Here is a 57,671-nt window from a genome sequence, read left to right as displayed (position 1 = left end):
ATGAAATATTCTGCTAAAAATTAAATTCTTTTTTTTACAAACCTGGCAGGAATGCCTATATAAATAGCATCTTCACGCGCTTCCTGCAAATGCTTTGTTAACACAGCACCTGCAGCCAATATAGAGCGTGCTGGTAATACGGAACCTGGTAATATTATACAATGAGCTGCAATCCAACAGCCATCTTTAATTCTGACTTCTTTCTCTACAGATGCACCGTAACGATATGAGCCATTCCCAAAAGTATGATTTCCAGTAGTCAGTAAACAGTCAGGACCAAACATTACATTGTTCCCAATAATAGCTTTTCCATGAGCATATATGATATTTCCCATTGCCAGATAGACATTATTTCCAACAGCAAGTCCTTCAATAGAATTCAATATTACGTTATGAGCTACTTGAAAATTACTTCCACATGAAGGCATTCCTAAACTATATAAGAATCCCCGAAATCTCATAATCAACGGAATGTCAGGAAAAAAAAACAGTACAGTTTTAACCAGCCAAGAATATAATAACAGTAAACGATGCTTCATACAGTCTTTATCTTGTCATATAGGAGATCTAATCTGTTTTTATCTGCTTTACCCCAAAAAGCATACAATATCCTCATTTTATCTTTACCATCAATTTCTAGAATATCGTCTGATGCAATAACAGATAAAAAGTCTGTCATAGAATAAACTCTTTTTCCCGGTGTATATTCGTCGTAATCAAAAGCCAAATCATTACTATTTTCTATGAAACGTTGTTTATCAAATGGATACAATAAAACACCTTTGTTTAATAACAAGAAATCATAATATATAGATGAGTAATCTGTTATAAGGATGTCAACAAAAGGAAGAAGAGGATAAATATCTAATCTCTTATCCAAAAAACAAATATTAGAATACTCCTTTTCATTTACATTCTGCAATATTCTTACTGCAGGATGAAGTTTCAATATAAATAATCTATTCTGTTTTACTAAAATGTCATTTAGCTTCTCAAAATCAAAATTAGCTTCATGTATAAAATCATCATTCAAGTTACCTCGCCAAGTCGGCATGTAAAGATATACTTTATCATAATTATACAATTTAGCAATCATTTCCCTCATTGATTTGGGTTCATATTTATCAATAAATGAAAGAATTTCCTTCTTAGATTTACACATATAATAGCAACGAGGATAGATTGCATCAAAAATAACCTTATCATCCAAAGAAAACATTTGCTTAAAATGCTTATCCATCATATCGGAGGTAGACAAAAACAGAGTATTCTTTTCATACATATGCGGAAGAAGTATTTTGGTTAAATAACTACTATTCTTCTTCGAAGCAAAATTGTTATCTTTTTTACCTCCATTTCCCCCTTTAATTCCAACACCATGCCACAAGTTAATCTTGCACACATTACCAGAAGTAAAAAAATTTATATCTTTAGAATGATATGTAAAAACATAAACATGAGCTGTTAATGAGTGATACAATCCTTTTATCGAATACTTAGGATATGCCTCAAATCCCATTTTATGAATTCTTTCTACATCATCTTTAGATGATGTTATCCAAATGGGACGAATTTTGTCTTTCTGTTCATTGGTATATATAAATAAATATTTAGCGTTATCTACAAATCCGACATTGGTTCCAAATAGCCATTTATTTCTGTCACGAACACACAAAAAGGAGAAAACATATAAAGGGTATCCCAGTACAACTTCTAGCAATCGATTTAAGAGATATCGTTTGCTACGCATCTTCAGAAATGTCTTCAACAATTTTAATGTCTTCATTTTATATTGATTTTAGCTTTACATCTATTACTTGCCCGGTTAAATCAGAGACTAAGAGTTTAGCTGTTACTACTGCTACATCCATTGATTTCAACAAAGTGTCTTCAGGTTCTATTCCAAAGTTTTTGGTACGCATAGGAGTCTTTGTCCGCTCCGGATTCACACAATTCACACGAACTCCCAAACCTCCCCATTCTTCCGCTAAAGCCTGCACAAAATTTACAGTAGCGCATTTCGTAGACGAATAGATACTATAATTCATGCGACCACGTGTATAAGAACTGGAAGTATAAAATACTAATTGCCCACGACTCTTTTCAAGATAGTTATAAGCCTCTTTAGCCACATATACCATTCCCTTATAATTGATATCTATAGCCTCCTCTATCCGCTCATAACTAATGTGCGCCAACGGCTCTTTATAAAGAACGGATGCCGTATCAACAACATAATCTATCCTATTCATCTCTTTGGCAACTAAAGAAAAAGCAGAACGCACACTATCCAAATCTTTAATATCTACATGGTTCATACTTCTGCTGAAACCATATACAACAGCTCCACAATCCCTACACAGATTCATCAAGTCCAAACCTATACCAGATGATGCACCGAAAAGAACAATTACTTTTCCCTGCAATTTTTCTTTTTCATCATCAGTCAGTACATGCTCTTGAAAATTAATCATTCGTAATTGGAACAACTTCTCTATCAAATAGAAATCCTCTTTATAAGTCAACTTCATATTGCTATCTTCCCCCTCTACCACACATATTTTTGTTTCAGGAAGATACTTCAACACCACACCACAATCGTCCGTGGTGATGAAATCAGAATCTTTTAATGCTTTCTCATAAGCGGTTTTTATTGTGTTCAAACGGAATCCTTGAGGAGTTTGCCCTCTCCTTAACATTCGACGGAGGGGAATCCCCATAATTGTATTGTTACTATCAACCTGTATAATCGTATCGGTCGAGGGAATTGCAACATCTATCGCTTCATAATTTTGTAAGGCAACTATCACCCGATCTATTATTTGAGAGCTTATTAAAGGACGAACTGCATCATGAAATATCAAATTACATTCCTCCTCATTTTCATAAGCTTTAATGGCAGATAAAGAAGAGTAATGTCTTTCCGCGCCACTCATCAAAATCTTCTTCACTTTAGAGAATTTGTTTTTCACAACATATTCCCCAATTTTATGATGATAAGCCTCATTAGCAACAATGGCTATCTCATCAATGAGGCTATGACGTTGAAATGTCGATATCGTATGTTCAATTACAGTGAGCCCTGCTACTTTCAAAAACTGTTTGGGGATTCCTGCGTTCAAACGGCTACCTATGCCGCCTGCTAAAATTATGGCTATATTTTTCATATCTTTTATTTTACCAAATATTGTTTATACTTAAATATACTACTGATATATTCCCATTCTTTTCTGATATTTCTAATATTCAGTAACAGAGGGGTTTTCAACAAAAAATAGGCTATCTGAAAAAGGAGAAAATTTAAATAATTATGTTCCTTTTGTATGCAATACATCAAAGAAGCGGTATTGTACACTCGTGAAAATTGTGATGTAGAACTAGATTTAACAAAATGAATAATTTCAGGTCCTGGAATAAGATAGGAACGATAACCAGCATTGTGAAGACGTTTACATAACTCTACATCTTCAAAATACATAAAGATGTGTTTATTAAACATTCCTATTTTTTCAAACAATTCTTTCCTGATAAATAAATCTGCTCCTATCACGTATTCTACTTCACAGGAATCATTCGATAATGGGATTTCTTCGTTAGAAGGAACAAAAAAAAAGTCTTTTCGCTCCCATCATGAGATATTTGCTCATCGAATAGAAATTGCCACCACTTTTAGTGTAAACTCCATTACCATCTTTCAAATAAGCACCTAATGCGCCTATATTTTCCCTTGTATGAAAAAACTCGAAAAAATATGCGAAAGGGTCATTCCTTAATATCGTATCCGAATTCAATAAAAACAGATATTGTCCAAAGGCATGCTTTACTCCCAAATTATTGGCTCGTCCAAAGCCTAAATTATAATCACTTGCTACTAATTTAACAGATGATGCATATCTTCTTTTTATTTCAATTATAGAATCATCCGAAGAAGCATTATCTACCAAAATAACCTCAAACTTACAAGAATGAACATTTTGGAAAATTGAATCTATACACGCACATGTCAAAGGACATGTATTATAATTTACTATAATTATGGATACTAATATATCATTCATCTTTCAAGAAAAATTGGTATAATCCTTTAGGAGCACAAGAAACCATTAGAAATTTACCCCAAAACGCAGCTCCTTCCGGCTCATTATTCAAAATATCCTGTACATCTATTATTCTTTTTATATCTTTCTCTTTCAGGTCTATTATAACAAGAGCCTTTTCTTTGCCATATTGGACTTGACTATCAGCAGAAGCACCTGATGGTAAATAAAGAGTATGATTATGTATTACTCCTCCTTGCAAAATATGAGGAAAAAAGACTTCAAAAGAATCCTCTATATCAACATCACTCAATATCACTTCTTGAGTATTAATAGATGGTAAGCCAAATTTTACAATTTGAGTAACAAATCCATTCTGTTCTTTATTAAATGGATATAACTGAGTAATAGCATAAATATGATTAGTTTCTCTGTCTACAATCCAATCATGTACTGCTTGAGGTTTATTATCTATCCGAAATTGTATTATCTGAATTAAACGAGATTCATATTCCGTAATATTCTCTACATAGCATCTATATGGAGCTTCACATTCAGAAACATATAATACAGGAAATTTATTATTATCCTTTGAATATTCAACACCAAAACAAGCATTGTTTGCATGATTTTTCGCATGAGCAGATGCTAATACTAAGGAGCCTGCAAACACCCCCTTTCTCATATCATAAATTCTACATAACCCTGTATTAGTCAGCAGAAAAACATATTGTCCATGTATTGCCATTCCTTGTCCCCATTTCTTTTGAAAATTGGTTTCTACAGGAAAGTATTTAACATTTCGTAAAGAAGTATAAGAGTACAAGAAAGAAACTAAAATGAAAAACAGTATCATAACTCCTATCTTTCTAATTTTTCTGCGACAAACAAAATTACTCATTAATCGTTTTTTTAATTATCGTTTTACGGAGAGATATATGTAGATATATAAATAGCGTAAAAAAAATAGTAGCTAATACAGAACCCATAAAAGTAAAGAAATTATCACTAAAAAACTGAAATACTAAAACATAAAAAAAATTAGCATACAAAACTCTAAACATTTGATAATTACGTTTCGCATATTTATATAAAATACCAAAAAATGCACCCAAGAAAGTAGAGAAACAAAATATACCAACAAAACCATAATCCACATAGAAATTGAACATAATGGTATATACATTTACAGGCAAAGGAGTATAAGTCCAGTTATGCAAATTGAATGAATCTGCATTTACCTCTACATCAAATCCTAATAACTGCAAGCAAGGAATAAAAAAGCGGAAAGTATATTCTCCATTAAATGAGGAAATATAATTATAATGATTATTCAATATATTATCAAATCCAGGAAGAGGGGACAATAAATAAACCGAAATAAATTTCACTATATCAAATTCAGAGCTATCCTTACTTCTTAATAGATGAGCTGCAAACATCAATAGTACGAATCCTGCTAGATATATAAGTATATTCTTAAAAGAAATTTTTCTACCTAAACAATGAACTACCAATAAGGAAAATATCAACTGAGCTATTACTGATTTATTACTTCGGAAAACAAAGAAAAGCACTAATAATAGTGCAAAAAGAATATAGTATTTTTTTTTCTTTTTGTCATCGTATAATGCTAAAAAAACAATTAACGAATAACTTGCAATTGTTGATGGAATACGAATGTAAAACGGTAATTCAAATGTTTCTTCTTCTCCATTTAGTAAAGCAACTCCCGCAGCCCGTATTCCATTAAAAAAATTATCTCCATTATAATATAGCCCTTTTGTATATAATCCATATATTGCAACAATAAGCGAAACAACCATAATTGGATACAATAAGTTTACGCAGTAATTATGCTTTTTTGACAAACAATGTGCAAATGCAAAATCAAACTTACAAATAAGAATCGACGATAAACTAAATGGAATTATCCATAATAACAATGCCCAATAAAATCGATTGGATAAATCATATAGTTCATGGTCTGTAACATTATATATCAATACAAGTATACACCATAATAACAAAGTAACAACTGCAGGGTGAAAAAAATCTTTCACATAATTATATATCAGCAGCAATAAAACGAGTAAAAAGAAAAAAGTAAGTATGCCCATACAATATCTACATAGTTTTCCTTAAATAAAGCAGAAAGCACAAGCCATATAAGATTCCATAAGACAATATTGCAAGACACATTTCCAGTAAAGACAGAATGTCTCCTAATACAATTACCAATAGTATATAAATAAACGTACAGATTGCAATAATTTTAAGAAGATAGTGTAATAACCATTTTAATGAATAAATTGAACGCAAATAATATAGTAACAATATATGTACCACCATCTCGGTTGCCAACAAACTGATAGCAGCTCCCGTAGCTCCATATCGGGGCATCAGCAAAATATTTAGAACTAAGCTAACCAACGCCCCTATGGCAACACAATTTAAGAAGATCTTCATTCTATTTAGACTCACATAAATTACATACAGACTGAGGCCAGATGTGATCAAAGTGGGTGCAACAATTTTCATAACCATGTCAGCACCTTCAAATGCTTCAGAAAAAAATATGTCACACAATGGCAATGCTACTAACTCTAATAAAAAAAAAGCAGGGACACTTATTAATAATGAATATCTAAATAAATCCTTCGTTTTATTCTGATATTCTTGTTTCGACTGATTATGATGTAAATAAGCTAATCGGGGCATCATTACAGTACCCAAAATTCCTATAAAAGTAATGCCGATACGTACTAGCCTATTGGGATAATCATAAATTGCAACTTCATCTACACCTGACAAATATCCTAGCATAACTTTATTTAAAGAGAGATATAAGGAGGTAAAAATACTTGGAATAAAAACGAATATCGCAGGCTTAAATATATTTTTCAAGGAGAGAGTTAACGATGAAAATCGAGGAACAATCTCCAATTTATCCAACTCAAACCAAAAAACAACATTACTAATTAATAAACCCCCTTGCTGAATGATAATAAACAAGGATAAATCTTCCTGTTGCTTTACAAAAAGAAAAATGAGTAAAGTACCTACAATTTTAATTACTAAGTTCCGAACAGCAATTAAATCAAATCTTTCCATACCGGTATATGCCCATGAAAGATCTGTCATAGAGGTAAGAATGATGATATTAAACAAGAAATATATATAATCTCCTTGAAAAATAACCCAACTATTATATAAAAGAATAGCTATTAGATTGAAAAAGAATTGATAAGTTACACATTCAGCAAATTTCTGTTGTTTACTATTCTTATCATCTCTACGTTCAGCAATTGCTTTAGCACCATAAATGGTGATTCCCAAGTTTCCCAGCAATACGAAATAACCGACAATAGCTTGTCCAAACGAATTGATGCCAAGTGCATCTTTGCCCAATATTCGGGTAATATATGGCATTAATAGCAGGTTCAACAATATACTTGAAGTCTGAACTGCACCATTATAAAAAACATTATTTAGAATACTAGCCTTTGCCAATGCACTAATAATTTTCTATATCAATTATTGTATATAAGTAAGTACTCAATTAAAGGCATACACTCTTTAAAGTACTTTTATAGTGCCCAAAACTAAGTCTCGTAAAAAAATTGTTTTGAATTTAATATTGACTTGTTATCAAATTGATTTTAGCGGTAGAAGATTAATGAAGTCCCTACACACTTAAAGACTTTTATGATGGTGACATAGTTAAGCTCTATTATATCATCATAATTTGATGACTTACAAATCAACATCTTTCAAAACTGGATACAGTCTATCTTTTCCACTCAAGAGAACTCTATTGACAGGTATTCTCCAGTCTATTCCCAAATCAGGATCATCCCATGCTATTCCTCCCTCATATTGAAAGGCATAGAAATTATCACATTTATATTGAAAGATAACTTCATCACTCAAAACAGAGAAGCCATGAGCAAAACCTCTAGGAATAAAAAATTGACGATGATTATCTTCTGTCAGCTCTACTGATACATGTTGACCAAAAGTCGGAGAGCCTTTCCGTATATCTACAGCTACGTCAAGGACAGCACCTTTCACAACACGAACCAATTTACTTTGGCCAAAAGGCGACTTTTGAAAATGTAATCCGCGAATAACACCGTAAGACGATTTGGATTCATTATCTTGCACAAATGTTGTCTTGCAGACTTTTTCCTCAAATTCTTTCTGATTGAAGGATTCAAAAAAGTAGCCGCGCCCATCTTTAAAAAGACGAGGTTCAATGATTACAACACCGTCAATTAATGTTTTTAGAACTTCCATATTATTAAAAGGTAGTTTTTATTCATCAATGTATTCCCATGGATAGGGATTTTCAATCACATTCCAGAACTCAGCAATAGCTTCTTGCTGTTCAACAGTAAGCGATGCGGAATCCCAAGAATTAATAATAACCCGGCCTTCATCCGCCAAAGGCTCATCAAACACCTCGCCATAGCAGGCAGTGAGCAGACGAAGTTTCAGTAACGAAGCAGGAAGAGCATCAAGAATATCCCAACAACGATCCAAGACTTCCTGGATATGCTTCTGCTTTTCACCGTGATCAATGAACGAGGCACTATAGCCCATCAGAAGAGCGAGACAAACATTAGCCTGTTCTTCAACTGTAGAACCTTTGACACCGGAATTATACAAAGCCGTAGTCAGGCGATAAACTTCACCGTTACGACGGGAAAGGTCGTCGCTATAGACCGGATTACCGTCCATACCTAAATACATCAGATCGTGCGCTGCACGCTGAAGAGCAAGTGTTTCTTCAGAAAGAGACATAATGATTTATGATTTATAATTTGTGATTTATCAGCTGTTCAATGGCAACCGCCGATCGTCAATTATTTGATTACTTCTATAAGATCCGGATGAATGGTAGCAAGCGCAACGGCAATAACACCTTGTATCTCGATAACCACACGACGATCACGTGCACCTTTTACTTTCAGAAAAAGACCTTCCTGCCCCTCGAAGTCACCGCCCGTGATACGAACTTTTGTACCTTTGGACAAATTCAACTCATCAGGTTGGAAGTACATAAGATGGTCATTGTAAGTACCAGCTACTGCAATAAAGCGTTGCATCTCACTGTCGGAGATAATGATTTTCTGACCGCTACGGGTATCCGTAATGTATTGCAAATAGCTTACCTGTGATTTGATGCGTTTCACCTCGGAAGGACGGGCATGGACAAAAAGTAAGTTATGTACAACCGGAACCAAAGCACGGACTTTCTTACCTTTCTTTATGCTAATCTTGTATTGCATGGGAACGAAACAACCCATTTTTTCCTTTTCAAGCAGACGCATAGCATCAGGCTCTCTACGGTACGTGGCACGCATCGCATACCATATTTCAGTCTCTTTATCCGCTTCCATTTCAAGGGTTATTTCAGAAAAGGGTGTTCTCTCGGGGCTTTGAAGTTCTTGCATACACTTGAATTTCAATCACTTGCGAACACTTTATGTAAGATATGGCAAGTATTGTGTTCTTCTTGCCTATTGATTTTTCGTAGCTGTTCATTACCTTGATTACATTGCAGGTAAAAAGCTATAAACGAATGAATTAAGCTAATAAATCGTCTTTTAATCGTTCGTTTTATATGCGTAAAGTTTTTTAAATCTGATAAAGTCAGAGAAAGAATGAAAGGAATAGATATTAACTAATATTTTTACAAGTTTTTTATCGCTTATAATCAGATATTTAAGTAGAAAAAACACTATATTACGAAATCTTTTTTATCAAACATTTTGTCATTCAAAAAAACACCTTTATCTTTGTGCACATTAAACGAACATTTTTTGAACACCCCATAAAATAGGATTTAAACAATTAATATACAACACATTATTACCCAAAAACAAATTTTCATCCATCATTTTCCACCCTACTCCCCTCCCATTCCAATTAAATTATCTACTTTCGTATTTTTTAACCACGTTAATATTACCTAACGGTTAATTAATCATTTAAGTCATGACAGAATTAAAAAAAACAAAAAGCTGAACGGAAATCAGCTGAGAAGTAAATCGTACAAATCTGATAATCAGAAGGAAGACGATAGTATAGAACAAGACAAAGCGAATGTAATAAATGAAAATTTATTAGCTTCGAGAAAGTATTACGGAGCAAATACCCATCTGTTGGTAGGCGCCCTGAGATGCTTCAAATTAGGCGGTTTTGAAGGTACGGAAGTCCATACAATCAGTGATTTTATAGAGTGGTGGGACAGTACGGGCAAAATCAGAAAGCATGTGAAAGGAAAACATATACCTCTAAAAACAAGCAGCTTAAGAACCGAGATAGAGAGTATATGGGCGGTGATACAGAAGGAAGATACAGAACATATAGATCCCTATGGATATGATGTAAAGATTAATCGGTAATAGTTAACTCCAAAGAAAGGGCATAATTTTGCCCCGTCAACAGGATAGTGAAAGGGCTACACCCTTCCACCGGGATGGTGTAGCCCTAACCTAAAAAGGGTGTAGCTATCCAAGACAAAGGGTGTAGCCATCACAGACGGTTGATTATAAACCATTTATAAACAACTAAAATCATTAAGATGGAGAAACAAACGTTGGGACACCAACAAAAGTATGTAACGAAAGACGAAAGAGTGGAGAATCTATGGAAGAAACAGATTGGGCAGGAAACAGACTTATCCGAAGAAACCATCGCATGGATGGCACGACGAATTTTACAATTAACTGCCTACATGCCATACGGATGTGCACTGATAGCCTATCGAAAACAAAATGGAGATTTTTACATGGGAAGAGGAACACTGATACATTACGAAGCCGATTTCCACCGCAAATACGACATCGAGCGTATTCAGAACCATGTAGTGTACTGGGATATAGAGCAACAGGGATGGAGAACGTTCCAGATCGAGAACTTCCTGGAATGGAAACCGGTGGTAAGTTGAAAATTGAGAGTTGAAAATTAAAAAACAAAAGATTATGGATTCATATCTATTACATGATGCTAATGCAGGTAATAACTTTAAAATGATGATAATGATGCAAAAAGAGGGAATGAAAGGATACGGTATCTACTGGATGCTGCTGGAATTTCTAAGATTACAGGACGGATATAAGGCAGACTTAAGAGTATTGCCCATACTGGCACAGAAAATGAGAGTTACGGTAACCACCCTGAAGCGGATCATATATGACTATGCACTCTTCGAGGTAAACGGCACAAGCTTTTCATCGCCCGGACTCACACTGCGCATGAAACCATGGGACGCCCAACAGGACGCAAAAAGAGAGTCAGGCCGTCGTGGAGGGCTGGCTAACCAACAGAAAATCAGAGATGCCAAGGCAAGCAACGCTTTAGCTACAAACAAAGAGAATAAAGAGAATGAAACAATCCCCTCTATATCTCCCCAGGGAGACACGAGGAAGAATGAGGAGATTCTTCTTGTTCCACCGGAGTATGCACTCAACAAACAGACACACAACTATGAAGGATTGATAGAAGAATTGGAACGGCAAAAAGTGACATCCTTAAAAGAGAAAAATGCCATTCTCAGACTGACCGACTTTGGAAGACTGGGAGGCAAAATATGGAAAATCATCTATGACATCAACAATTCGCCACAGATGAAAGCAAGGATTGTGATGCCCGGAAAATATATTCTGAAGCTGTTGCAAAATTAAGTAGATGATCATAATTAGTTTATACTTTGCAAGTATAAGCTAATTATGACATACCTCCCCTGATCATCCTACATAAATATCAGCTGCTTTTTAAGCAAGTCCACAATATCGCTTTGCAGCTTCTGCGCATTGATAGGTTTAGAAGTGTACGCATCAAAACCACTGTTCAGAATGCGTTCTTCATCTTCGGCATAGACATAAGCTGTCACTGCCATAATCGGGACCGTCGGCGACATTTCACGTATAAGTTGTGTAGCTTCGTAACCGGTCTTTTTAGGCATATTGATATCCATCAATATCAGATGGGGGTTGTATTGCTTGAATAGCTCCACCGCCTCTTCCCCATCCCAGGCATGGAGAATGTTGTACTGACGCTTCAGGATAGATTCGAACAACAGGAAATTACTCTCATTATCCTCAGCTATCAGAACTGTGAGTTTACTCTCCACTTTATTCAACCGGTGTTCCTTCTGTTCCCTCACTGATTTGAGCTCAACGGGACGATAAGGAAGAGTAAACCAGAAAGTAGAGCCCTTGCCGGGTTCCGATTCCACACCAATCTCACCACCCAGATTCTCTACAATACTTTGGCAAATAGAGAGTCCCAATCCTGTGCCCTGCGAGAACGAATCAAGCTTTACAAAACGACCGAACACAGTATCTTTCTTGTCTTTTTCAATTCCATATCCCGTATCCGTGATATAGAAATAGAGAAAATCAGTATTTTTCAGATGATAACCAAAAGTGATGCTTCCACTGGGGGTAAACTTCATAGCGTTATTCATCATATTGGTTACCACTTGTGTCAGCCTGTTCTTCTCAATGTTTACAAAACAATCCGGCATTTCCGGCAGATATCGGATGACAACCGCATCATTTTTCTGGCGGAGCCGGGCGGATTCTTCCAACTCCTGAAACAAGGCATTCAGATCTATATCAGAATAGACAAACTCAAGTGTTCCGGACTCAATCTTGGAAAGATCCAGAATATCTCCTACGAGTTGCAACAACAGGGTATTATTGTTCTCGATAATATTGATGTATTCTTCTTTTTCTTCCGGCTCTTCCGCATCCGCCAGAATACTGGAAAAACCGACAATGGCATTGAGCGGGGTACGTATTTCATGGCTCATATTAGCCAGGAAAGCTGATTTAAGACGATTGGATTCTTCTGCTTTTTCTTTTGCCGTAATCAAATCTTCTTCCATTTTCTTTCGCCCGGTGATCACGAGAGAAGAACCGATCAAAGTAATCGGATTGCCCTTTTCATCCCGCTTATCAACCGTGGCCTGAGCCTCAACCCATTCATAACGCGCCACGCCATTCTTGCGGACTATCACACGATATTCTTCCTTAATTTTAGAAACATTACCTTCCGTCAGTTCCTTATAGGCTTTCTTTACCCGTTCCCTATCTTCCTTACAGATTTTGGCAAAATATTGGTAATCGGGTACGGAAAGCTGATCTTCGTTCATCATGCTGTCGTCATGGCTAAGCTCCACCGGACGGTTCACATCACAGAGCATGGTACCCTTTTCCAGATCCCATTTCCAAGGAACGATATTCGCCACATCCAGCGACATTGACAATTTATGATTAGCGGAACGCAACATCTGTTGTGTCTCGGCCAGTTCGGTATTGTCTACGCAGAAAACATCAATGAATCCCTTATGCTTGGAAGGCGTCAGAATCACATTGAAATAATTACCTATATTTTCGTAATAGTATTGATAAGAAAGTTCCTTTTGAGTGGAAGTAACCATGCTATAGAGGTGGCACATCCTTTCAAAACCTTTCGGATCCGCCTCACTTCCTTTTTTGCCAATGACCTCACCCATGGATTTGAAGTATTTCTCAAAACGTGGATTGGCTTCCACGGTGATATAGTCCACAATCTTTCCCGCAGAGTCGTAAATCAGTTGCTGTTTCAAATAAACGATGGGCATATTCTCAAACAAACTGTGATAACTGGTCATCAGTCTGATCTGTTCTTCCTGTTTTTTTCTTGCTCTGGACAGCCACCCCATCCGCAGCCACATAAACAAGAGCATGATGACTACAATGGCAATTATGACACTATATTTATGTTGTTCCCAGAAAGAGGGCGGCATCATATAAAAGACTGAATTGGGAGGACACAAGCCAGGCGATAATCCGGCTTCCATAAGATCGTAATAGTTGAACATGGGAGTAGGCACACCACAGTCTACGATACGGGCTCCTTTCTCGTTGACACCGGATAAAACACCATTGGTAATCTCAACCACTTTTCTTCCAACAGTTTTTTCATCAAAGAAATAGCCGCCTACCAGGCCGTTCCGCTGCAATCCGGTATTATCTAATGAGAAGATAGGTGAAGAGGAATAATAGCTCAGAATTCTGGAAATATTATTGGTTAATACGACATTCCCTTTTTGAGTATCCTGATGCCATGAGCAAAAGAGAACTCCGCTGTTTGCCTCTGCATGGCTCAATGAATCCGCCAATGCATCGGTAGTCATTACACCGGCAACATAATCCTTTATTTCAAGTTCGGGAAAGTTCTTGCCCACAATCTCTTTTAAATCCGAACGGAATTGGGCACTTATATACCGGGCATCCGACAGAAATATCAACTCATCCATTTCAGGCATCAAATCCTGCATTAGCGAAACTGTTTCTTTGAGATATGCAGGTACATAGAATACAGTCAGCGACAAATCTCCTTTATAATCTTTCAAGGGAGTTCTCTCTTCTACCGGAATGGCGCGCCTCTCCAGATAAGCCTCTTGCGGACCGACGTAATCCGTCTCCGTACAAAGAATCACAGGGACATCTTTCCATTGTTTTTCTATATCATCTCTCAGCAAACCCCAGGAAGCACTACCTAAAAGAATCAGGAGTTTTGGAGGATTGTCTGCATATTTTCCAAAGAGACTTTCTTCATATTCCAATAATTCTTCTGCATTTTGTAAATGCATAAATTGACTGCCCATGTGCTCCACATCCACTACATAAGGAGAATTTTTATGCTGATAGGAATTATAAATAGGGATGATAAAGTCGTTGCTCCATCGGGAAGAGCCACTGTATGCGTTGAGAATCAATATTCTATCTTCATTGCCCGGTTTAAATGCTGAGGATACTTCGCCAAATACATTAACAGCATTTAAAAGGAAAGCAACTAATATAATAAACACTCTGATTATTATTTGCAAATATTTCATCGAAATTACAGTTTAGTCTCCAAGTGTACCCATTCTTTACCACACAAGGAACAAAAGGTCTACATCATAGAGAAATTAGACTGCAAAACTAATTAAAAATCAGAGAATTCCCAGTTTTTGGAAAAGAGATTTTTAAAGAGGATTGCGTATCTTCCATATTCTGCGTACTTTTGAAAGCATAAAACAATATTATCAATGAAAATACTTCATACCAGCGACTGGCACCTGGGACATACATTATATAATTATGACCGTAGCCACGAGCAACAAGCATTTTTGCAACAACTAACCCGCATCGTAGCAGAAGAAATGCCGGATGCAATGGTAGTGAGCGGAGACATCTATCACTACTCCACCCCATCGGCAGCCACACAAAAGATGTACACGGATGGTATGCTCGAAATTCACAGGGCATGTCCCGGAATGACAATTGTGGTAACTGCCGGAAACCACGACAGCAGTTCTAAACTGGAAATAGACAGCAGTCTATGGAACCATTTTGGTGTGAAAGTCGTGGGAAACATCGAACGTACCCGGGAAGAAGTGAATCTGGAAAAACATATCGTGGAAGTAATAGATGAAGCAGCAGCACTGAAAGGATATATCATTGCCGTCCCCCACGTCTATCCACAGAATTTCCCGATGCTGGACACTGAAACGCCACGCGAAGAACGGCAAGCACGTTTCTTCCAGGCATTGCTGGACGAAGTAGGAAAAATGAACACGGGAGGATTGCCCGTTGTATTAATGGCACACCTCTCCATAGAAGGCAGCGACCGGACGGGACATGACGAAACCGTGGGTGGAATAGAATACGTCCCCATCAGTTCCATGGGCGAAGGATACGATTATCTGGCACTCGGACACATTCATTGTCCGCAGAACATCAAAGGAAACGGACGGCATGCACGCTATTGCGGTACCCCCCTACCCGTCAGTTTCGACGAAGCTTATCCACACTCCGTATCTATCGTCGAATTAAAAGGACGGGAAGCGCCACAGATAAGGACAATAGAAATAGAAAATCCAATACCACTCGTCACCCTCCCCAAGGAACCGGTAGTCTTTGAAGAAGCCATAAAGTTACTGGAAGAATATCCGGACGATAAACCGGCTTATATCCGCCTGAATGTTCTGATAAAAGACTATCTGGCACCCGACTGCAATGAACGGGCATCGAATGCCGTAAGAGGAAAAAGCTGTAAATACTGCTATATCAAATCCAACCGTGAAAAACAAACTTCAGACTACATAGCCCGGCACATCTCCATCCAGGAAATGCAGGAAATGTCTCCACTGGAAATAGCCAGACTTTATTATCAGGAGGCAGAAGGAGAAGAGATGGACGAGGAACTCTGTGAACTGATGAGCAGTGTCGTACAGAAAGTGAGAGAAAAGAATAATCTGCGCTAATCCGTGTAATCTGTGGTGAACTATGAAACTTCAAAAACTGACTATAAAGAATCTGGCCTCGATAGAAGATGCCGTCATTGATTTTGAGAACGGCCCCTTAAGTGAAGAATCCCTGTTCCTGATCTGTGGTGAAACAGGCGCCGGCAAAACAACATTACTCGATGCCATTTGCCTGGCACTCTATAATGAAACGCCCCGCATGGAACGCACAGCAAATGAAAAGTACCGGGATGTAGGGCAAACGTTTTCTTCTAAAAAGGAAGATGTGGCTATAAACGACAGCCGCCAACTGATGCGACGAAATACCAGTGAAGCTTGGACAGAACTGGAATTTATCGGATCAAACGAAATACCTTACATCGCCAAATGGTACGTAGCCCGCGCACATCGGAAAGCATCCGGTGCCATTCAAGACACTAAATGGACGCTGGAAAACTGCAAAACCAATCTCCAACTCACCAAGAGAAACGAAATCAAAGCGGAAATACAAGAAGCCGTAGGGTTGAACTTCGAGCAATTCTGCCGCACCACCCTATTAGCTCAAGGAGATTTCACTAAGTTTCTTCAGAGCAAAGAAAGTGAGAAATCGGACATCCTGGAGAAACTGACAGGTACCGGAATTTATTCTGAAATAGGTGCAGGAATTTATGCCATAACGAAAGAAAAGCGCGTAGACTATGAGAATCAGAACCGGAAACTGGAAGGAATCCATTTGCTGACTGAAGAAGAAATGACCGGAATTAACGAAACAATGGCTGCATTAAGTAGCGAAATCAACGGAAATACCGGGCAAAAGAACATAGCAGCACTGAAACGTGACTGGCTGAAAAGAAATACTGAACTCACCCTTACTCAAGAAAGTCAACAGAGAATCTGGGAAGTGAAAAAAGAACAGTTACAATCGGATGACTTCCGGCAGAAAGAACTACTGATAAAGGATTGGAATCACACTGCGGATGCCCGCAATTGGCTCTCCTCTTTCAAACAGCAGCAGTGGCAACAAGAAATCAATGCCGAACAAACCGAAAGCTTGAAGCAGAATTTCATCCGCCTCAGTAGTGGCTGCGTTTGGCTGAAGGAGAATATGAAAGAGCAACAGGCAAAACTAATTCTTGCTGAAGAATATCTGCAAACCCATGCACCGTTCCTGCCCATGTTCGAGCAGAGCCAGTCTATCGTCACCGATTTGAATGCCGTGCTCTCCTCACATTCCCGCATCTCCATTTACGAAAAGCAGATAGTGGAATTGGTACGGCAGCAACCTGCCCAAGAGCAAGAACGCACAAATAAGGAGAATGACTTCAATCTGAAAAGCAAAGAGAATCAGATCAGGCAACAGGAAATAAACCAACTGAACGCACAGCTTGATTCCATGAACCGGAGTGCCTTGCAAGAAAAGAAAAGTACATTGGAGACTATCAAAGAGAATTTGCAGAAAGCTCAAAACGCCCTAATAGTACTGGAAGATAAAAAGACAGCTTTGGCCACAGCAGAGGAAAACGAGAAATCACTGGAAACCAATCTGCAAGCCGGCAAGAACCGGAACGGGAAACTTAAAAACGAATTCGACACTCAAAAGAAGGCGTACGATGACCTCAAAGAGCTTTATGACAAACAAAAAGAAGCTGTGGAGGAATGGGCCAAAGAAGCCCGTGCCCGTCTGTCCATAGGAGATATGTGTCCGGTATGCGGCCAGAAGATAGAGGTGCTCAGCAAGAACGAAGATTTTCAGTCGATGCTTGCCCCTATCCGGCAGTCGCTGGAAGCAAAAGAGAAAGAATACAAGGAAGCGGAACAAGCATTAAACAGCAACCGGGCAGAGGTCAAAACTTACGAGAATATGATAGCGAACAGCCGCCTGGCAACAGAAAAGACCCGAAAAGGTCATGATCTTGCCCGAACGGAAGCAGAAGAGCAATGCGGTCGGTGTTCTATCCCAAGCATCTCCGACAATACCAAAGAAATACTGGAAAAGTTATTTCAGGAGAATAAACTGAATCTGGAGAATGTCAATGCCAAACTAAATGAAATACAAACCCTCTCCAACCATATTTCCAGGCTGCAACATCTGAAGGATAATCACCAGAAAGCTGTGGAAGCCGCCCGGAATGCATTGGACACCGCCGACAAGAATCTGACAAAGCTGAAAAACGATATCACCAATAAACATTCACTGGCGGAAAGTGAAAAAGAGATTGTTCGTACTACGCTGGAACGCGTCAGTCCACTGATTCTTTGGGAAGGGTGGCAAACGGAGTGGCAGACCTCCCCTACCGCTTTTATCGAACGCCTACAGAAATCCGCAGAGCATTATAAACTTGCACAGAACAGACAGGCGGAATTAAAAACTGCCATCGCCCTCATCGATAAAGAACTGAGCAGCATATCCGCCACACAAGAACTGATCTGTACGGCTTTCCCTGAATGGAGGTATCTTACGGCAAAGGAAAAAATGGAAATCAAGAATCTGGGAATGGCGTGGAATACGCTGAATTCTGAAGTCGGCGGACTAAAACAGAACATCCTGTCTGTCCGGAAGAATCTCGATGAGCTACAAGCCAGCCTGACAGCATTCTATACCACACACCCGGATATGGACGAAGCACGCCTCATCGCTCTTTCCTCCTACTCCAACGAACAAATAGAATCTCTGCGTAGCGGACAGCAGAGGCTTAGAGAAGAAGAAGTGGCAGCACAGACAGCCTTCAGACTTACAACCGGCCAACTGGAAGAACACCAAAGTAAGAAGCCGGAAATGGAAGAAGAAGAAAACCTTGAAAGTCTGGATAGTCTTATCACTGCTTTGGATGAAAAGATCACAGCAGGCAATCAGACCCTCTTACGACTGAAAATCCAATTGGAAGAGAATGCGAAAAACATTGCCCGGATCAAAGATGAGAAGAAACGTGCAGACGAATTACGGGAGGTTTATCTGAAATGGGACCGCCTTTGCCATCACTTTGGTGACGAGAAAGGAACGAATTTCCGAAATATTGCCCAGAGCTTCGTACTGAAAGAATTGCTCAATGGAGCAAACTTCTACCTGCAACGCCTGACCGAACGTTACGAATTGGAATGTCAGGCAGGTTCACTCACCATTCTGCTGCGCGATTTATATCAGGGAGGTACGGCACGTCCGGCCTGTACACTGTCCGGCGGAGAGAGTTTCCTGGTTTCTCTGTCATTGGCACTCGGTTTGTCTTCACTCAGCCGGCATAGCCTGTCTGTAGATACATTGTTCATTGATGAAGGATTCGGAACTCTGAGCAGTGATTATCTGAACACAGTAATGGACACACTGGAGAAACTGCACCAGATGGGCGGCAAAAAAGTGGGTATCATCAGCCATGTAGAAGGACTGCGCGAGCGGATCAAGACCCAGATACAGGTGAAGCGAATTGATAATTCGAGAAGTGAAATCACAACAGTGAGGACACTATGAATTTTATTATGTACTTTTGTAGCAACTATTAATAGAAAAAGACAATGAAGAAGTTCATAAAAGGAGTCCGGTTTGCTCCTAAAAACTATTCCGACGAAGTAGAAGCGAAGATTCAACACTATAAAAAGGAAGGTTATAAACTACCGTCGCGCCACTTATTGCGCACCGAAGAACAACTGGCGGGCATCCGCGAAAGTGCCAAAATCAACACCGCACTGCTGGATTACATTTCTGCAAACATCCGCGAAGGAATGTCCACTGCGGAAATTGACCACATGGTTTATGAATTTACAACGGATCATGATGCAATACCTGCCCCTTTCATGTACGAAGGTTTTCCCAAAAGTGTATGTACAAGCATCAATGACGTGGTATGTCATGGCATCCCAAGCACGAAAGAGTTCCTGCGCAGCGGAGATATTGTGAATGTGGACGTTTCCACCATTTATAAAGGATATTTCTCGGATGCGTCACGAATGTACATGATTGGAGAAGTGAAGCCGGAAATGCAACGCCTGGTACAGGTGGCAAAGGAATGCCGTGACATTGGCGTACAGACAGCACAACCGTGGGCACGGCTTGGAGACGTCGGTGCAGCCATTCAGGAACATGCGGAGAAAAACGGATACAGTGTAGTACGCGACCTGTGCGGACACGGCGTAGGAATCAAGTTCCATGAAGAACCGGACGTTGAGCACTTCGGCAAGCGCGGTACAGGTATGCTTATCGTTCCGGGAATGACATTCACCATCGAACCGATGATCAATATGGGAACTTACGAAGTCTTCATTGATGAAGCCGACGGATGGACCGTCTGCACAGACGACGGACTGCCTTCGGCACAATGGGAAAGTATGCTTCTGATTACCGAAAACGGCAACGAGATATTGACTGAATAAGCATGGATATTGTTTTTCTAATTATCGGTCTTATAGTAGGTGTCGGCGTAGGGTATCTGATAGCCGGACGAAAAAGTGCCGCGTTGTCCGCACAACTGCAAGCCACCCGCGAACGGGAAGAACTGCTGAATCGTACGGTAGAAGAACGGATTGCACGTGAGAGAACCATCACAGCCGAGCGCCTGGCGGAGCAGGAAAAATCTTTCAATCTGAGACTGGCAGAGCAGCAGAAGCAATGGGAAGAGCGTCTGAAATTGCAAACTGAAGAAGCGGAAGCCTTGCACAAACGCATGAGCACGGAGTTTGAGAATCTCTCCAACCGCATTTTCAAAAGCAAGACAGAAGACTTCACCAAGCTGAATTCGGAGCATCTCAGCAATTTACTCCGCCCATTGGGGGAAAACCTGAAAGATTTCCGGGAAAAGGTAGAACAAGTATATGACAAAGAGTCGAAACAACGTTTCTCGCTGGAAGAACGCATCAAAGATTTGGTAGAACTGAACAACCGGATCAGCGAAGATGCCAACAACCTGACCCGTGCGCTAAAAGGTGACTCCAAGATACAGGGCAACTGGGGAGAAATGATACTGGAACGTCTGTTGCAAGCTTCCGGCCTGATAGAAGGCGAACATTACTTCCGCCAGGAATTCCTGAAAAACGAACAGGGTGAAATGCTGACCAACGAAGAAAGCGGTCAGAGAATGCAGCCGGATATTATTGTCAGGTACCCGGATGAGCGGGAAATGATTATCGACTCCAAGGTATCCCTGACTGCCTATGCCGCCTACAATTCCGCCGAAAACAAAGAGGAAGAGGCTCGCTGGTTGAAAGCACATCTGCAATCGGTACGGGCGCATGTGGATGAACTCAGCCAGAAGGATTATTCGCATTATGATGCAAAAGCACCGGACTTTGTAATGATGTTTATCCCTACCGAAGCTGCCTACCTGACGGCTATCAAAGCGGATACCAATCTATGGGAATACGCCTATAATAAAAAGGTGGTATTGATGAGTCCTACCAATCTGATCAGTGCGCTCCGCCTTTCCCTCGATCTCTGGAAACGGGAAAATCAAGTGAAGAATGTGCAGGATATTATCAAACGAGGTACATTACTTTACGAAAAGATTGCCGGATTTACAGATACATTCCTGCGCATCGGTGACAATCTGAGTGGATTGCAAAGAGATTATGACAAGGCTTACAACCAGCTTTCAGATGGCAACGGCAGTGTGGTAAGACAGGCCGAACTGCTGCGTAATATGAGTCTGACTCCTAAAAAACGAATATCAGCAAGACTGCTACCCAAAGAAGAGGAAACGGAGGAGGAAGAAAGTGGACAGGACAGATAGAGAATCCAAATTAAGATATATAAAACATGAAAATCCTAAAAGACCGTATCCTGAAAGATGGAAGATGCTACCCCGGAGGCATACTGAAAGTAGATAACTTCATCAACCACCAGATGGACCCTATCCTGATGAAATCCATCGGTGTGGAGTTCGTCAGACGTTTTGCCTCCACCCCAATCAACAAAATTATTACGGTAGAAGCCAGCGGTATCGCTCCCGCCATTATGGTAGGTTATTTATTGGAATTACCCGTAGTCTTCGCAAAAAAGAAAAAGCCGAGCACTATGGAGAACATGCTGGTTACTTCTGTCTATTCTTTCACCAAGCAACGCTCCTATGATGTATGTGTCAGTAAAGACTTTCTCCGTCCGGGCGACCGGGTACTTTTCATCGATGATTTCCTGGCCAACGGAAATGCTGCCAAAGGCATCATGGAACTTGTGAAACAGGCCGGAGCCGAACTGGTGGGCATGGGCTTCATCATAGAAAAAGCCTTTCAGCATGGAGGTGACGAACTTCGTGAGCAAGGTATTCATGTGGAGTCTCTGGCGATTATTGAGAGCCTTGACAATTGCGAAATTAAAATCAGGTAAAAGTATTTATCGTACATCTATAAACTTACAGCCGGCTTGTTTATGAATCAACAAGCCGGCTGTTTCGTTATAATCCGAGTATCTATTTTTATTCAGTAAAGCATTATTTATGGGATAAAGTTGTCCGAATAACTTCTTTCACATCTTCCACGATTCCCATAGTAACATCTTTATCAAACTTCAGTCCCACTGATAATCCATCGCTGTTGGCAACCGTTTGGTAATCCTTTAACTTCAATTCCAATTCCTGAAGAGAAGGATTCTTTATCACTGAGCTTGTACCCCCTTTCGGATACAAAGATACTTCTATGGGTAAAAATATATCCGAAGCCGTCTTATATTTAGAACTGTAAATCTTAGGTTCTCCAAAAGAAACGAATATAGGAAGCAAACTATCTAAACGAGCTTCGGAAACTCCGCCTAACTCTCCGGAAATTTCTCCACGAACTTGTAGATAAGCCTCTTTTATGGTGCGCAGGTAAGAAGTGATAGCGGTGGATGACGAACCACGGTCATATCTCACAAATAAACCAGGAACCTGCCTTTTATCCGTATTTGCAACTTTCCTATATTCTTTCCTCAAGAGATCCTTAAGACGGGCTGATAAGGTTTCCACATCATATTCCTTAATCAATTCCTGATTCAGCATCATCTTATTTCTCATATTTACAAAGAAACTATAAAAACGATCCGTTGATTTCTCAGTCTGAGACTCCATCTTTCCGCCCATAGCATCGTTCGCTTTACGAGTGAAGAAAGCCTCCAACTGTTGCAACTCGCTCTCCTGAACTGAATTTTGTTTCACACTCGCAGACGCGTTTATCGCCTGCCCCACTGTCTTCTTAACTTCCGGACGCGCAAATGCATAAAGCGTTCCGGCAGCTACGGGCACAAAAAGCAATAGCTTCAAACGCGCCCAATTGTTTGTTCTTCTTTTTAACATCATTGTGATACGATTTTTAAGTTTGCTGTGATTGAACCCGCAAGCCATAGAGTAGAGCCTTGCACCCACGGACTTCTTCACCAGCAAGAGTTGATATTCTGTTGCATCGATGCCATTATTAATAACGCCATTATCGGCTTCATATTCATGCACTTCACGAAGTTCACGCATCAGGAGCCATGCGGCAGGATTGAACCAATGGAATATAACGATACATTCCATCCAAAGTAAATCCAATGTATGTCTATGTTGCAGGTGCATTTGCTCATGCAACAGGATTTCTCCGGGGTTCCGTTCGTAATCCTCCTGTGACAGGACAATGGTATGCCCCCAACTGAAAGAGACTATCTTCTCCGGACAGATGACCAGCTTGTATTTCCCGTAATTACAGGCAGGATAGCTCCGGATAAGCCGACGCATACGGATGGTAGAAAGCAAGAGGAAAGCAAGCACTATCAAAGCCCCGATAAAATAACAACCGCCCAACAGCCAGATCACAGGAATAGTATGAATCACATTCGTACGATCTCCCTCTATACCCTCCCCTTTCTCTGCCATCAAAAGACTTGCTTCTTCAGACAAATGCTTTTCACCCGTTCCTCCTTCTCTTTGAACATCTATTTCCTTCTCAGTCAATAAATGTCTTACAGTAGTTATTGGCAACTGCAAGGTTGTATATTGAGGAACATCTATTTGCAGCAATGGAAGTAACGTACATGCCATCGTTCCTGCCAGCAACAAAAAACGGTTCGTACGGAACAGCGTATCTTTCCTGAAAAACAATCTGAACAGAAAGTACAGGATTGTCAGGCATAAGGTAGACTCAAATATATAAAACAATATAGTTCCCATGATCTATTTATTTGCCGGGTATAACTCTATTTCTATCTGTTCGACTTTTTACTTTCGATCTCTGCTATCAACGCTTTTAACTCGTCTACCGACATACCCTCTTCTTCAATAAATGTAGATACAACATTGGTATAAGAGTTATTATAGTATTGGGCTACTACGTCATTCAGTGCAGAACGCTTATATTCTTTATCGGAAACAGCCGCATAGTACTGATACGTGTTACCATAAGCCTTGTATTTCACAAAGCCTTTTTCCTCTAATCCTCTAACTAAGGTAGATACGGTATTATAATGAGGTTTCGGCTCTTCATAAAAAGCCAGCAATTCACGAACAAACATCGGACCATGTTCCCAGAACATTTGCATGATTTCCTCTTCTTTAGCAGTTAATCGTTTCATAATATTTTCAGGTTTATTGGGGTGAACAACGCAAAGATAGGAATTAGTTTTAAACAAACAACTAATACTATTAGTTGTTCAACTAAAAAAGGAAGTAGTTTAACTAATATTATTAGTAGATAGTAAATACACCTTATTATATATAGAAAAAGAGAAGAAGTATAAGGGCAAGGATTGTTTGCAGCAGAAGAGAAATCAAATACATTCAGTCCTGAATGTAAATTCATTATAAGAAACAAGATGTTTCATCATTTGAAACCAACAGTTTCACCGTTTGGAACTGAAAGTTTCATGCCTTGAAACTGAGAGTTCCATCGCTTGGAACTAATGGTTTCAAGCAATGAAACTTCTTTTGTAATACGAAGATAGGTTTCATACTCTTATTTATACTTTCTTTTTCTTTGGCAATACCTGGTTCAGTACCACATATCCCAGTATTCCGGCAATAATAGTACCACACAACACACCGAATTTAGCTTGGTTCAGCAGTTCCGGATAAGCATCAGAGAAAGAAAGGTTGGCTATGAACAATGACACCGTAAATCCAACGCCACCCAGCAATGACACGCCTGCAATATTTTTCCAGTTCATACCTTCGGGCATACGGGCAAGCCCGCTTTTAATAGTCAGCCAGGTGAAAAGATAAATTCCCAAAAACTTACCCAAAAGAAGACCTAAGCCAACAGCAAGACCTACATTTCCTATAACTTCTCCGCCACCGCTAAAAACAACTCCTGCATTGGCAAAAGCAAATAAAGGAAGAATGACAAAATTCACAGCTCCATGCAAGTTATCCTCCAAAGATTGTAAAGGACTTATCACACGATCCGAAGCCCGCTCCACTTGCTTTAATGTAGCAATCTGTTCGTTTGTCAATACAATGTTATCAGATTGTACCACCGGGAAAGAACTGACAATAGCCCGGATACGCCGGATATATTTACCCGCATCCAGCCGTGGACGGGCGGGGATCACAAATGCAAGTATCACACCGGATATTGTGCTGTGGATGCCAGATTGCAGGAATAAATACCAGATAATAATGCCAAAGAAAAGAAAGAAGATCTTCTGTGTCATACCAAACTTTCCCATATAATATAAGAATGCATAAAGTATGGCAGCTACAATCAAATAACCGTAAGCAACCTCGGAGCTATAAAAAATGGCAATCACCAGAATACCACCAATATCATCTACCACAGCAAAAGCAGTCAGGAAAATCTTCAGACTCAACGGTACGCGCTTGCCCAGCAGACTAAGCACTCCCAATGAGAAGGCAATGTCCGTAGCCATAGGAATAGCCATGCCTTGTGTTTCAGGAGTACCGGGAGTTACCAGAAAAGAATAAACCAAAACCGGAAATATCATTCCTCCACATGCTGCAATGAACGGCAGAATAGCTTTCCTGAAAGAGGATAACTCTCCTACCAGTAACTCGCGTTTTATCTCTAACCCCACAGCTAAAAAGAAAATCGTCATCAGACAGTCATTGATAAACTCAATCATGGTCAGATTATGACCACCATGCGAAAGCAAGTTAAAATCGCCAATACGCAAATGCAGTTCCTGCAACAGAAAGTCCTGATACACAAAAGACAGCGAAGAATTAGCCACAAGTGCAGCCAGAATAGCTGTCAAGAATAATAAGATACTCGCCACTACATTCAATGACGAAAAGTTTTTCACAGTACGTAGAATAATCATATATTCAATTTCAATATTAGATTTCCAAAGGATTCTCCGGTACCGTTAAAGAGCTATTCCTGATAGCTCATTAACGCCAGTTTTTTAACCCAAAGTACAAATATACCTGTTAATATCAGATTAAGCACAATAGTAAGTACAGAAATTACCAATGCCGGACCACCCAGATTATAGCCCAATGCAATAAAAATAACTCCCGCTCCTACCTCACCACGGGTAAACATACCAATGGAAAGTGCCAGACGTTCGCTCAATTTACGATCGCGATAAAAGAAGACCGGAAATAACTTACCGACATTGGAAAGTAATGATACAACAACCACATGTACAATAATCAATGCCCAAGGCATCATTTCCTGAGAACCGGTTATAGAGTTCAATCCCATATCGCCGGGGAGACTAATTCCCAAAAGCGGGGGCATACTCATACCCACCAGAAACATAAATATAAATGAAATTCCAGTTGAAGCTTTACGCTCCCAGACTGTATCAATATCCTTATGTTTCATGACCATACCCAGAACAAATGCCGGAAGCAACACCTCAATATGAATGCTGGCATCTTCTCCATATAAGTTCTTTGTAATAAGATAAAGCGATTGAGTGGCGGCAAACACCAGAACGGAATAAAACAGAATGGCTTTCCAATCCTGCCGCATATTGTATTTACTCAGTTTCTTCCAGCCGAAGGAAAGCAACAGAAAGACGATAAGGATAATTACCAGCAACTGCCAGCGAGGTCCGATCATCATTATTTGCAAAGGAATCATCAAGAGGATGGTATCCAAATCATCAAAGATGGCCAGCACCTGAATCTTCTTGTAGATCCAGCTGGACTTTAGTCCGATAGCAGCCAACATAGTGAATAATATACCTGCGGAAGTAGGAGCCGCAAAACGACTCAGTAACAAGTTTTCTTTCCATGCCTCCCAACTATTCCAGTATTCCGGCGGAAGTAAAACAAAAATATAGTAAATAGCAATCAGAAACCAAGGCATGGCGGCCGTAGCCATAGCAACGAAATAATCTTTTGCATACGTTTGCCATCGGGACTTGTCCACCTCAAACTCACGTCCCACATTGATCATAATGAATCCCAGACAAATATATAGTAACACATTAGATACAGTTTTCACCGTACCATAATCACTTCCTGACCATGCAGGCAGATATTGCGCTATAAAGAGACCTACCACCAGGAAGGCCGAAAACGATAGAACTTTTCTCATTTATTATTAGTTAGAATTTTCAAAACAAAGGGGATTGTCAAGACAGTCCTACAGAAAGAGAACAATCCCCCGGACTAATATGAATCAGCTTTTATGCTTTTTTATATTAATCTAATTTCAACACCGCAAGGAACGCTTTCTGCGGCACTTCAACATTACCAATCTGCTTCATACGTTTCTTTCCTCTTTTCTGCTTCTCCAGCAACTTTCTCTTACGACTGACGTCACCACCGTAACACTTTGCCGTAACGTCTTTGCGTACCGCCTTAATCGTCTCACGAGAAATGATTTTAGCTCCGATAGCCGCTTGGATAGCAATATCAAACTGCTGTCTTGGAATCAGGTCTTTCAGCTTCTCGCACATACGGTGTCCCAAATCATACGCATTGTCGAAATGTGTCAGTGTTGAAAGAGCGTCCACCGGTTCGCCGTTCAGCAAAATATCCAGTTTTATTAACTTGGATGGACGGAAACCACTGGCATGATAATCAAAAGAGGCATATCCTTTCGAGATACTTTTCAGTTTATCATAAAAGTCGATAACAATTTCTCCCAAAGGCATATCATAATAGATTTCCACACGATTACCCGAAATATATTCCTGTTTCACCAGTTCACCGCGTTTGCCCAAACACAAAGTCATGATGGGACCGATATAATCGGTAGTTGTGATAACGGAAGCACGAATATAAGGCTCTTCAATGCGGTCTATCAAAGTAGGATCGGGCATACTTCCGGGGTTATGCACCTCTGTCATATGACCTTGTTTGTCGTAAATATTATAAGAAACGTTCGGCACAGTAGTTATCACGTTCATGTCGAATTCACGATCAAGGCGTTCCTGCACAATCTCCATGTGCAACAGTCCCAGGAATCCGCAACGGAATCCAAAGCCCAGCGCCAACGAGGATTCAGGCTGGAAGGTCAGTGATGCATCGTTCAATTGCAGCTTTTCCAAAGAGGAACGCAAGTCTTCAAAGTCTTCCGCCTCAATGGGGTATACCCCGGCAAAAACCATCGGCTTCACTTCCTCGAAACCTGCGATGGCTTCTTTACACGGGCGGGCAATGTGAGTAATCGTATCTCCTACTTTTACCTCTTTAGAAGTTTTGATACCAGAAATAATGTATCCCACATCACCTGTACGCAGTTCCTGACGCGCCACCATCTCCATCTTAAGTACACCGACTTCATCGGCATCATATTCTTTACCGGTATTGAAGAATTTCACCTTATCTCCCTTACGGATCACCCCGTTCACAATCTTGAAGTAAGCGATGATACCACGGAAAGAATTGAATACGGAGTCGAAGATCAAAGCCTGCAACGGTGCTTCCTCGTCCCCTTCAGGATGGGAAATACGCTCAATAACCGCAGTCAGAATCTCTTCTACGCCCATACCAGTCTTACCGGAAGCACGGATGATTTCACTACGTTTGCAACCAAGCAACTCTACGATTTCATCCTCCACCTCTTCGGGCATGGCACTCGCCATATCACATTTATTGATGACCGGAATAATTTCCAGATCATGCTCAATTGCCATATAAAGATTGGAAATCGTTTGCGCCTGTACACCTTGCGAAGCATCTACAATCAGTAATGCACCTTCACAAGCAGCAATAGAACGGGAAACCTCATACGAAAAGTCTACGTGTCCCGGAGTATCAATCAGATTCAGAACATACTTTTCGCCTTTGTACGTATACTCCATCTGAATAGCATGGCTCTTAATGGTGATACCTCTCTCTTTTTCCAGATCCATATCATCCAACATCTGTCCTCCGGTCACCTGTATGGTGTTGGTAAATTCAAGCAGACGGTCAGCTAAAGTAGACTTACCATGATCAATGTGGGCAATAATGCAAAAGTTACGTATATTCTTCATTTTCTACAATTATCTATCTATAAATAAGTATATTACAAAATGAGGCTGAATAACTCGTAGTACAGTCGCAAAACAAAATGGTAATATCTCGCAACGGGCTCGCCTCCTTTTGCGGGCGCAAAGATAATGAAAAATATGAGGTTTTGAAAGTGATTTATTCAATATCCGAGGTCGTAAATGTCTATATATCCTAAAACTATTCTATCATCCCACTGTTATGTATGCATAATAACCTAAACTGCATAACTGAAATGAAAAAATTTATTATTTTTGCGTGTTCCCTCCTATTATTGGCCGGATGCTCCAAGAATGAGATAATCATTTATGGCTCATCGCCCGAAAACAATGAATCCGACAACAGTCAGCCTTCGGAGAAAGAAGATGCACTCATCACCTTTTCCGCTTCACTCGAAAGTCGTAAAGTAACCAGATCTATGTCGCCCATGCCTAAAGGTCTGGTAAGTCAGATTTATGCCTTTGAAACTACAGACAGGAATTTCGATGACCCTTTTGCCGAAGGTTTGTATTCAACCGCTTCCGCAGGTGTATTGACCGGATTGAAAGGCTACAAAATGTATTTGAGTAACGGATCATATAATATGTATGCGTTTTCTGAAAACTCCTCCGTTTATCCTCCAGACCTGATAGATGGAATATCCGCTCCGTTAAAGAATGGCATTGACTATCTATGGTGGGAAAATCTGGATCAAGACGTCACAACTTCACAAATCCACATGCCCATTGTATTCCAGCATGTAGCCACCCAGGTTGTAGTAGACTTATCAGCCGGCGACGGTATAAAACTGGACAGTCTGATTTCAGCAAGTATACTTCCTCCCACTCCGGGTGCCACTCTCGATATACAGACTGGAATTATTGAATCCACCTACACCTATGATACTGCTCCGCTCACTATGGGGAAAAATGGTTTTCTCACGCAGGCCATCGTTCTACCGACAAAAGCTACCAATCCTATGTCTTTGACGCTACAGATATTGGCAGACGGAGAAACGACTCCACGTACCTATACCGTAGGCATTCCCATTCCGGGCAAACTGGCAGGAGGATTTTCGTACGTCTTCAGTGCCATTATAGACGGAAATTCCGTATCGTTCCCCAATGTCAGTATCAAAGACTGGACCGAAGTAGATGAATCCGGTAACCCGCTTTATCCGACACAGAAATAATAAGGATCACTCTTGCATCCTCCAAATACAACAACAAAGTAGAAAATATGGAAACTAAAATATCTGAGATCAGAAAAGAGTATACCAGAGGCAAATTGACACAATGCACCATCAATGACAATCCTTTTGAGCAATTCGAAGAGTGGTTGAATGATGCTATTGCCCACAATGCGGACGAGCCCACCGCTATGATAGTAGCAACTGTCTCGGCCGAGGGACATCCTTCTACACGCACCGTCTTGCTGAAAGGAGTGGAAAACAACAAATTTATATTCTTTACTAATTATGAAAGCCGAAAAGGAAAACAATTGGCTGATAACCCATATATTTCCCTCTCTTTTGTATGGCACAAATTGGAAAGACAGGTACACATTGAAGGTAAAGCCGAAAAATGCCTCAACCAAGTGTCAGATACTTACTTTTCCAGCAGACCCTATAAAAGCAAGATAGGTGCAAGGATTTCTCCGCAAAGCCGGGTGATAAGTAGTCGTATGGAGATTATGCGGGCTTTCGTAAAAGAGGTCTGCAAGCTGGCGGGACATGAAATCAGACGTCCCGACAACTGGGGTGGTTTTGCCGTAACTCCTACCCGCTTCGAATTCTGGCAGGGGCGGGAAAGCCGCCTGCACGACCGCATTCAGTATATAATTCAGGAAGATGGTAGCTGGAAACAGGAAAGACTGGCTCCTTAAACATCCCTTGTCAATGGACTGGAACATAAAAAGAAGCGTTGATAACATATAAATGTATCAACGCTTCTTTTTATAAGATAAATGTCAATCTCTCTCTTAAACCAACTTAACAAACAGTTCGCCTTCTACTTCCTGAGTAGAGATCTTGTCTTCTCTCAGCAACCAGCCAAGGCCCAAGAACAAATCTTTGTCTACCAACTTAGTTGCTTTCTTGATTTGTTTAGCAGTTAAACCTTCAGTCTCATTCAGAGCACTCCAAATTTTTCCTGCAGTTTCACCAGCTTTTTCTTTTAACATTTTCCTTTTGTTTTTAGTTATACATGCTTTAATCTAAATTCTCTCATTAGCGAGGTTCAGATTTTATTTCAGCGGCAAAGATAGTTATATTTATGTTATATAACACATTATTCTCTGCTTTTTTATGTTATATGTCATAAAAAGAGCATTTTTTCAGCAGGTCAGACCAAAAAGAATGATTCATTCAAGCGAAACTGATGGTTTGTTTACATTAAATAGACGGTCTGTTTTCAAGATATTCCGCCCAAATGCGGGCAGCTTCTTCCACCATCCTGACACACGGACGTTTAGCATAATATTGGTCGGTGCGTTCTTCGGGAGTAGACACTCCTTCCGGCTTCTTCAACCCCAATAATTCAGCACAAATTGTAGAGCCGTTCCGTTTCTTAAACTCGGCAGCCAATTCCTGTACTACTGCATAATTGGCCCCTTTTCCTTCACGATCTTTGGGATCAGTCGCTCCGGTTTCCAGTCCGGCAAGCAGAAACATACCGCATGCAGCGCCACAAGTCTGACGCATACGACCGATACCTCCACCGAAGGAAGCTGCCATACGCGCCGCCTGTTCTTGCGTAAATCCATACATGTCGGCAAAAGCAAGCACCACAGACTGGGAGCAATTATAACCACTCTTAAAAAACTCTACCGCTTTCTCTATTCTTTCTTCAAACATTACCCTATCCTTTTTTAGCCTTCTATATCCAACAACATGGGACAATGATCAGAATGTACAGCATCATTCAGAATACGCGCCTCTTTCAGTAACGGGCGAACAGGTTCGGTCACCATACAATAATCAATACGCCATCCTTTATTCTTTGCGCGGGAGTTGAAACGATAACTCCACCACGTATATTCCTGCTGTTCGGGATGCAACAAACGGAAAGTATCGATAAAGCCGGCATTCAGAAAACGCGTCATCCATTCCCGTTCTTCGGGCAAGAAACCACTATTAGTAGCGTTACGAATAGGATCATGAATATCTATCGGTTCATGGCAGATATTATAATCTCCGCAAAGTATAAGTTTCGGACGTGATTTTCGCAGCTCCGTCACGTACTCCTGGAACTTCTCCAACCACACCATCTTAAATGCCTGGCGTTCGTCACCACTCGTTCCTGAAGGATGATAAACACTTACGACAGATATATCGCCAAAATCGGCACGGATAAAACGGCCTTCATTATCATATTCTTCTATTCCCATGCCATATTCCACATGGTCCGGCTCTTTTTTAGTCAAGATGGCTACCCCGCTATACCCCTTCTTCTGCGCAGAATAGAGATAATGCTTATACCCCAATGTACTCAATGCTTCTTCCGGATATTGATCCGGCTGCAATTTAGTTTCTTGAATGCACACCACATCAGCTTGTTCCTGTTCCAGCCATTCCGGCAAACCTTTACTAACAGCTGCACGCAGCCCGTTTACATTATATGTAATAATTTTCATATGATCGTTTATTTTTATCTTATTTATTAAGAGTTTTCTCCCATTCCAGAAGTTTCACTTTGCGTTCCAACCCCCAATGATAACCTCCTAATCCACCATCCGTACGCAACACCCGGTGACAGGGTATAAGTACCGATACAGGATTATCGCCCACAGCAGAGCCAACAGCACGACAAGCATTCGGCTTTTGCAATTTCTGTGCAATTTTTCCGTATGAGGTAATACCACCCAAGGGAATATTCAGCAGCTCTTTCCATACACTCAGCTGAAATTCTGTTCCTTTCAGATGTAATGGCAACACATCAATATTCTCTTTATCTATAGACAGGACAGCATTAACCGTCTTTTGCTGAAGTTCATCTCTGTGCTCTCTGTAGGCAGCATGCGGAAAGATATGCTTCAATTCATCCAATACAGCATCCCGGCTTTCAGTAACAAAAGCCAGATAACAGATTCCCTTAGAGGTAGAAGCCATCAGTATTTCCCCAAAAGGGGTTTCAGTAAAGGAGTAGGCAATGTTCAAATTGCGACCTCCATTCCCAGATTCTTCTACACTCATGGGCAGTACTTTCAAAAAGCGACTGTTCAAACGTTCCTGTTTCATGATAATTCAGATATTAATAACATAATATTTAAGACGGTTACGATACCCGCAATAGCGTAAAGTACGAAACTGCTCCATTTACTGTTGACATACTGCCCCATTACCTTACGCGAAGATGTCAACCCGACTTGCAGGAAAACGGTAAAAGGCAACTGTATACTCAGCACCATTTGCGAAATCAACAGTCCTTTAAAAGGATCGCCGATGAAGAATATCAGCAACAAGGCGATACCCAATGAAAGGATCACACCCACCTGCGAGTGACTATCCTTGATGTGATAGGATTCTCCGAAGATACCGGCAAAGATAGAACCCGCCGCCATGCCACTTGTAATGGTAGATGAAATACCCGCCATCAGCAAAGCCAGAGCAAAGACAACCGCGGCACTGTTTCCAAGCAAAGGCTCCAGCAAAGACTTCGCCTGTTGCAGCTCTTCAACCTGAATACCACTCTTAAAGAAAGTAGCAGCAGCCAGCAATATCATTGCACTATTAATAGCCCATCCCACAATCATAGAGAAGAGCGTATCAAACAACTCATACTTCAAAACCTTACGAATAGAACTATCATCTTGCTTATTATATTCATGGCTCTGAATCACCTCCGAATGCAGGAATAAGTTATGCGGCATCACCACTGCTCCCAACACGCTCATAATAATCAGCATGCTCCCTTTCGGAAAAGCAGGTGTCACCCATCCTTCCACAGCCATCGGCCAGTCAATCTTCACCAGGAACAACTCATAAATAAAGGATAATCCGATAACGGAAACAAAGGCAATGATGGAACGCTCTATCTTCTTATACGAATTCGTAAAAAGCATGATGACGACAAAGACGGTTGTCAATACAGCTCCCCATATAATAGGGATATCAAAAAGCATTTCCAAGGCAATTGCACCTCCCAATATTTCGGCAAGGGAAGTCGATATGGATGCCAACACCGCAGTGCCCAAAATAGGACGTGAGACCCACTTTGGCGTATATTTTGTGGCTGCTTCAGATAAACACAAACCTGTAACAATGCCCAAGTGAGCCACATTATGCTGCAATACAATCAACATGATCGTTGACAAAGTTACCACCCAAAGCAGGGAATACCCAAATTCGGAACCCGCCGCAAAGTTGGAAGCCCAGTTTCCCGGATCAATAAAACCAACTGTAACAAGCAACCCGGGACCAATATATTTAAAAACGTCCAGACCACCTAAATAACGCTTGTGGTCTCTGCGTTTCAAGTCTTTCAGAATATTTTTCATCGTTCGTTCTTTTAATGGCGTAAAATTACGAAATAATAACAAGCGAGCCACACTTTCAGTTCAAAAAAGAAGCCCCCGGCATTGTACAACACCGAGGGCCAACCTATATTTTTTAAAGTACAGGGATTTAGTTAGAATCCCATTTCATGTAGCGCCCGGCACAACTGATCCGGACAAGATGTCGAACGCCTTCCGCAACGTACTCCTTCCAGACGGGAAATCACATCATTTACCGACATTCCTTTCACCAGACGGGAAAGACCTTGCAAATTTCCGTTACAACCTCCCCAAAACGCAATATCCGTTATTATATTATTTTCTATTTCCAATTCAATGTGAGAACTACATGTACCTTGAGTCTTATAAGTATACTTCATTACTCTTCACTACCCTCCGGCTTCATGTTGGTATAAACAGTTTGCACATCATCAAACTCTTCGAGACGTTCTATCATCTTGTCCAAAGTTTCACGTTGCTCGGGAGTCACCTCTTTCGTATCGTTCGGAATATAAGTAAATTCACCACCGACATCCTCAAAACCACATTCTTCCAGATGTTTCTGGATAGCTGCATAGCTCTTCGGATCGCCATAGATAGTGATTGTTCCTTCTTCTTCATCCTCTTCGAACTCATCATCTACATCGTAGTCAATCAGGTCAAGAATGAGTTCTTCCATATCTATGCCGTCTTTCTTCTTGAAAGTAAACATACACTTATGGTCGAACAGGAAAGCTAATGATCCCATAGTACCCAAGTTTCCGCCAAACTTATTGAATACGGAACGTACATCGGCAACTGTACGGGTAGTATTGTCAGTCAACGTATCTACGAATACAGCAATACCGTGAGGACCGTATCCTTCATAAGTCATTCCTTTGTAATCGCTCTGATCCTTACCCATTGCATTCTTGATAGCACGGTCAATGTTATCCTTCGGCATATTCTCACGCTTACAAGTAGCGATAACCGAACGCAAAGTCGGATTATTTTCCGGTTCCGGACCACCAGCCTTTACCGCAATAGCAATTTGTTTACCCAGTCTTGTAAAGGTCTTTGCCATGTGACCCCATCTTTTCAATTTGGCAGCTTTTCTATATTCAAATGCTCTTCCCATTGGAATTATATTTTAATGTTTAATTATTAATTGTTTAACTATCAATTAGCGAAGTTTTGCATCCAACTTATCTTCCAGATTCTTCACGAGTTTCGACATGATCTTATCGATCATCTTATCGTTCAGTGTCTGGTTTTCATCCTGCAACAAGAAGCTTACTGCATACGATTTTTTACCGGCTTCCAGATTCTTACCTTCATAAACATCGAAGAGAGATACATCTTTCAGCAATTTCTTCTCTGTCTCATAAGCAATCTTCTCTATTTCGGCAAACTGCACCTTCTTGTCAACCAACAAGGCAAGGTCACGCTTCACAGCCGGGAATTTAGAAATTTCCGCATAGCTGATCTTTACAGAACGGATGGCTTTCATCAGCTCTTTCCAATTCAGGTCAGCGTAATATACTTCATTGTCAATGTCGAAAGCTTTCAGAATCTTCTTCGTTACGATGCCGAATGTAGCAAGACGATTTCCGCCCTTAGTCTGTACAGACAAGGCAGCAGCATAAATATCATCCGTCAGGTTACCTACAACCAGATTTCTCATATTCAACCCTAAACGCAGGAAAATGTTCTCTACGTAAGCCTTCAACTCATATACAGAACTTTCTTCATCAGCATGCGCCCATGAATTGGATACTTTTTTACCCGTTACCCACAACCCGAGATGATAATTCTCAGTATAAGCTGCCAATGACTTTTCGGGGTTCTTCTTTTCTTCATTGAAATAATAGCAATTTCCGAATTCGAAGAATTTCAAGTCGGCATTCTTACGGTTAGCATTGTGAGAGATACTTTCCAATCCACCGAACAACAAAGTCTGACGCATGGCATTCAGGTCTGTACTCAACGGATTCAGTAGCATTACCAGGTTTTTAGAAGGATAAGTTTCCATACCTTCATAATAGCCGGCACGTGTCAGAGAGTTATTCAGAATCTCATTGAAACCACAACCTACCAACTGTTCAGCTACCAGATTCTGCAATTTGTTAGACTTATCATGTTCGCCCTTCGTAGTCAAGCTAGACTTCAGCGTAGACGGTATTTCTACATTATTATATCCATAAATACGGAGGATATCTTCAATAACATCACAATCGCGTTGCACGTCTACACGATAAGGGGGAACCGCCAAAGTCAATCCTTCTGCCGTCTCATTGGTTATTTTCATCTCCAGACTGGTAACAATACTCTTGATTGTCTCCACCGGAATCACTTTACCTACCAACGAGTACACCTTCTCATAAGATAACTCTACGATGAAATCCTGAGCAGGAGCAGCACAAATATCCTTTACTTCAGAAGAAACAGTACCGCCAGCCAGTTCTTTCACCATTATGGCAGCCAATTTCAAACAGTAAATAGTGATATTGGGGTCAATACCTCTTTCAAAGCGGAAAGAAGCATCTGTATTCAGTCCATGACGACGAGCTGTCTTACGAACCCATGTCGGATGGAAATAAGCGCTTTCAATGAAGACATCTTTGGTAGTTTCCGTAGAACCGGAATCCAGACCACCGAATACACCGGCAATACACATCGGTTTTTCCGTGTCACAAATCATCAGGTCACGATTAGATAATTTACGTTCCACGCCATCCAACGTGACAAACGGAGTACCTTCCGGCATTGTCTTCACCACTACTTCGCCACCTTTAATTTTATCTGCATCAAAGCAGTGCAATGGTTGGCCGAATGCATGAACAATGTAATTTGTGATATCCACTACATTATTGATAGGACGCAGTCCGATGATACGGAGTTTATTCTGCAACCATTCCGGACTTTCTTTTACTGTTACGCCCTTCACCGTTACACCGGCATAGCGAGGGCAAGCTTCACTGTTTTCAACTGTAACATTGATATCCAGATCATGATTTTCAACGGCAAAAGCATCTACAGACGGTTTCTTCAGAGAAGTCGGTTTGTTATTTTGCACCAGATAAGCATACAAGTCACGGGCTACCCCATAGTGAGAACAAGCATCGGCACGATTCGGAGTGATATCCACTTCCAGCACATAGTCGCTCTTGATATTATAATAATCTTTGGCAAGAGTTCCCGGAACTGCATCAGCCGGCAGCACGATGATACCTGCATGATCTGTACCAATACCGATTTCATCTTCAGCGCAAATCATCCCATTGGACTCAACACCACGGAGTTTTGATTTTTTAATCGTAAAACATTCATCTCCGTCATAGAGTTTTGCACCCAAAGTGGCAATTACCACTTTCTGACCGGCAGCCACATTCGGTGCACCGCACACGATCTGCACAGGTTCTCCCTGTCCCAGATTCACAGTAGTCACGTGCATGTGGTCTGAATTCGGATGAGGAATGCATGTCAACACTTCACCGATTACGAGACCTTCCAGTCCTCCTTTAATCGTTTGCACTTCTTCTACACTTCCCGTTTCCAAGCCAATAGAAGTTAATGCAGCGGCAACTTCTTCCGGTGTCAAATCGAAATCGACATACTCCTTCAACCAATTATAAGAGATATTCATATCATTAATTTTTTATTGTTTCCAAAAGTGACCCGCAAAATTACAAAGTTTTTTTGGATGACAGGGAATTATCCATCAAGAAAATAATGAAAACAGCCGAAACTACATGATAAAAAGTAATTCCGGCTGCAATATTAAAATGCTTATGTAATTTTACCATTATTTTAGAATGGCAACGGTCCATCCGATCCTACCCCACCAAACGGATTGTCTGTTTGAGGGGCAAACTCAGTCGGAGGCGGCACACTGCCATCACTTACTGCATTCATTTTAGAACCAAAGGTTGCTCCACCACCTTCTGCCGGATGCGGAATCACCATATCATCTTCCGGATTCTGGAAACGGGTGTACTGACCGATAAAACGCAAACGAACATCACCTACCGCACCGTTACGATGCTTGGCAATAATAATTTCTGCCATACCGCGTAAATCGGTTCCATCTTGTGAGGTATAAATCTTATAATATTCAGGACGGTGAATAAAACACACCATATCGGCATCCTGCTCAATGGCTCCCGACTCACGCAAGTCACTTAACTGCGGACGTTTACCTTCTTCACCTTCACGACTTTCCACACCACGATTCAACTGTGACAAGGCAATAATCGGAATATTCAGTTCTTTCGCCAATCCCTTCAACGAACGTGAAATCGTACTTACCTCTTCCTGACGGCTACCAAATGACATTCCGCTCGCATTCATCAACTGAAGGTAATCGATAATAATAATCCTTACTCCATGTTCGCGTACCAGGCGTCGAGCTTTTGTACGAAGTTCAAACACTGACAATGAAGGTGTATCATCTACATACAGCGGAGCATCCAAAAGATCACGCAACTTATAATCCAACTGTTGCCATTCATAATCCGCCAGTTGTCCGCTCTTAATTTTCTCACTCGGAATTTCGCACGCATTGGAGATCAAACGATTCACCAACTGTACGTTACTCATTTCAAGAGAGAACACAGCTACCGGATTACGATAATTCACCGCAATATTCTTTGCCATAGAAAGTACGAATGCCGTCTTTCCCATGGCCGGACGGGCAGCAATGATAATAAGGTCGGATCTCTGCCAGCCAGAAGTCATTTTGTCAAGTTTGGTAAAACCGCTCTCCAAACCACTTAAACCGTCCGTACGGGCAGCTGCAATCTGAATTAACTGATACGCTTCGGCAATAACAGGATTAATCTGTGTATAATCCTTTTTCATGTTCTGCTGGGAGATCTCAAACAATCTTCCTTCAGCTTCCTGCATCAAATCATCTACGTCCAGAGTTTCATCGAAAGCTTTACTCTGAACATTACTGGTAAATGTAATCAATTCGCGAGCCAATGCTTTCTGTGCAATGATGCGGGCGTGATATTCAATATGCGCCGAAGAGGCAACCTTACTACTTAACTGAGTAATATAAAACGGACCACCCACTTCCTCCAAATCACCGCGTTTAGCAAGTTGCTCCTTTACCGTAAGAATATCCACCGGCTTCTGATTCACAGCCAAGTCGGTGATAGCGGAATAAATCAACTGGTGCCGGTGCTCATAAAAAGACTCCGGACGAAGAATTTCACTTACTAACGAATAAGCGTCTTTCTCTATCATCAATGCTCCCAATACAGCCTCTTCCAGTTCCGGCGCTTGCGGCTGGATACGTCCGTAGTCATTTACGGGCTGTATTTTTGCCTTACTATTGCTTCGGGGAGCTTTTCTCTGTTCTGCCATTTTTTAATACTATGAATTATTAAAGGGATGGCAAAGATAATGCTTATTAATCAAAATCATCCCTATTCTACCAAACAAAAAAAGAGCTACTCCTGAAATTCAGAAATAGCTCTTTACATTCTATCAAAGTTATTTTTAAATAGTCATTACCTCTAAATAACAACTATCACCCTTTACAACATGCCTTTATTTGCTCTACAATATAAGCCACATCTTCATCCGTCACCCAAGGACCGGCAGGAATACATAAACCCATATTAAACAAACGCTCAGAAACACCATTCACATAACAAGGATTAGTTGCATAGACAGGCTGCAAATGCATAGGTTTCCACAAGGGACGGGTCTCAATTCCCTGTTCATCCAGTTTACGCCGGACCTCATCATAGGTAGTACCGGTCTTCACTGGATCTATCAGAATAGTAGACAGCCAATAATTAGCGTTGAAACGACCATCAGGATTAGATTTCAACGTTATACCGTCCACACCTTCAAAAGCATTCTCGTAAAGAGCATGTACATGGCGGTGATGCGCAATATGCTCATCCAATACGGTCATCTGACCACGACCGATACCCGCACAAATATTACTCATACGATAATTGTAACCGATCTTTTCATGCTGGTAATGAGGGAAAGGTTCACGAGCCTGCGTAGCATAAAACATCGTCTGCTTCTTGGTGCTTTCATCAGGAACAATCAAAGCCCCGCCACCCGAAGTAGTGATCATCTTATTACCATTAAAAGACAACACGCCAAAGGTACCGAAAGTACCGCATTTCCGGCCATTAAACTCAGAACCCAAAGCTTCCGCAGCATCCTCCAGCACTGGAATATCATATTTAGCGGCTATCGCGCAAATCTCATCAATCCTGGCAGGCATACCGTAAAGATGAACTGGAAGAATAGCTTTCGGCTTCTTACCCGTCTTCAAGATTCTGTCTTTGATGGCTTCTTCCAGCAAAACAGGGTCCATATTCCAGGTATCCTCCTCACTGTCTATAAACACAGGTTTAGCTCCCTGGTAAGCTACAGGATTGGCCGACGCACAGAACGTAAACGACTGGCAGATAACCTCATCACCGGCTCCTACACCAAGTTGGATTAATCCCAGATGGATGGCTGCCGTACCCGCAGATAAAGCTACAACTTCCTTATCCTGTCCTACAAAATGTTTCAGTTCATCTTCGAAAGCATTCACGTTGGGGCCCAAAGGAACAACCCAGTTAGTATCGAAAGCTTCCTTTATAAAAACCTGCTCCTTGCCGCTCATGTGAGCAAGGCAAAGATAAATTCTCTTGTCCATAAAATTATGTGATTATAAAACTATAAATCGAAAAAGAGGGATGGCTATTTCCGCCAAATATAATGAGGCACTATCAACCATCGGATAACTCCTCCCACTTTCATAAAAAAGCGGGAAAAAAGCATAAGCCAATTCGTATATATACCGTTAATTCTGCATGCCTTCATAAGTTCAATGCTATTCCCACATAATACACTATAAAAACTCCTATTGCTAATCCCACCGAGGCGCATCACTACTACGTCAAGATCAAGATACCTGTAGCAAATCCTTTCTTTCAGGAAAAAACGCAAAAACAATTCATAATCACCGGCAATCCGGAAATTCGTATTAAATCCTCCGGACTTTATATAACACGATTTTCTTGCATAAGAAGAAGGATGGGGAGGCATTATGCCATAGGGCAACATCCCGGGGTTAAAATGACTACCCGAATATCTACGAAGCAATCGTTCACCATTCCTTCTTCTATACAACACATTCCCAAATACAGCATCAATCTCCGGCTGTTCAAAAGTTTGGGCTATTGTTTCTATTACATGCCGATCTTTAAAAACATCGTCAGAATTCAGATAACCGACAACATCTCCCGTAGCCATCCGCAAACCTTTGTTCATGGCTTCGTAAACACCGGAATCTGCTTCACTGATATATTTCAGTCGTCCTTCAAACAAAGGAACATACTTTTCTATTGCAGAAACGGTATTATCTACAGAACCTCCGTCAACAACAATGCACTCTATGTGAGGATAAGTTTGAGCCAGAATAGATCGAAGCGTATCTTCAACCGTTGCCTCCCTGTTCAATACAACCGTTATAATGGATATAAGCATCTCCATGTCCGGGGTACAAGTTACGTCCATCCGCCAAACGGACAATACGCTCTTTTGATTTTACGGCATCCGTTTTATGGCTGTTCGGAAATGAAGCTATTACTTTCACACCGGGAATATATGAATCGCCTGAAAAAACATCATTACCCAGTTTATAAGTTAAGCAACTTTTATCATGCCCCGGCGTCTCCAGTACTTCCAAAACATTTCCAGTAGTAATTTCTATTTTATCACCCTCTCCCAGTATGCTGATATTATTTTCAGTCCATACAATGGGATCATTATGATAACGTGAGAAATTTAACTTGTCGGAACCTAGAGCTTCCTTTCCAAAAGAGGAAGTATAAATGATGCAATCCGGATATGCTTTTATCAGTTCCCTAATCCCATAAATATGATCATAGTGAGTATGAGTCAGGAATACTGCTTTCACAACTTTCCCATCGTTATCCAGTAACTCCTTTACAGGCTGAACATCGCCGATGTCTATTAAAAAAGCCGGCTTCCCCTCACTTGTAAGAATATACGTATTTGAAGTAAAAACGCTGTTTACGATCCGATGGATATACATTTAATTATGTCCATTAAATGGTTCTGTTGTTGCACTTCCTTCCATATTTATTCCTTCACGAATAAATACTTTTTTGATTGTAAGGAAGATGATTTTTATATCCAGCCAGAAAGAGATATGATCCACATACCAAACATCCAGTTCAAATTTCTTAGTCCAGGATATGCTATTCCGACCATTCACTTGTGCCCAACCCGTAATTCCAGGACGAACTTCATGACGGCGGTATTGCTCTTCCGAATATAAAGGAAGATATTTGATTAACAAAGGACGAGGTCCTACTAATGCCATATCTCCCTTTAGAACGTTGATTAACTGCGGCAATTCATCTATGGAAAGAGAACGAACTATTTTTCCAACCTTTGTCAGACGAACGTCATCCGGCAACAGATTGCCTTCCGCATCCCGTTCATCTGTCATGGTCTTAAATTTAATAGCCTTAAATATCTGGGCATTTTTCCCGGGACGAGCCTGGGTAAAGAAGACACCGGCACCTTTATTTGCAAAATGAAGGAAAATGATAATAATAAGTAAGATTGGCCAAATGATAAGCAAGGCACACAATACTATAAGAAAATCTATCGCACGTTTTAATCCGTTCTTATACATAATCTACAATTCAATTAACGGTTGTTTACTCCAATCTATTGACTCAGCAGCTTGCTGTACATTACAGAATGAATAATTCCCTAGTAAAGTATCCAATTTATTCAACGCTCCTCCTTTACCTATGTTTGTCTTTACATAACGGGTTATACGATTCTTCAACGTACCAGGTTCTTTATAGTATTCTTCAAATTCCTGTTTAGTCATGAACATTGAACTCTGTTCGATTAAATCATTGATATGAAAATAGAACATCACATAATCCATGCGACTAATAAGTTCCTTATGTAACCACAATGGCACTAATCTGAAATAGCCGCCACCCGAAAATGGTACCGCTTTTCCCATTAATCTGGCAGGACAGACTGGCAACTCCTTAATCGTATAATCGTTCTTTTTAACCAACGAAGGTATGGTCGAAGTAAACTGGGGAAATCCTCCCAAATCCCGACTAGCTGGAAAAACAGAACAATCATATTCAATCCCATTTTCTGCCAATACTTCAAATGCCCAGTCATTATCTTTCCCTATTGAGAAAGCGGGCGCACGAAAACTGCTTACTTTTTTGCCAATCAAATTCTCTATTTCTTGCACAGCAATGCGTGTATCTTCTGCAAATTCCTGTCTAGTCATCTTGTTTATCCACAGATGCCGATTTGAATGACTACCTACTTCATGACCATTATCAGAAATCCTTTTCAACACCTCCGGAAACTCTACAGCTAATTGGCCCACACAGAAAAAGGTTGCTTTGGAATTACTTTTGTCAAGTGTATTCAAAATCCAATCAAGCAACTTGTCATACTGACGATATTTCTCTTTTCGTCCGCCTTTAAAGTGCTTTTCAATATACCATTCCTCAATATCAAAAGATAATATATTCATTTTACCATCTTAATTATACTAAATCATAATCTGCAAGGCTTACTTCCCAATTCTCAATATCAAATATCCTCTCATCTATCAAATCATGATCAAATATAGTACCTACAAAATGAAACTTTTTAGGTTCTAATTTCTCTGGCACTTTTATCAGAGTCATTGGTGTAAAAGGAAGATGCCCGACATACATGATCATATCAAGGGATTGCGTACTACAATGTTTGTATATAGTTCTCACAGTCCAATCGAAGTTTTTCTTCGACAAAGGATATACATCCAATAAAAAGGCTGTTTTTATTCCTTCATAATCCATTACACGATAGACTCCATGTATTCCTTTATTCTCTATAAAAGAATATTTAGGTGTTTTTCCCTCCTTTTCTAAATATCTGAACTTATTGAAAGACATTCGTTCTTTATGAACAAGAGGTCTACTGATTTTAGTTGAGAAAGAAAGTACAGATAAGTACAGCCATAATTCTGCAAAAAATACGGACAGAAAATTTAATTGTCGAAATTGTTTTTTGATGCTACCAATCCTAACTGGTAATATATAAGTAGATAGATTTCCAATATCCTTTCTTTTTAATCCTTTTCTCTGAATCGGATAAGCATTAGCATTGGGAAATCCCATCAGAAAGGAGCATTTTTCATTTGATACAATATATTTTTGACTTTCTCTGATCAAACGTTCATATGTAAAAAAATTACGATACTCTTTCTTAATCATAGTACCAGCCCCATAGGCAAACAATGTTTTTACCTCATTAAAAACATAATAATAAGGAACCAGATTATGACTACCAATTACTATATCGTGTTCATCTTTTAATAAAGCATGGATAGAATAACCTAAAGGAGTTTGAAGATATCGATTCCGAAAGGATTCAACAGTCATTGAATGCTTAGGAAATATTTCATGAAACAAGATACAAATCTGCTCCATTTCATTTTCCGCCAGTTCTGTTGTCTTTTTTAAAATGATTTGATTCATCACAATTGTTATTGTATAGTATAGCCGCCATCTACCACAATATTTTGCCCTGTGATCCAGCGGGCTGCATTACTCAACAGAAAGGTACAAACATTAGACACATCATTTACCGTACCTACTCCCAAAGGGAAACCAGATAGTCTTTTTTGTTTGTTCTCCTCTGATAAAGAACTTAAATATTTGTTCATCATTGGGGTTAAAACCGTACCAGGTGAAACACAATTAACAGTCATCTGTTTAGCAGCCAATTCAAGAGCCATCGGCTTCACAGCAGCAACCATAGCACCTTTCGAAGCTGCATATGCAGTTACTCCTAGCCTTCCGATGACAGATGCAATAGAAGATATCAGAACAAAATGACAATCTGTATTTTTGTACTTTATAGAGGATATACATCTTATCAATTCAAAAGCACTCAAAGTATTTATTCGCCATACTTCTTCATAATCCTGTGGTAACAGAAATTTCAAAGGTATAGTCTTCTCAATCCCTGCCCCATGGATCAGCCCATCGATATGTATATAACTATTATGGAGTTGTTCAACCAGCTCTGCAATACCATTCAGATTTCCTAAATCATAACAGATGGCAGTATGACCATCCCCTGTCATTTGAGTTAAAGTTTCATTTAATCTTGTTTCATTTCTGCCAACAAGAATAACACGAGCTCCCATATTACTACAATCTATAGCACATTGAGCTCCAATTCCTGACGAAGCACCAGTGACAAGAACAACTTTTCCCTCTAAAGAAAATGGATTATGCTTCATAACAAATCAAATTTCCACAATATCACTTACATAACAATCACTCATAGATACAATACCAGTAGCCCAAGTCATTCCAACTCCAAAAGCACTCAGTAGTATTGTATGATTTCCTATAAGTTTATCTTTTAATTCAGAAACAATAGTCAGCGGCACAGATACAGATGAAACATTTCCAAACTTACTAATAGTTGAAGGAACCTTATCAACATCAATTTTCAACTTGCTTACAAGATAAGAATTCATAAAATTATTTGCCTGATGAAATATATAATAATCCATAGTTTGAATATTCATCCCAGCAAATTCTAATGTTGCCTTAATATCATTAGGTATCTCACGAATAACAAAGTTAAATACATCACCTCCCTTCATGTATCCTTGTTCATCTGTTCTGATATTACCATATTCATCCACAACTTTCTCTTTAACAGTTTCCGAAGAACTGGGAATTCGATAACCACCCGCATTTATCTTTATTAAAGATTCACGAGAACCATCAGAATTTAAAGAAAAAAAGGATTTACCATATTTCTCACCTTTTTCTATTATTGCTGCAACTCCACCATCACCAAATAAGAACGCTGTTTTCCGGTCTTTAGGAGAGTAAACTTTCGACCTGGTCTCACCATCTAACAATAGCACTTTACGTATATTAGGTTGCTGTGCATATGAATAAGCCACCGTCAAACCATATATAAATGCAGAGCAACCTAAACTTATATCAAATGCAATTGTCTTATGCGACAATCCTAAACGTTCCTGCAATATTACTGAAGTGGCTGGCATACGATAATCCGGAGTCTGAGAAATAAATATCAACATATCAATTTCTGATTTATCAATATTCATGTCGCTTATCAAACGTTCTGCCGCAGCAAAACATAAATCTGAGCTACAAGTCTTTTCATCAACAAAGCGACGTTCCACAATACCAATTTTGTCAACAACCTCTTTTACTTCTGCCTGTGAGAAAAACTCAGTATATTCATAGTTGTGAATAATACGTCGAGGGACGCAAGCAGACATACCGGAAACACCGACTCCCTCAAATTGCAAAAAGCCCATAATTACTTATTTATATAATTAAATATATCTTCTACAGTTTCCAGCTTATTAAAATCATCTTCATCAATAGCAGCATCATACTCTCTGTCCAACATCATGATTATTGACAAGTGGACTAAAGAGCTCCATTCTTCAATATCTCTAAAACGAGTCTCATAAGTTATTTTTCCAGGTTCTGTTTCTTCAAACTGTTCTGCAAATTTTACTATAAAATCATTCCTATCCATAATATGTTTATAAAAAAATTAATATATACTTTTATATTTTCAATACAATTCTACATTTATAATAATGTGCACCATCATATTACCAAGTCTACATTGACTTAAAAATCAGTATTTTTACCATTCATTATCATAACATTAGGTACACACATTGGCTTTGTCTTCATCCACATGGTTCCCCATGTTAATCCTAAGCCAAACGAAGACATTAGCAAGGTAGTCTCCTTCGATAATAATTGTCCTCGAAGTCGTGTCACCATTAATGAAGGAATCGAAGCGCCTCCCAAATTACCAAACTCTTCTAAATTATAAGGGACCTTTTCCTGAGGAAGTTTTAACTTCTTAACGATACGGTCAACAATCATCTTGTTAGCTTGATGTATTAGAAAATAATCAATATCTACATTACGATCAAGATTATAATCCGCAAGAAAGGATTCAATCGATTTAGGAGGACGGGATATGGCAAAAGAGAAGACATTCATTCCATTTATCAGAGTATGGATAGGAGCACGAACAATACCATTACCAAAATCTTCATATTCAAAAGATTCCGGTGTAGCCGGATAACGAAAACCACCGTGGGGAGTCATCAATGCTTCATATCCCTTACCATAAGTATGAAAATCAACAACAATATCATTAGCTGCCTCGTCATATTCCAAAGCTATTGCCGTACCACAGTCACCAAACAATGGTACGCGGCTCTTGTCCTTCATCGACCCCATACGTAATGCCGTATCACCAATAAGTAACAAAGCACGCTTCACATTACCAGTTGTCAACAAATTGCCAGCAACCGTTATTGCATACATGCATCCACAACATCCCATAGGGATATCCATACAGAAACAGTTCTCCGACAACGCTAATCTGTCTTGCAATATACAAGAAGTAGGCGGAGTACGATAATCACCTGTTACGGATTCAAACAGCAGAACATCAATACTATCCCTCTCCCATCCCAGTTCTTCAAGTAACTTCTCAGCGGCAGCTTGACACATATCCGAAGCACACATATTATCCGGAGCAATATGACGTCTTCTTATGCCGACTGTATTATCAAATACTTCCGCTTCTTCCTGAGAAAAGAAATCAAAATCAGATGTCTTCACCACATTCTCAGGAACAGCCATAGCCACTCCCTTCATGCCGACATTCTTAATTTTCCATCTTGCCATAGTGCAACCCGTTAGAGTTCAACATCATATTTTTTCAAGATTTCACGTCCCCTACCATAGGAAGTGAATTCCATAATATCTTCCGGATCGAACATCACATCAAAGGACTCTTCCAATAAAGCAATGATATTCAACTGGTGAACAGAGTCCCACGATTCTACATTCTCTTTCGAGAAATCATCACTCAGTACAGAACTCTCCACAGCAAACACTTCAACAAAAGCATCATTGTATTTTTCAATATTCGTCATTACATTCTCTATTTTTATAAATTCAACTTACTATATAATATCTTTCCGGCTTCATTCTTAGGAATACTATCTATTATTCTCACCTCAAAAGCCGACGCCACAAGTTTGGTCTTTTCTACCAATATTTCCTTTACCGCAGTCACATATTTATCATCAGTCAGATAGACAATCATCTTTTCATCTGTACCCACACAAGCACATTCTATCGGGCATTTACCTTTAATTATCTGTTCACACTCATCCAATCCGATACGCATTCCATACAGTTTTAAGAAGCGCCCCATACGGCCTACGATGTAATAACACCCGTCTTCATCCCGATAGGCAAGATCACCCGTACGCATAAAACCATTACGCTCATCACCCAACAGTAAATCCTCGCGTTTACGAGCATACCCCATCGTTACATTTTTGCCGCGATAACACATCTCACCCTCCATGTTTGGCAATTCTATTACAGAGCCATCACTGTCTATCAATGACAATTCTGCATTCGGAACCGCACGGCCTATACTGCCACACTTTGAAATCGCATATTCCGGTGGAAGATAAGCCATACGGGCAGTACCCTCTGACTGTCCATAAGTGGCAATCCAACGTTTCCCGTTATCACGACAGTATTCTGCAAATTTCAAATTCAACTGACGCGGCATTTTTCCGCCTCCTTGAGTAAGCAGTGTCAAATCAGGTAAGTCCATACGGAAAAAGCGCATCAGATTTAATATCTCAAAACTATAAGGAACACCTGTAAAACTGGTGGCATGCTGTTCTTTCATAAAATTCCAGAAAGCTTTGTCGGTCATACTTTGATTGGTTATCAATACAGTAGCTCCAACATAAAGATGACTGAATACCACTGATAGCCCCATAGTATAATATAATGGAAGAACAAGCAAAGGGCGATCATTAGAAGTCAGGCCAAAGAAAGTAGAGATATTTAAGGCCGCCGCTTCTATATTACCATATTTATGCCGTACCAACTTGGGACTACCCGTTGAGCCGGAAGTAGGTAAAAGATGAGATAGATCAGGATGCATCGCACAATCTCCCATTCCTGTACGCAAGAGGATATAGCCATAATATTCACACACCATTTCATAATGCAGATCAACTGCCATCAACGAGGGCACACAAACATAAGAAGGGCGGTAAATATCAAGTAGATTATGAAGAAGTTCCTTTTCAATATGTGCATTCAATATTAAAGGGACATTACCGGAATTGATACAACCTATACTCCAGGCTATACCTCCGACATTATTTTCTGTCAATAAGAATAATAAGGAACGACTGGGAAGAATGGTAGATATGCTCTCGGAAAAATCCAACAACTCACCATACTTCAAGGTATTCCCCAAAGCATCAACTGCAGCAAACGCATCCTGCGCCTGCTTATTTAAATTCAATATCATTTGGTTTATTTTATTCTAAATGGAAGCACAGCCATCAACTCCCAATATCTGACCTGAAATATAAGAAGAACGGTCTGAAGCAAGAAAAGCACAAGCATTAGCAACATCTTCAGGAGTTCCCAAGCGTCCTAAAGCAATCTTTTGAATACGAGTATCAATTTTTTCACCACTTTCCTCATAAAGTTCTGAAAAGCGTTCCGTTTTGACAATACCCGGTGCAACAGCATTCACACGAATCCCCAGAGGAGCCAATTCTTTAGCTGCAGATTTAGTAAAAGCCATGATTGCTCCTTTGGTTGCAGAGTAAGCAGACTGTCCCGGTGAACCTAGTACAGCCGTTACCGATGCTATGTTTACAATAGAGCCGCTGTGATTGCGAGCCATCAAACGAGAAACCAGCTGAATCATTTCAATTACAGCTATTACATTCACACGAAACATCAGTTCTGTTTCCGGACGCAATATCATACCGATTTTCTTATTAAATACCACACCCGCATTGTTAATCAGTGCATCAATACGTCCTTCTTGTTTGAATACGAACATAAAGGCTAATTTTACAGCTGTAGCATCCGTCACATCAAAATATAAAGGAAGCACACGGGTATTATTATCTTCTGAGCAAGCCTTCGCCCATTCATCCATAACTCCTTCAGCACGGTCGCAAGCATAAACTATTGCACCATCCGAAGCAAAACGTTCAGCTATAGATTTACCGATACCTTGTGCGGCACCGGTAACAATACATATCTTATTATATAAAAGCCTTTCCATACAAATTATTTCAGACTACGACCACCATCAATTACCAAGTTAGTACCAGTAACCCATGCAGAAGCATCGGAAAGCAAATAAATTATGGCAAAAGCCACTTCTTCCGGCTTGCCATAGCGTTTCATTGGATATTGTTCTATGTCTTTAATCACATCTTCCTCTGATAGCAAACGATTAGAAATCAAAGGAGTATTGATTCTTCCCGGCTGTACAGCATTACATCGAATCCCCTTCCCTGCCAATTCCAAGGCAGCATATTTCATATAAGTACTCAAAGCACTCTTTGAAGTTCCATAAATACCATTTGCAGGTGCCACATTATTATAACCAGAAATTGATGCAGTAAAGACCACTGAAGATGAATTTCTCAGTTTTTTTTTCTTCACCAGCAATTTCAATAACAGCATAGGAACAAAACAATTCATCTGAAATACTTCGTTTAGTACATCCAAAGAATAGAACTGCAATGGTAACATTTTCCCTATTCCCGCATTGCAAACAAAACCATCCAATACTGGTAATTGAGCCACCAATTTCTCACAGGATTCTTCTATTCTTAAATCAGCAACCAGCATTAAATGTTCTTTATTTGAATCAGATAGCAACTCTTTAGTTTCTTGCAAAGCATTCTCATTCCTACCTGTCAGAACTAAAGTTGCTCCCAACTTCGAACATTCAATAGCAGTAGCTCGTCCGATACCAGATGAAGCTCCTGTAACTAGTACAGTCTTCCCTTCTAAAGAAAAAGGATTATACATTACAAACGGGAAGATACCAAATTATACAAATCACCAATAGTTACCTGTTGTTTCATATCATCACCAGTAACTGTAACATCATATTCCTCATCAATCATTGTAATAATCAATAGAGCAACCAGCGACGTATAACCATCTAACTCGCGAAATCTAGTTGCAGAATTTAGTTGTTCTACATCCACATCATCAAATTGCTCAGCAAATTTTTCAATAAAGTCTACTAATTCCATTTTATTTTTTATTTATATTAATCTTTTAGCGGGATTCCCCATAACAGTAGTACCAGCTTTAACTCTGCGTATAACAAAACTACAAGCGCCAACATGAGCATTATCTTCTACAACAACTCCATGATTTAACACGGAAGAAGTATAAATATCCACCTCATTTCCAACAACCGTACCACCTACACAAGTGACATGTGTATCAATACGATTCCAATCACCCAAACGAACATCATGTCCCACTACTGTGTAAGATTGTATCATATTATAATCACCTATCACAGCATCAGCACCAATGCTTGTATAAGCACCGATAATATTTCCTTCACCCAATTTTACGTTAGAACCAATTCTAGCTGTATGATGGATTAAAGAAATAAAACGCCCCCCTCTATTAATAATTTCACTCATACATTTTTTACGGGCATTTCCACCTATAGAACAGACAAAAACATCATCGTTCTGTGGTATATAAGTGCTAATCTTGTCTATTACCGGAGGATAATTCTGAAAGTCATCCAATGCGGACAAGTTGTCATCAATAAAACCTTTAATGACAAATTCTGTTGCAAAGCCCAAACTTTCACGCGCCATATCATATAGAGTACGCCCCATACCACCGGCGGCAATGATAATCAATTGTTGCATGCCGTACTTCTATTTTCAATTACTTCATTAAATACAGTTACTAATTTATCCGCAATAACAGATGGAGAAAATCGTTCAAAGCAATCCTTAGATATATCTTGGCGATTATATCTATCAATATTACAATATATTTTCTTCATTGCTTCAGATAAAGACTCTACATCTTCGACAGGTATTAATATTCCATTCTTTACACAAACACATTCTTGTATTCCTCCACAAAGAGTTGCAATTACAGGAAGCCCTATTGCTAAAGCCTCTAAAACTGCAACTGAAAAATTCTCACTACGCGAAGGAAGAACGAACACAGAACTGCAACTTAAAATTTGGGCTATTTCTGTTTTGTTCTTTTGCCCAATCAAACGAACTTTTTCAGTAATACCCAGCATATCACTTAACTTCCACAAATTTTCTCGTTCTTCACCTTCACCTATTATCGTCAAATATGCATTATTCCTATTTTTACAAAATTCAGCAAATGCTTTTATTAATAAATCAAAACCCTTTCTATACACAAGACTTCCAGTTGAAACAAAATGAAAATCTGCATTTTGCTGTGGTAACAGAGTTTGCTGAAAAAAGATAGGATGTACCAAATTGTTAATTGTTGTACTTTGCTTATTAAAATGGTATAATATCCTTTGTTTTAGACTCTGTGATACTGTAATTATACCATCTGCATTAGAATAAGCATACGAACCCCAATAATGTGTATAAGCATCTAATTTATCTAAATTAAAACGAGCAGCGTGTTCTATGCCAACTAATGGAATATTATATTTCTTTTGCAAATATACTCCCATTACTGTATTAAAAAAGAACTGCCCATATATAATATCAGGTTTTCCATACTTCTCCTGAACAAGTTTATAAAGTAGCTTAATCTGTTTTTTTTTAAAGAAATAATTTAACCTACGGCTTATATAGTTAGTAACTATTCCTGGAATCCAAAAACTATTATAGTAATTAACACCATTTTTATAATAATGTGTTACCCCAATTTTCCGCATCCTCCATAAAAAACGACTATCAACACTAAGAACAACAACTTGGTGTCCACTATTACACAACGCCTCAGCTTGATCTTGTTCAAAGCATCCCCATTGTGGAAATTCTTTAGTAGGATATCCACGAGCGATCATCAATATATACATATTTTCAAAATTCTTTAATTATAGATTGATATTGCCTCCACAAACCACAATTATGCAATTGCTGAAAATCATGATCAGCATTATCATTTCCTTCAATCAATAAAAAGCGGCCACCATCTTGTATAACAACATCCCAACCTATATATCGAACAGTCGGAATATGCTTTGCTGCACGATGAACAAAAGATTTACACTCTTCCCAATATGGTATTTGAAAACCTATGATCTGTTTACCTGTGATAGGATGTGTTAAATAAACATTATTATGTACATCATAACCAATTGTATCTATGATTCCTGTCTCTATATTTATATTTGCACCAATTCCATCAAAATGAAAATTATCAACACTATTTTTTTTATTTCCCATTCGTAAACGGGCATTCATTATATGAACTTCATTATTTTTCGTATCATAAACCGTTACTATACGTATTGTATTGATTGACCAAGGATGAAAATCTGCTAATTCACGTATTTGAGTGATTTGTTCTTCTGCTATATAATGAGAATTTACATCTGAGACCAATTCATCATACAAATCTTTTACATTCAATTTCTTAGTTTCTATTTTACGAGTACCAATACCTCTATATCCATTAATTTCTTTAATAAAAATAACAGAGTGTTTATGACAAAATGAAACAAACTGAATCTCACTTGCATTATTTATATCAATCCAATCACGACCTAGAAAGTCTTTAAATAAAGTATTAAATTTATTTTTTTCTCGGCACAAACACCTATCGGAAATTTTATTACATTTATTTTGTATGGTATGATATCGTCTATACGTTATATATTCTTTTCGTCCATTATATCTAAGTTTATAAAAGCCATAAGCAAAATAATCACTAATAGAAGCTCCCTGAATTATAAAAGCAAAAACATAATCTACTATATAAAAAAGTTTTCGAATAAAAGAGATTTTAGTTCCAACATAAATTGATCTCATTTCACGAAATCGTACACTTATTTTTTTCAATTTCATAATATTAATTACTCTATAATTATTTCTTTTAGTACATCCAAATATCCATGGCCATATCTTAAATCCGGCTCCACATAATTTCCTTCTGCCCATTCGTTCCAGGACATTAAAAAAGAAATTTTGTGCTCATCTGTCTTCTCTGATAATAAATCCAATACATGTTTCAACTGTTCACGAAATACTTCAGGCGTACTATTCGTATAAACTCTCGCTTTTACTCCACTTCGTGGAGTTCTATCCCAATTAGGCATTAAGGTAGGAAATACATTTTCCCATTTATCCTCTTTAACATACAGATACTCATTTATTCTTTTCTGCTCACATTTTGAAACTGGAGTATGTTTAAACAAACGCATATTAATGCCGCGCCACAAAACATCCTTCAATGACCTACAATAGTAATCAGCTCGATGATAACCTCTTGAATTAACAGCATCGTACCCAGCATTAAGTACAGACTTATAATACAAAGCAGATTTATCTGGAGCATTTTTCAAAAGAATATTTTTCAATGTTTGATCTTCTGGCAACATATTATAAGAAATACCTACAAAATAAATCCCCTCAAGCCCATGCTCTTTGGCCAGTTTTTGCCATAAATCAATAAACTCGTTAGGCCTAGGAATTTCTAAAGGTCTAAAAACTAAAAATAAAGGTTTACCATCTACTTGAATATATCGTTTGTCTCTAAAAGCTGGCAACACTTCATTAAAATGCTTTATATATTCTTCCCTATTATAAATCATTTCCATCAAAATAGATTCTTCAACACGTTTTGTACCAGCTTCCCAAGACTTATTAGTCCAAGCATGGTTTGCCCAACCTAAACAAAAAGGAAAATCTGGTCTACCACTAGACAATACTTCCGTAAAAGGTCTTTCTAATATTCTTTTTCCATTACCAAACCAATAATGCCAATAACAAAAGCCTTCTATACCTGCCTCACGAGCCATATTTGCTTGCGCCTCCCTAACTTCAGGCATACGTAAATCGTAGTATCCCAAATCAGCAGGAACGCGAGGCTGATAATGCCCTTTAAACAAAGGTTGAGCTTTTCCCACATTTGTCCATTCTGTAAATCCTTTTCCCCACCATTTATCATTTTCTGGAACTGGATGAAATTGAGGAAGATAAAAGGCTATAACACGAGCTTTCTTTTTTGACATATCTAACACAATTTTAGTATCGTCTTATAAAAAGACATTATTTGTTTTACGTTCTGATCGACAGAATAATTTAGTATTACGTTCTGAGCAGCTTTTATCATAGGAAGAAAATCTTCAAATGGAGTATTACATACGTATTTTATTTGATTCACCAATTCTTGTTGACATTCAAAACGCAATCCTATTTCCTGTCCCGTCTTCTGAAATCCATTATCGAATTGTTCTTTTAGACCAGCTTCATTACGTCCTATCACAATACATCCATTAAGCATTGCCTCTACAACAATAAAACCAAAACCTTCAAAAAAACTAGGAACAAGTAAAGCTTTAGCATTACTCATCAGTTCATAAATATCTGTACGAAAACCTAACAATTTAATTCTAGATTTGAAAGGCGATTTTTCAACTGCATCTATAAATGTTTTTTTTCCCTCACCTGCAAACCACAACTCTACATTCAAATCCCACTTTGCTATCTCCTCAAAAGCAGATAAAGCGCAGAAAGCCCCTTTTCCTTTTATTAATGCTCCAACAAACAACAAATAGTTACATTTATTCATACGGATTTTTATTTCATCTGTATCCATAAAAACTCCATCATATATAACTATATCCTTATTTTGTTTCAATTTAAAATAATGAAAGACTCCCTTTGTTATGGCTATCACATGGTTGTTAGAATTAGACAAATGCTTTTTTAGACCATCAATTCCCCCCAAAGCTCTATAACCAAAATCCAACTTCTGATATTCACGAATATGCCAAACATGAGGAATAGATAGTCGTGCTGCTACTTTAGCACCAAAATGAATCACTCCAGTATTAGAATGAACAATATCCATCCGATTACTTTTCAAAAAAAGATATAATTTTCTTTCTGCTAATTTATTATATATTAAAATACGGAGCAAGCGCGGAACAAAAAGTACTATATCTCGCAATGTAACATTTAAGCGAGGATATATTGCATTATAAAAAGGAATAACCAAAAATGAAATTCCCATCTTTTTTAAAGTTATGGTAAGTGTACCTTCTGATGGGACAAATACATATGGCACTACTTTATATCTTAGAACTCCTTGTACCATATTAAGAAGCGCAAAACCAGCACCTTGCATTTCTGCACTATGAGCTATATATAGAACCTTCATTTATTTACGAACATAAAATTGCTTTAAACTCGAAAAACTAAACAGATAAGGAATTATTAGATTATACCACAAAGGAGTGCCACCTTTCCAAAATATCAAGACATTAAGTAATAATAAAAATAAAGTCAAAAAGACAGGAGTTCCTGCCGGTATCAATGAAACATAAAATATAATTATCAACAATAGCCCTATTAACCCATTTTGATATATATAAACTCTA

General features: G+C 39.3%; 56 protein-coding genes (2 of these 56 only partly in view). 9 read left to right on the top strand and 47 right to left on the bottom strand.

Annotated features, from left to right (window positions below; translation table 11 throughout):
- The 11 genes from K429_RS0124210 to K429_RS0124160 form a co-directional block, all read right to left on the bottom strand.
- Positions 1-2 carry a 2-nt sliver of a nucleotide sugar dehydrogenase gene (locus K429_RS0124210; protein WP_029328394.1) on the bottom strand. Its footprint begins 1,279 nt before the window's first position, so only 2 of the gene's 1,281 nt are visible here; only part of the start codon is in view: it crosses the left edge, with 2 bases visible at positions 1-2; its stop codon lies off the left edge, out of view.
- A gap of 18 nt (positions 3-20) precedes the next feature.
- Complete coding sequence (locus tag K429_RS0124205) at positions 21-539, bottom strand: acyltransferase (RefSeq protein ID WP_029328393.1); 519 nt, start codon at positions 537-539, stop codon at positions 21-23.
- On the bottom strand, positions 536-1,786 hold the full coding sequence (locus tag K429_RS0124200; RefSeq protein WP_029328392.1) for a CDP-glycerol glycerophosphotransferase family protein: 1,251 nt from the start codon (positions 1,784-1,786) through the stop codon (positions 536-538). The genes K429_RS0124205 and K429_RS0124200 overlap by 4 nt, the downstream gene beginning before the upstream one ends.
- A 1-nt stretch (position 1,787) precedes the next feature.
- Complete coding sequence (locus K429_RS0124195; protein WP_029328391.1) at positions 1,788-3,167, bottom strand: bifunctional cytidylyltransferase/SDR family oxidoreductase; 1,380 nt, start codon at positions 3,165-3,167, stop codon at positions 1,788-1,790.
- A 426-nt stretch (positions 3,168-3,593) separates the two neighbouring features.
- Complete coding sequence (locus K429_RS29115; protein WP_052340681.1) at positions 3,594-4,058, bottom strand: glycosyltransferase; 465 nt, start codon at positions 4,056-4,058, stop codon at positions 3,594-3,596.
- Positions 4,051-4,938 carry a hypothetical protein gene (locus K429_RS0124185; RefSeq protein ID WP_029328390.1) on the bottom strand — a complete coding sequence of 296 codons (888 nt, stop codon included), beginning with the start codon at positions 4,936-4,938 and terminating at the stop codon, positions 4,051-4,053. Before K429_RS0124185 ends, K429_RS29115 begins: the two co-directional genes overlap by 8 nt.
- On the bottom strand, positions 4,931-6,157 hold the full coding sequence (locus tag K429_RS0124180) for an O-antigen polymerase (RefSeq protein ID WP_029328389.1): 1,227 nt from the start codon (positions 6,155-6,157) through the stop codon (positions 4,931-4,933). The genes K429_RS0124185 and K429_RS0124180 overlap by 8 nt, the downstream gene beginning before the upstream one ends.
- A 7-nt stretch (positions 6,158-6,164) precedes the next feature.
- The gene (locus K429_RS0124175; RefSeq protein ID WP_029328388.1) at positions 6,165-7,550 is read right to left on the bottom strand and encodes a flippase; all 1,386 of its coding nucleotides are present in this window, start codon (positions 7,548-7,550) and stop codon (positions 6,165-6,167) included.
- A 243-nt stretch (positions 7,551-7,793) separates the two neighbouring features.
- Complete coding sequence (gene rfbC / locus K429_RS0124170) at positions 7,794-8,336, bottom strand: dTDP-4-dehydrorhamnose 3,5-epimerase (RefSeq protein ID WP_029328387.1); 543 nt, start codon at positions 8,334-8,336, stop codon at positions 7,794-7,796.
- Between the two features lie 18 nt (positions 8,337-8,354).
- Positions 8,355-8,843 (bottom strand): UpxZ family transcription anti-terminator antagonist, encoded by a 489-nt coding sequence (locus K429_RS0124165; RefSeq protein ID WP_029328386.1) that lies wholly within the window; start codon positions 8,841-8,843, stop codon positions 8,355-8,357.
- Between the two features lie 62 nt (positions 8,844-8,905).
- Positions 8,906-9,442 (bottom strand): UpxY family transcription antiterminator, encoded by a 537-nt coding sequence (locus K429_RS0124160; protein ID WP_007218028.1) that lies wholly within the window; start codon positions 9,440-9,442, stop codon positions 8,906-8,908.
- 1,187 nt (positions 9,443-10,629) lie between these two features.
- Here K429_RS0124160 and K429_RS0124150 point away from each other — a divergent pair.
- Both K429_RS0124150 and K429_RS0124145 read left to right on the top strand, forming a co-directional pair.
- Positions 10,630-10,995, top strand: coding sequence for an SH3 beta-barrel fold-containing protein (locus K429_RS0124150; RefSeq protein ID WP_029328384.1), 366 nt, complete (start codon positions 10,630-10,632; stop codon positions 10,993-10,995).
- A gap of 34 nt (positions 10,996-11,029) precedes the next feature.
- On the top strand, positions 11,030-11,731 hold the full coding sequence (locus K429_RS0124145; protein ID WP_007218026.1) for a DUF4373 domain-containing protein: 702 nt from the start codon (positions 11,030-11,032) through the stop codon (positions 11,729-11,731).
- Positions 11,732-11,799: 68 nt separating this feature from the next.
- On the opposite strand, the gene K429_RS30075 is transcribed toward K429_RS0124145, so the two are convergent.
- Positions 11,800-14,910: an ATP-binding protein gene (locus K429_RS30075; protein WP_231501912.1), complete on the bottom strand. Its 3,111-nt coding sequence runs from the start codon at positions 14,908-14,910 to the stop codon at positions 11,800-11,802.
- A gap of 222 nt (positions 14,911-15,132) precedes the next feature.
- On the opposite strand from K429_RS30075, the gene K429_RS0124135 reads away from it, so the two are divergent.
- Genes K429_RS0124135 through xpt form a run of 5 tightly spaced genes read left to right on the top strand, consistent with a single transcriptional unit; the run spans position 15,133 to position 22,636 of the window.
- Positions 15,133-16,350 (top strand): exonuclease SbcCD subunit D, encoded by a 1,218-nt coding sequence (locus K429_RS0124135; RefSeq protein WP_029328382.1) that lies wholly within the window; start codon positions 15,133-15,135, stop codon positions 16,348-16,350.
- A 22-nt stretch (positions 16,351-16,372) separates the two neighbouring features.
- Positions 16,373-19,792 carry an AAA family ATPase gene (locus tag K429_RS0124130; RefSeq protein WP_029328381.1) on the top strand — a complete coding sequence of 1,140 codons (3,420 nt, stop codon included), beginning with the start codon at positions 16,373-16,375 and terminating at the stop codon, positions 19,790-19,792.
- Between the two features lie 44 nt (positions 19,793-19,836).
- Positions 19,837-20,691 (top strand): type I methionyl aminopeptidase, encoded by an 855-nt coding sequence (gene map / locus K429_RS0124125; RefSeq protein ID WP_029328380.1) that lies wholly within the window; start codon positions 19,837-19,839, stop codon positions 20,689-20,691.
- A gap of 2 nt (positions 20,692-20,693) precedes the next feature.
- The gene (gene rmuC / locus K429_RS0124120) at positions 20,694-22,043 is read left to right on the top strand and encodes a DNA recombination protein RmuC (RefSeq protein ID WP_029328379.1); all 1,350 of its coding nucleotides are present in this window, start codon (positions 20,694-20,696) and stop codon (positions 22,041-22,043) included.
- Between the two features lie 26 nt (positions 22,044-22,069).
- Positions 22,070-22,636 carry a xanthine phosphoribosyltransferase gene (xpt, locus tag K429_RS0124115; protein ID WP_007213756.1) on the top strand — a complete coding sequence of 189 codons (567 nt, stop codon included), beginning with the start codon at positions 22,070-22,072 and terminating at the stop codon, positions 22,634-22,636.
- A 103-nt stretch (positions 22,637-22,739) separates the two neighbouring features.
- On the opposite strand, the gene K429_RS0124110 is transcribed toward xpt, so the two are convergent.
- From K429_RS0124110 to lepA, 5 genes are all read right to left on the bottom strand, one after another.
- Positions 22,740-24,431, bottom strand: a complete 1,692-nt coding sequence (locus K429_RS0124110; RefSeq protein WP_029328377.1) for a M56 family metallopeptidase — start codon at positions 24,429-24,431, stop codon at positions 22,740-22,742.
- 32 nt (positions 24,432-24,463) lie between these two features.
- Complete coding sequence (locus tag K429_RS0124105) at positions 24,464-24,832, bottom strand: BlaI/MecI/CopY family transcriptional regulator (RefSeq protein ID WP_007213754.1); 369 nt, start codon at positions 24,830-24,832, stop codon at positions 24,464-24,466.
- Positions 24,833-25,216: 384 nt separating this feature from the next.
- Positions 25,217-26,536 carry a Na+/H+ antiporter NhaA gene (gene nhaA / locus K429_RS0124100; protein WP_029328376.1) on the bottom strand — a complete coding sequence of 440 codons (1,320 nt, stop codon included), beginning with the start codon at positions 26,534-26,536 and terminating at the stop codon, positions 25,217-25,219.
- Positions 26,537-26,589: 53 nt separating this feature from the next.
- Positions 26,590-27,765, bottom strand: coding sequence for a hypothetical protein (locus K429_RS0124095; protein WP_029328375.1), 1,176 nt, complete (start codon positions 27,763-27,765; stop codon positions 26,590-26,592).
- A gap of 106 nt (positions 27,766-27,871) precedes the next feature.
- Positions 27,872-29,653: a translation elongation factor 4 gene (lepA, locus tag K429_RS0124090; protein WP_029328374.1), complete on the bottom strand. Its 1,782-nt coding sequence runs from the start codon at positions 29,651-29,653 to the stop codon at positions 27,872-27,874.
- A gap of 251 nt (positions 29,654-29,904) precedes the next feature.
- Between lepA and K429_RS0124085 the strand changes: the two genes are divergently transcribed.
- Positions 29,905-30,840, top strand: a complete 936-nt coding sequence (locus tag K429_RS0124085) for a fimbrillin family protein (protein WP_022210366.1) — start codon at positions 29,905-29,907, stop codon at positions 30,838-30,840.
- Between the two features lie 47 nt (positions 30,841-30,887).
- Positions 30,888-31,532 (top strand): pyridoxamine 5'-phosphate oxidase, encoded by a 645-nt coding sequence (pdxH, locus tag K429_RS0124080; RefSeq protein ID WP_029328373.1) that lies wholly within the window; start codon positions 30,888-30,890, stop codon positions 31,530-31,532.
- Between the two features lie 96 nt (positions 31,533-31,628).
- Here pdxH and K429_RS0124075 read toward each other — a convergent pair whose 3' ends face one another.
- The 30 genes from K429_RS0124075 to K429_RS0123930 form a co-directional block, all read right to left on the bottom strand.
- Positions 31,629-31,829 carry a winged helix-turn-helix domain-containing protein gene (locus K429_RS0124075; protein ID WP_007213746.1) on the bottom strand — a complete coding sequence of 67 codons (201 nt, stop codon included), beginning with the start codon at positions 31,827-31,829 and terminating at the stop codon, positions 31,629-31,631.
- A gap of 211 nt (positions 31,830-32,040) precedes the next feature.
- Entirely contained in the window at positions 32,041-32,502 is a 462-nt protein-coding gene (locus K429_RS0124070) for a C-GCAxxG-C-C family protein (RefSeq protein WP_007217996.1), read from the bottom strand.
- Positions 32,503-32,516: 14 nt separating this feature from the next.
- Positions 32,517-33,281, bottom strand: coding sequence for an exodeoxyribonuclease III (locus K429_RS0124065; RefSeq protein WP_007213743.1), 765 nt, complete (start codon positions 33,279-33,281; stop codon positions 32,517-32,519).
- A 19-nt stretch (positions 33,282-33,300) separates the two neighbouring features.
- Complete coding sequence (locus tag K429_RS0124060; protein WP_029328372.1) at positions 33,301-33,885, bottom strand: methylated-DNA--[protein]-cysteine S-methyltransferase; 585 nt, start codon at positions 33,883-33,885, stop codon at positions 33,301-33,303.
- A complete protein-coding gene (locus K429_RS0124055; RefSeq protein ID WP_007213741.1) occupies positions 33,882-35,144 on the bottom strand; it encodes an Nramp family divalent metal transporter in 1,263 nt (420 codons plus the stop codon). The genes K429_RS0124060 and K429_RS0124055 overlap by 4 nt, the downstream gene beginning before the upstream one ends.
- Before the next feature lie 131 nt (positions 35,145-35,275).
- A complete protein-coding gene (locus tag K429_RS0124050; RefSeq protein WP_007213740.1) occupies positions 35,276-35,521 on the bottom strand; it encodes a TIGR03905 family TSCPD domain-containing protein in 246 nt (81 codons plus the stop codon).
- Complete coding sequence (locus tag K429_RS0124045; RefSeq protein ID WP_007213739.1) at positions 35,521-36,258, bottom strand: YebC/PmpR family DNA-binding transcriptional regulator; 738 nt, start codon at positions 36,256-36,258, stop codon at positions 35,521-35,523. Before K429_RS0124045 ends, K429_RS0124050 begins: the two co-directional genes overlap by 1 nt.
- A gap of 45 nt (positions 36,259-36,303) precedes the next feature.
- Positions 36,304-38,766, bottom strand: a complete 2,463-nt coding sequence (gene pheT, locus K429_RS0124040; RefSeq protein ID WP_029328371.1) for a phenylalanine--tRNA ligase subunit beta — start codon at positions 38,764-38,766, stop codon at positions 36,304-36,306.
- A 164-nt stretch (positions 38,767-38,930) separates the two neighbouring features.
- Positions 38,931-40,490 (bottom strand): replicative DNA helicase, encoded by a 1,560-nt coding sequence (gene dnaB / locus K429_RS0124035; RefSeq protein ID WP_007213735.1) that lies wholly within the window; start codon positions 40,488-40,490, stop codon positions 38,931-38,933.
- Positions 40,491-40,656: 166 nt separating this feature from the next.
- Entirely contained in the window at positions 40,657-41,796 is a 1,140-nt protein-coding gene (locus K429_RS0124030) for a DegT/DnrJ/EryC1/StrS aminotransferase family protein (RefSeq protein WP_029328369.1), read from the bottom strand.
- A 44-nt stretch (positions 41,797-41,840) separates the two neighbouring features.
- A complete protein-coding gene (locus K429_RS0124025; protein WP_052340680.1) occupies positions 41,841-42,635 on the bottom strand; it encodes a glycosyltransferase family 2 protein in 795 nt (264 codons plus the stop codon).
- Entirely contained in the window at positions 42,580-43,200 is a 621-nt protein-coding gene (locus K429_RS0124020) for an MBL fold metallo-hydrolase (protein ID WP_029328367.1), read from the bottom strand. The genes K429_RS0124025 and K429_RS0124020 overlap by 56 nt, the downstream gene beginning before the upstream one ends.
- A complete protein-coding gene (locus tag K429_RS0124015) occupies positions 43,201-43,809 on the bottom strand; it encodes a sugar transferase (RefSeq protein WP_029328366.1) in 609 nt (202 codons plus the stop codon). It abuts the gene before it with no gap.
- A gap of 3 nt (positions 43,810-43,812) precedes the next feature.
- Positions 43,813-44,691: a polysaccharide deacetylase family protein gene (locus K429_RS0124010; protein ID WP_029328365.1), complete on the bottom strand. Its 879-nt coding sequence runs from the start codon at positions 44,689-44,691 to the stop codon at positions 43,813-43,815.
- A gap of 13 nt (positions 44,692-44,704) precedes the next feature.
- Positions 44,705-45,685: a GNAT family N-acetyltransferase gene (locus K429_RS0124005; RefSeq protein WP_155923473.1), complete on the bottom strand. Its 981-nt coding sequence runs from the start codon at positions 45,683-45,685 to the stop codon at positions 44,705-44,707.
- 5 nt (positions 45,686-45,690) lie between these two features.
- On the bottom strand, positions 45,691-46,452 hold the full coding sequence (locus tag K429_RS0124000) for an SDR family NAD(P)-dependent oxidoreductase (protein ID WP_029328363.1): 762 nt from the start codon (positions 46,450-46,452) through the stop codon (positions 45,691-45,693).
- 6 nt (positions 46,453-46,458) lie between these two features.
- Positions 46,459-47,517 carry a 3-oxoacyl-ACP synthase III family protein gene (locus K429_RS0123995; protein ID WP_029328361.1) on the bottom strand — a complete coding sequence of 353 codons (1,059 nt, stop codon included), beginning with the start codon at positions 47,515-47,517 and terminating at the stop codon, positions 46,459-46,461.
- A 2-nt stretch (positions 47,518-47,519) separates the two neighbouring features.
- Complete coding sequence (locus K429_RS0123990) at positions 47,520-47,744, bottom strand: acyl carrier protein (protein WP_029328360.1); 225 nt, start codon at positions 47,742-47,744, stop codon at positions 47,520-47,522.
- A 98-nt stretch (positions 47,745-47,842) separates the two neighbouring features.
- Positions 47,843-48,922: a 3-oxoacyl-ACP synthase III family protein gene (locus tag K429_RS0123985; RefSeq protein ID WP_029328359.1), complete on the bottom strand. Its 1,080-nt coding sequence runs from the start codon at positions 48,920-48,922 to the stop codon at positions 47,843-47,845.
- An 11-nt stretch (positions 48,923-48,933) separates the two neighbouring features.
- Entirely contained in the window at positions 48,934-49,173 is a 240-nt protein-coding gene (locus K429_RS0123980) for an acyl carrier protein (RefSeq protein WP_029328358.1), read from the bottom strand.
- Between the two features lie 14 nt (positions 49,174-49,187).
- Positions 49,188-50,585, bottom strand: coding sequence for an AMP-binding protein (locus tag K429_RS0123975; protein WP_007217981.1), 1,398 nt, complete (start codon positions 50,583-50,585; stop codon positions 49,188-49,190).
- Positions 50,586-50,600: 15 nt separating this feature from the next.
- Positions 50,601-51,359: an SDR family NAD(P)-dependent oxidoreductase gene (locus K429_RS0123970; protein ID WP_029328357.1), complete on the bottom strand. Its 759-nt coding sequence runs from the start codon at positions 51,357-51,359 to the stop codon at positions 50,601-50,603.
- Between the two features lie 5 nt (positions 51,360-51,364).
- On the bottom strand, positions 51,365-52,117 hold the full coding sequence (locus K429_RS0123965) for an SDR family NAD(P)-dependent oxidoreductase (protein WP_007217979.1): 753 nt from the start codon (positions 52,115-52,117) through the stop codon (positions 51,365-51,367).
- A complete protein-coding gene (locus K429_RS0123960; protein WP_007217978.1) occupies positions 52,117-52,347 on the bottom strand; it encodes an acyl carrier protein in 231 nt (76 codons plus the stop codon). The genes K429_RS0123965 and K429_RS0123960 overlap by 1 nt, the downstream gene beginning before the upstream one ends.
- Positions 52,348-52,359: 12 nt before the next feature.
- Positions 52,360-52,989, bottom strand: coding sequence for an acetyltransferase (locus K429_RS0123955; protein ID WP_029328356.1), 630 nt, complete (start codon positions 52,987-52,989; stop codon positions 52,360-52,362).
- The gene (locus K429_RS0123950) at positions 52,977-54,143 is read right to left on the bottom strand and encodes a glycosyltransferase family 4 protein (protein WP_029328355.1); all 1,167 of its coding nucleotides are present in this window, start codon (positions 54,141-54,143) and stop codon (positions 52,977-52,979) included. Before K429_RS0123950 ends, K429_RS0123955 begins: the two co-directional genes overlap by 13 nt.
- 4 nt (positions 54,144-54,147) lie before the next feature.
- Entirely contained in the window at positions 54,148-55,134 is a 987-nt protein-coding gene (locus tag K429_RS0123945; RefSeq protein ID WP_029328354.1) for a sugar-transfer associated ATP-grasp domain-containing protein, read from the bottom strand.
- An 8-nt stretch (positions 55,135-55,142) separates the two neighbouring features.
- Positions 55,143-56,300, bottom strand: a complete 1,158-nt coding sequence (locus K429_RS0123940; RefSeq protein WP_029328353.1) for a glycoside hydrolase family 99-like domain-containing protein — start codon at positions 56,298-56,300, stop codon at positions 55,143-55,145.
- Positions 56,301-56,302: 2 nt separating this feature from the next.
- Complete coding sequence (locus K429_RS0123935; RefSeq protein WP_029328352.1) at positions 56,303-57,451, bottom strand: glycosyltransferase; 1,149 nt, start codon at positions 57,449-57,451, stop codon at positions 56,303-56,305.
- Positions 57,452-57,671 carry the 3' portion of a hypothetical protein gene (locus K429_RS0123930; RefSeq protein ID WP_029328351.1) on the bottom strand. 968 nt of this gene lie beyond the right edge of the window, so 220 of the gene's 1,188 nt are visible here — the last part of the coding sequence; its start codon lies beyond the right edge, outside the window; it ends in the stop codon at positions 57,452-57,454.

It is taken from the genome of Bacteroides sp. 14(A) (assembly GCF_000526555.1).
Lineage (GTDB): Bacteria > Bacteroidota > Bacteroidia > Bacteroidales > Bacteroidaceae > Bacteroides > Bacteroides cellulosilyticus.
Note: the sequence above shows the minus strand (reverse complement) of the source record. Positions and strands in the feature narration are given on the sequence as shown.

Bases quoted from the DNA above. Each gene is read 5' to 3' on its own strand.
- xpt (WP_007213756.1), top strand. From the start codon at position 22,070: ATGAAAATCCTAAAAGACCGTATCCTGAAAGATGGAAGATGCTACCCC.
- K429_RS0124010 (WP_029328365.1), bottom strand. From the start codon at position 44,691: ATGAATATATTATCTTTTGATATTGAGGAATGGTATATTGAAAAGCAC.
- K429_RS0123940 (WP_029328353.1), bottom strand. From the start codon at position 56,300: ATGTCAAAAAAGAAAGCTCGTGTTATAGCCTTTTATCTTCCTCAATTT.
- K429_RS0124135 (WP_029328382.1), top strand. From the start codon at position 15,133: ATGAAAATACTTCATACCAGCGACTGGCACCTGGGACATACATTATAT.
- K429_RS0124030 (WP_029328369.1), bottom strand. From the start codon at position 41,796: ATGGACAAGAGAATTTATCTTTGCCTTGCTCACATGAGCGGCAAGGAG.
- K429_RS0123955 (WP_029328356.1), bottom strand. From the start codon at position 52,989: ATGCAACAATTGATTATCATTGCCGCCGGTGGTATGGGGCGTACTCTA.
- map (WP_029328380.1), top strand. From the start codon at position 19,837: ATGAAGAAGTTCATAAAAGGAGTCCGGTTTGCTCCTAAAAACTATTCC.
- K429_RS0124145 (WP_007218026.1), top strand. From the start codon at position 11,030: ATGGATTCATATCTATTACATGATGCTAATGCAGGTAATAACTTTAAA.
- K429_RS0123975 (WP_007217981.1), bottom strand. From the start codon at position 50,585: ATGATATTGAATTTAAATAAGCAGGCGCAGGATGCGTTTGCTGCAGTT.
- K429_RS0124110 (WP_029328377.1), bottom strand. From the start codon at position 24,431: ATGGGAACTATATTGTTTTATATATTTGAGTCTACCTTATGCCTGACA.
- K429_RS0124185 (WP_029328390.1), bottom strand. From the start codon at position 4,938: ATGAGTAATTTTGTTTGTCGCAGAAAAATTAGAAAGATAGGAGTTATG.
- K429_RS0123960 (WP_007217978.1), bottom strand. From the start codon at position 52,347: ATGGAATTAGTAGACTTTATTGAAAAATTTGCTGAGCAATTTGATGAT.
- K429_RS0123935 (WP_029328352.1), bottom strand. From the start codon at position 57,451: ATGAAGGTTCTATATATAGCTCATAGTGCAGAAATGCAAGGTGCTGGT.
- K429_RS0124020 (WP_029328367.1), bottom strand. From the start codon at position 43,200: ATGTATATCCATCGGATCGTAAACAGCGTTTTTACTTCAAATACGTAT.
- nhaA (WP_029328376.1), bottom strand. From the start codon at position 26,536: ATGATTATTCTACGTACTGTGAAAAACTTTTCGTCATTGAATGTAGTG.
- K429_RS0124075 (WP_007213746.1), bottom strand. From the start codon at position 31,829: ATGTTAAAAGAAAAAGCTGGTGAAACTGCAGGAAAAATTTGGAGTGCT.
- K429_RS0124165 (WP_029328386.1), bottom strand. From the start codon at position 8,843: ATGTCTCTTTCTGAAGAAACACTTGCTCTTCAGCGTGCAGCGCACGAT.
- K429_RS0124205 (WP_029328393.1), bottom strand. From the start codon at position 539: ATGAAGCATCGTTTACTGTTATTATATTCTTGGCTGGTTAAAACTGTA.
- K429_RS0124085 (WP_022210366.1), top strand. From the start codon at position 29,905: ATGAAAAAATTTATTATTTTTGCGTGTTCCCTCCTATTATTGGCCGGA.
- K429_RS0123995 (WP_029328361.1), bottom strand. From the start codon at position 47,517: ATGGGCTTTTTGCAATTTGAGGGAGTCGGTGTTTCCGGTATGTCTGCT.
- K429_RS0124130 (WP_029328381.1), top strand. From the start codon at position 16,373: ATGAAACTTCAAAAACTGACTATAAAGAATCTGGCCTCGATAGAAGAT.
- K429_RS0123945 (WP_029328354.1), bottom strand. From the start codon at position 55,134: ATGAAATTGAAAAAAATAAGTGTACGATTTCGTGAAATGAGATCAATT.
- K429_RS0124180 (WP_029328389.1), bottom strand. From the start codon at position 6,157: ATGGGCATACTTACTTTTTTCTTTTTACTCGTTTTATTGCTGCTGATA.
- pdxH (WP_029328373.1), top strand. From the start codon at position 30,888: ATGGAAACTAAAATATCTGAGATCAGAAAAGAGTATACCAGAGGCAAA.
- K429_RS0124050 (WP_007213740.1), bottom strand. From the start codon at position 35,521: ATGAAGTATACTTATAAGACTCAAGGTACATGTAGTTCTCACATTGAA.
- K429_RS0123970 (WP_029328357.1), bottom strand. From the start codon at position 51,359: ATGGAAAGGCTTTTATATAATAAGATATGTATTGTTACCGGTGCCGCA.
- K429_RS0124070 (WP_007217996.1), bottom strand. From the start codon at position 32,502: ATGTTTGAAGAAAGAATAGAGAAAGCGGTAGAGTTTTTTAAGAGTGGT.
- K429_RS0124095 (WP_029328375.1), bottom strand. From the start codon at position 27,765: ATGAGAAAAGTTCTATCGTTTTCGGCCTTCCTGGTGGTAGGTCTCTTT.
- pheT (WP_029328371.1), bottom strand. From the start codon at position 38,766: ATGAATATCTCTTATAATTGGTTGAAGGAGTATGTCGATTTCGATTTG.
- rfbC (WP_029328387.1), bottom strand. From the start codon at position 8,336: ATGGAAGTTCTAAAAACATTAATTGACGGTGTTGTAATCATTGAACCT.
- K429_RS0123980 (WP_029328358.1), bottom strand. From the start codon at position 49,173: ATGACGAATATTGAAAAATACAATGATGCTTTTGTTGAAGTGTTTGCT.
- K429_RS0124200 (WP_029328392.1), bottom strand. From the start codon at position 1,786: ATGAAGACATTAAAATTGTTGAAGACATTTCTGAAGATGCGTAGCAAA.
- K429_RS0124015 (WP_029328366.1), bottom strand. From the start codon at position 43,809: ATGTATAAGAACGGATTAAAACGTGCGATAGATTTTCTTATAGTATTG.
- rmuC (WP_029328379.1), top strand. From the start codon at position 20,694: ATGGATATTGTTTTTCTAATTATCGGTCTTATAGTAGGTGTCGGCGTA.
- K429_RS0123985 (WP_029328359.1), bottom strand. From the start codon at position 48,922: ATGGCAAGATGGAAAATTAAGAATGTCGGCATGAAGGGAGTGGCTATG.
- K429_RS0123990 (WP_029328360.1), bottom strand. From the start codon at position 47,744: ATGGATAGGAATGATTTTATAGTAAAATTTGCAGAACAGTTTGAAGAA.
- dnaB (WP_007213735.1), bottom strand. From the start codon at position 40,490: ATGGCAGAACAGAGAAAAGCTCCCCGAAGCAATAGTAAGGCAAAAATA.
- K429_RS0124160 (WP_007218028.1), bottom strand. From the start codon at position 9,442: ATGGAAGCGGATAAAGAGACTGAAATATGGTATGCGATGCGTGCCACG.
- K429_RS0124060 (WP_029328372.1), bottom strand. From the start codon at position 33,885: ATGAAACAGGAACGTTTGAACAGTCGCTTTTTGAAAGTACTGCCCATG.
- K429_RS0124195 (WP_029328391.1), bottom strand. From the start codon at position 3,167: ATGAAAAATATAGCCATAATTTTAGCAGGCGGCATAGGTAGCCGTTTG.
- K429_RS0124045 (WP_007213739.1), bottom strand. From the start codon at position 36,258: ATGGGAAGAGCATTTGAATATAGAAAAGCTGCCAAATTGAAAAGATGG.
- K429_RS0124055 (WP_007213741.1), bottom strand. From the start codon at position 35,144: ATGAAAAATATTCTGAAAGACTTGAAACGCAGAGACCACAAGCGTTAT.
- K429_RS0124105 (WP_007213754.1), bottom strand. From the start codon at position 24,832: ATGAAACGATTAACTGCTAAAGAAGAGGAAATCATGCAAATGTTCTGG.
- K429_RS0124065 (WP_007213743.1), bottom strand. From the start codon at position 33,281: ATGAAAATTATTACATATAATGTAAACGGGCTGCGTGCAGCTGTTAGT.
- K429_RS0123965 (WP_007217979.1), bottom strand. From the start codon at position 52,117: ATGTATAATCCTTTTTCTTTAGAAGGGAAGACTGTACTAGTTACAGGA.
- K429_RS29115 (WP_052340681.1), bottom strand. From the start codon at position 4,058: ATGAATGATATATTAGTATCCATAATTATAGTAAATTATAATACATGT.
- lepA (WP_029328374.1), bottom strand. From the start codon at position 29,653: ATGAAGAATATACGTAACTTTTGCATTATTGCCCACATTGATCATGGT.
- K429_RS0124000 (WP_029328363.1), bottom strand. From the start codon at position 46,452: ATGAAGCATAATCCATTTTCTTTAGAGGGAAAAGTTGTTCTTGTCACT.
- K429_RS0124150 (WP_029328384.1), top strand. From the start codon at position 10,630: ATGGAGAAACAAACGTTGGGACACCAACAAAAGTATGTAACGAAAGAC.
- K429_RS0124025 (WP_052340680.1), bottom strand. From the start codon at position 42,635: ATGGAGATGCTTATATCCATTATAACGGTTGTATTGAACAGGGAGGCA.
- K429_RS0123950 (WP_029328355.1), bottom strand. From the start codon at position 54,143: ATGTATATATTGATGATCGCTCGTGGATATCCTACTAAAGAATTTCCA.